Origin of the sequence: Paracoccus litorisediminis, from assembly GCF_009711205.1 — a bacterium.
GTDB lineage: Bacteria > Pseudomonadota > Alphaproteobacteria > Rhodobacterales > Rhodobacteraceae > Paracoccus > Paracoccus litorisediminis.
In genome coordinates, this window is record NZ_WMIG01000011.1 from 57,672 (window position 1) to 114,021 (window position 56,350).

A 56,350-nucleotide genomic window follows, 5' to 3' on the forward strand; every position below is an offset into this window, starting at 1 on the left:
ACCCGTCATAGGGAAGAACCCCAGGGATCGGACCCAGCGCGAGGGCGGGCTGCTTGGGGTAGGTGACCGGGGTGGGATCCCAGTCGTCGTTCGATTGCATGACTTCTCCGGTCCCGGAATCGGCATGATCCGGGTTGACTGCTCGTTCCAATTGGGCGGCCCCGCGCTTGCCTCGGGCCTTGATTGGCCTCTCGCTTGGCAAGTCTGCGGCGATCCTGATCCCGACCTCATGGCGCTTTTTCTTGGGCGCCTGTTCTGTTCTCCCTTGTGCCGGTCCTGACGGGCCGTGACCTCGTTCCAGCCATGGTCATCCGGCGAAGTGAAAATCCAAAGCGGCTGATTTCGTCGCTGGTAATCACCGAGGGCCGCTTAAAGACACCCAGCGCAGCATGGAGTCAACCAATTGGTATTATGCGAAAAATCATAGGCCGCCCGGCTCATCCCGCTGGGCTGTGAGGCTGAAAATCGCAGATGGTTTCTCACATCACGAAATGGTGATGTTTCAAGGTTTTCACCGTTTTCACATCGCGTCGAATCGCGGCATGACCTCCAGTCCGTGACCCGGCGTCATGTTCTGACTCTGCTGGCCGCACCTTGCTCCAACTGGTAGAAATCGGCCCCCGAACCCGACAAAGGCAGATCGAAGAATGGCGGCGCTTCCGCTGACAATGCGACTCGACAAAAGCGAGGGGGCCGCCTCGTATCTCTCGCGTCTGGCCTCCCGGAACTTCTGTTCGGTCGAGGAGTTCTGTGCCGATCTCGGCCTGTCTCTCGCGGAGATCCGGGACGGCAAGGCGTCGGCCCTCGCGCAATTGGCGATGCTCGCGGGCATCTCCGCGCAGGATCTGGTCTTCTGGACGCCGCGGCATCTCGATGCCCACACCACCTCATGGTGCTGTCACGATTTGACCCGTTCCCGCTTCAGCGGAAAGGAAATCAGGGGTTGTCCGCAATGCCTGCGTGAGGACGTCGCGGGTGGGGAGTTGCCGCCAGAACATAGGATGTATCTACGGTCCGACTGGTCACATGAGTTCCGGTTCACCTGTCTGCGCCATGGTTGCTGGCTGGTGCCGCTTTGGCAGGAAGAGGACGCGCGCCAGCGCTCGGATATTGCGTCTCGTCTGCAGGCGCTCGGGCAGGAGGCACTTGCCGATCAGCGCTTTGATTTGCCTGTGGAACCCAGCGCCTTCGACCGCTGGTTCGTCGCCCGGCTGAGCGCGCAGCCGACTTCCACCTGGCTCGGCCAGTTCGACCTGCAGGCCAGCCTCGATTTCTGCGATCTTCTCGGACGGACGTTAACCCGGGACCGGTTCCCGCAACTGGGTGACATGACGCGCCGCGATCGCTGGCAGGCGATGTCCTTGGGCTTCGAGATCGCGGCCAAGGGTGAGGAGGCGTTACGGGCCAAGTTCGCCGAGATGCAGCAGGTCCAGGGCGCGCCACAGGATGGACCGCAAAAACGCTTCGGAGTGCTCTATGGCAATCTCAACCGCTATCATACCGGCCTAGCCTATCTTCCGTTCCGGACCATCCTGCGCGACCACATCATCTCGACTTGGCCGATCGCGGCTGGCCAGCAGATCCTTGGCGAGGCGCTGCCCGAGCGCCGACTGCATTCGGTCCTGACCGCGGCGCGGGAGACGGGCTATTCGCCGGAACGCGTGCGCGCGATCCTTGCCGCGCATGGCCATGTGCCTGCTAAAAGCGAAGGCAAGATCAACGCTTGGGAGGTGTTTCCCGCCAGTCCCGCGATGGATCTCCTGCGACGCGTCGGTCAGGGCGTTACGGTGAAGGCCGTCCAGCAGGCGCTGAACATAACCCCCTCCCAGATCAATACTTTGCGCATGTCTGGCTATCTCGAGCCGAGTGTCTCGGGCAATGGCCACCGGCCACTTTGGGACCTCGCTGCCGCGGAAACCTTCCTGGGCAAGCTCTCCGCCGGAGCGGTTCCGGTCGAAGCCAACGCCCCCGACTGGGAAGAGATCGGCGCGCTTGCGCTCCGCTTGCGCATTCCGCCCGGCGATATCATCCGGATGCGGTTCGAAGGGAGGTTGGCCTCGATCGGCGCGAGACGGGGCGTCCCCGGCTATCGTGGCATTGTCGTGCGGCCCTCCGAGGTCGAGGCCAAGCTGGCTCGATCAATCGAGGATCATCTGAATATCGAGGATCTCTCCAAGCGGATCGGTTTGCGTTGGCCGCAGGCCCGGCGCCTTGTCATGGCGGGACTGACGCCTTCCACGATCCTGCGCAATCCTGCCTCGGGCGCGATGCAGCACTATATCTCGCTGGAGGATCTGACTGCGTTCCGCAGCCGCTTTGTCACACTTTTGACCCTGGCGGAGGAAATGGGCGTGCATTGGCAGAAGCTCTCCGGCCCGGTTCGGAAGCTTGGCATCCCAAGATTCCAGCATGACGGCAAGGAGTTCGGCCAGCTTTATGCGCGCAGCGACATCCCCTCTGACTGGCTGCAAGGGAGCCCTCCATGAGCAAGCTTGGCCTCACCGTGCCGCCGATCAAGGGCGAGACCGCCTTTTCCCTGGCCTCCCGTCTCGCGGCGCGCAATGGCGTCGACTTTTCCGAGTTTCTTCGGGATATGGGAATCTCGCACCGCGCATTGTTTGATGGAACCGATGCCGCGCTTTATCGGCTCGCCGAACTTTCCGATGCCGATGCAGCCGATCTGCGGCGAAATACGCCGCAGTTTGAGGCGGGTGGCAGGGCGAGCTTGCGGGGGCATGTCTTTCCGGCAGTCGCTCTACGCGGAGCGGGGATCAGGGGCTGTCGGGATTGCCTCGAGGAAGATCTTGGGAGGGAGCATTCCGAGGGTGCCGCCATCCGGGGCGTATGGCTCCTGTTGCAAGTTACCATCTGCCTGCGTCACGGTCGCCCTCTTGAGCCACTTTGGACCGAGGCGCAGCCGATCCGGCGCTGTGACAGTGCAGCGCGTTTCCTTGAACTCGGTGACCACGACTGGAAATCCCTGCCGATTGCCGAGAAGCGTGAACCCACCACCTTCGATATATGGCTGCAGGAGCGGCTTGAGGGAAAGACACGGAGACCCATCTGGCTCGATGAATTTTCGCTTCATGCCGCGAGCTTGTTCTGCGCTGAACTGGGTCGGGCCGCGATCGCGACCAAGCTGCCGAAATGGAAAAAGCTCGCGCCCGAGGACCTTTGGCGGCCGAGTTCCGTCGGCTTCGATCTTTGCCAAAGCGGCGAAGCCGGTCTTCTGGCTGCTCTGACACAATTGCAGCAGATGATGGGCAAGCCTGAAGACGGACCGAAAAAGATCTTCGGCAACTTGCATGAGATGCTGGCCGCCGATCCTCTGCCGAGCGAACTCGCGCCGTTCCGAGACTTCCTGCGTCACCACATCGAGACGACTTGGCCCCTCGGTCCAGGCGAGGAAATCCTCGGCGAGCCGGTGCTGAAACGCCGCCTGCACTCTGTCGCCAGCGCCGCACGGGCGACGGCACGGCCCGTCGCGGAGGTCCGGTCCAACCTGATTGCAGCGGGCCTGCTGCCGGAAGGGTCTGCCAAGCTACCGGACGAATGGGCGGTATTCTACGCGGATCAAGCCGGGGCATTACTGGCGCAGATCGCATTAAACCTATCGGAGAAAGAGTTCCGCCAGGCATTTGGGCTGACTGGGGAATTCCTGGATCAGCTGGCGGCATCGGGGCCTCTCGCTTCCACCAGACATGCGGACGGATCGTTGAACCCCATGCAAGGGCAAGCCTTGCTCGATGATCTCTTGTGCGGTGCCGAGACCGTCTATGTGCCGATGCATCACTGGACGGATATCCCGACTGCCGCACGGCACCTGAATTGCCGCCTCGTCGAGATCATTGAGATGATCCGTGACGGCCGACTGCCCCGGATCGGGCGCCATGTCCAGCGCCAGGGTTTTGCCTCGATCCTTGTCGATCTGGCAAGCCGGCCGGCTGGCGAAAATCCGATCTCCGGCGAACTCTTCGCGGTGTCGCAGGGCATTCCGAAAAGCGAGATGCTGAGCTTCCTGCATCGCGAGATGATGACATCGCGGTTTGCGGCGTCGCCTCGTGCTGCAGGCGAGCGCCGCGTTCTGACCTCGGATGATGTCGCGGGTTTCCATCGCGACTTCATCAGCTACCGCAAGCTTGGGCTTGCTGCCGGTCTAGACTGGGCGCAGCTTGATGCTTTCCTTGATGAAAATGCCGTCGCGCCGGCTGCAGGCTGCAGGCGGATATACCGCCGCCGCGACGTCTCGACTCTTATCGCCCAGAGGTAATCCCGTTCTGAGCACGATCAGGACTTGACAGGCCTTGCGCACGCTTCTGCTTTCCTTTGCGCGTTCATTTGCTTTCTTTGGCTTTTGGCTCCAGTTGCCGACTAGAGCATCGGTTTTCCAGCCACATAGGTCTGGGCGACAGCGCGGTCGTCGCCCATGATTTGCAGGATGAAAAGCTCCTCAGCCAGCGTCTGGGCCTTTTCCATGCGAAGCGCCATGGCGGGGGTCGCATGGCTATCCAACACCACGAAATCCGCATCCGTGCCGGGGGCGAGGGTGCCGATGCGGTCCTCCATACCCAGTGCCAGCGCATTGCCGCGTGTCGCCCAGTGGAAGGCGGCATAGGGGTGCAGTTTCTGGCCGCGCAGTTGCAGGATCTTGTAGCCCTCGTTCAGGGTCTGCAGCATCGAATAGCTTGTGCCGCCGCCGATGTCGGTGGCGATGCCGGTGGGGACGTCTGCCGCGCGCAGGCCAGCCTCGTCAAATAGGCCCGAGCCGAGGAACAGGTTTGACGTGGGGCAGAAGATCGCGCGGCTACCGGTCTCGGCCATGCGGGCGATTTCGCGTTCGCGCAGATGGATGCAATGGCCAAGCAGGATCTTCGGGCCGAGCAGACCATATGTCTCGTAGATATCAAGATAATCCCGTGCGTTGGGATAAAGGCTTAAGGTAAATTCTATCTCGGCGAGGTTCTCGCTCAGATGGGTCTGGATGTGGCAATCGGGGTGTTCGCGGACCAAGGCACCTGCGGCCTCCATCTGCTCGGGCGTCGAGGTGATGGCGAAGCGGGGGCTGATCGCGTAGCGCTGGCGGCCTCGACCATGCCATTTCTGGATCAGCGCCTTGCTGTCGTCATAGCTGGATTGCGGGGTGTCCAGCACGCCCTCGGGGGCATTGCGGTCCATCATCACCTTGCCGGCGATCATGGCCATGTTGCGGGACTCGGCCGCCGAGAACAGCGCCTCGGCCGATCGGGCATGGCTCGAGCAGAAGGCCACGGCCGAGGTCGTGCCATGTGACAAGAGCAGCTTCAGAAAGGCATCGGCCATGCGCGTCGCGTGGTCTGCGTCGCGGAACTCGGCTTCGCTGGGGAAGGTATAGGTGTTCAGCCAGTCCAGAAGCTGAGCGCCCCAGCTGGCGATCACCTGCACTTGCGGGAAATGCAGATGCGGATCGATGAAACCGGGCAGGATCAGGTTCGGGCGGTGGTCGATCTCGGGCAGGCCGTCTTGCCGCAATGAAGCGTAATCGCCGATGGCGGCGATCTTGCCATTCTCGATCAGGATCGCGCCATCCTCGAGATAGGTGAAGCTGTCCTCGGTAATGGCGGGGTCGGCGTGGAAAGAGAGGGTGCGCCCTCGGATCAACTGTCGCATGGGAATTTCTGAAACGGAGAAACGGACTGGGTGAGGCGGGTGATGATCTCGGCGGCGGTGAGTGCTGCGATGACCTCGGGGCGTTTGTCGCGGGACTGGCCCGCGCCGATGGGGCAGGTCAGACGCTTGGTCCCGAGGCCTTGCGCCCCGGCAAAGCGGCGGAACTGCGCCAGTTTCGTCTGGCTGCCGATCATACCGATATAGGGGGCGTCCATGCGTCGCAGCGCCTCGGAGGTCAGCAGGAAATCCAGCGCGTGATCATGGGTCACGATGACATAGGAGGTGCCGCTGGGGGCCGAGCGGATCTCGGCTTCCGGCAGGGGAGTCAGGACGGTTTCGCCGCGCGCAAGGCTTAGTTCCTCGGCGCGCTGATCGATCAGGATGGGGCGCAGCGGCAGCAAGGCCAGCGCCCGGGCCAATGCCCGACCCACATGGCCCGCGCCAAAGATCAGGACCTGAGGATATTCCGGCGGGGCGGGCATCTCGCTGATGCGGATCAGCGAAAGCTCGACGCGGCCGCCGCAGCATTGGCCGATCTCGGGGCCAAGGGGGATGTCCATCGTCGCCGCGTCCTCGCCGCGCGCGAGCATCTGCCGCGCGCGGTCGATGGCCATATATTCCAACTGCCCGCCGCCAATCGTGCCGCTGGTCTTGTCGGTCGTCACGATCATCGTGGCGCCAGCCTCGCGCGGGCTTGAGCCGCGCGTGCGGGTGATGGTGACGCGGATCATCTGAGCCTCTCGATCGCCATCAACACGCGTTCGGGTGTGGCGGGGGCATCGATGCGCGGGTTCTCAGCATAGTCGTTGAAGCTGGCCACGGCCATGTTCAGCGCCTGAAAGACCGAGATGCCCAGCATGAAGGGCGGCTCGCCCACGGCTTTCGACCGTTTGATGGTGTTTTCGCGGTTCACTGACCAATCGGCCAGCGCGACGTTGAAGACCTTGGGCCGATCCGACGCTAGCGGGATTTTGTAGGTCGAGGGCGCATGGGTCTTGAGCTGCCCCTTGGCGTCCCACCACAGCTCTTCGCTGGTCAGCCAGCCGGTGCCTTGGACGAAGGCGCCCTCGACCTGACCCTTGTCCAGCGCCGGGTTCAGGCTGCGGCCCACGTCGTGCAGCACATCGGCGCGCTCGATCACATATTCGCCGGTCAGCGTGTCCACCGCGACCTCGGCGCAGGCGGCACCATAGGCGAAGTAATAGAAGGGGCGGCCCTGTCCGGTATCGCGGTTCCAGTGGATTTTGGGCGTCTTGTAGAAGCCCGCCGCCGAAAGCTGAATCCGCGCCATATAGGCGGTTTTGATAAACTCCTCGAAGGGGAATTCCTGATCGCCAATGCGGGTGGTTTCCCCGATTATCACCAGTTCCGGGGGCACGCCCTTGGCTTCAGCCGCGAACGCCGTCAGGCGGGCGATCAACTGATTGCAGGCATCCAACGCCGCCATGCCGTTCAGGTCCGAGCCCGAGCTTGCCGCCGTGGCCGAGGTGTTCGGGACCTTCTCGGTCGTGGTCTTGGTGATCTTGATGCGGGCGATATCCACGCCAAGCGCCTCGGCCACGACTTGGGCCACCTTGGTGTTCAAGCCCTGACCCATCTCGGTTCCGCCATGGTTCAGGTGGATCGAGCCGTCGGAATACAGGTGGATCAGCGCGCCCGCCTGGTTGAACCATGTCGCGGTGAAGCTGATGCCGAACTTGACCGGGGTCAGCGCAATGCCCTTGCGGATGGTGCCGCCGCGCGCGTTCCAGTCCAGCACGGCCTGACGGCGGGCGTGGTAGTCGCTGCTGGCTTCGAGTTCCTCGAAGATACGCGGCAGGATCTGGTCCTCGACCTCTTGGTGATAGGGGGTCAGCTGGCCGTTTTCGTAAAGGTTCAGCTTGCGGATTTCCAAGGGGTCGCGGCCAAGGGCATAGGCGATATCCTCGACCACGCGCTCGGCCATAATGACGCCTTGCGGGCCGCCAAAGCCGCGGAAGGCGGTGTTCGAGCAGGTATTGGTCTTGATCGGGTGGCTGCGAAGCTCTACCGCCGGGTAGTAATAGGCATTGTCGGCATGGAACAGCGCGCGGTCCGTCACCGGGCCAGACAGATCCGCCGAGAAGCCGCAGCGGGCGTAGAAATCGCCATCGACCGCGTGGATTTTGCCGGTGTCGTCATAGCCAACCTGATAGTCGATGACGAAGTCGTGGCGCTTGCCGGTGATCTGGAAGTCGTCGTCGCGGTCGGGGCGCAGCTTGACCGCACGATGCAGCTTCTTCGCGGCCAAGGCGGCAATGACCGAGAACAGGTTCATCTGCGTTTCCTTGCCGCCGAAACCCCCGCCCATGCGGCGCACATTGACCACCACGGAATGGGCCGCCGTGCCAAGGACATGGGCGACCATGTGCTGGACCTCGGATGGGTGCTGGGTCGAGGTGTGGATGATCACATCCTCATCCTCGCCGGGGATGGCGAAGGCGATCTGGCTTTCGAGGTAGAAATGTTCCTGCCCACCAACGGTCAGCCGACCCGACAGGCGGCGGGGCGCGCGGTCCAGTTCGGCCATGTCACCGCGCGCAAGTTTCAGGGGCTTTGTCACATAGCCCATGCCGGCATCGCGGGCGCTGATCGCGTCCAGCGCGAAGGGCAGCTGTTCATAGGTGACGCGGGCCAGTTGGCAGGCGCGGCGGGCTTGGTCGCGGGTTTCTGCGATGACCGCAAAGATCGGCTGGCCGTGGAATTGGACCTCGGGGTAGGCAAAGACCGGATCGTCATGCAGCCCGTTTGGGCTGATGTCATTGACGCCGGGAATGTCATCTGCGGTCAGCACCAGATGCACGCCGGGGGCCGTGCGCACCGCCGTGAGGTCCATTTCCGTGATGCGGCCATGGGCCACGGTCGACAGCCCCAGATAGGCATGAAGCGTGCCGACGGGTTCCGCGATGTCATCGGTATAGTCCGCGCGCCCGGTGACGTGCTTGACGGCGGAATCGTGAATGATCGAGCTATGGGCCGCGCCCTTGACTTGCACGTCCTGTTTCATTCGACCCTCCTCAGACGGTGTTCCGCGCCCGATTGTTCCAGCCAGAAGCGGCGGAAGAAATTGGCGGCAAGTTGCTGGCGATATTCGGCGCTGGCGCGCCAGTCGCTGAGCGGTTGGAAGTCATTGGCGACGGCCTTGGCCGCTGCCTCGAAGGTTTCGGCCGAGAAGGGCTGGCCCTTCAGCGCGGCCTCGGCATGGGCGGCGCGTTTCGGGGTGGCGGCCATGCCGCCAAAGGCCACGCGGGCGTCAATGATCGTGGCGCCGTCGGTTTCCACGCGGAAGGCTGCGGCGGATGCGGTGATGTCGGCGTGAAGGCGTTTGCTGACCTTGTAGGCGGCGATCAGGGCATCGCCCTTCAACGGCACATGGATCGATTCCACGAACTCGCCGGGAAGGCGGTCCTGTTTGCCATAAGCCACGAAGTAATCCTCGACGGCCACGTCACGGGTACCTGCCGCGCTGCGCAGGGTCATCGTGGCGCCCAAGGCGATCAGCAAGGGCGGCGTTTCCCCGATGGGGGAACCGTTCGCCACGTTCCCGCCGATGGTCCCGGCATTGCGCACCTGCCAGCCGCCGATGCGCCGCCAATAATCCAGCGCCTCGGGGAAATGGGCCAGCACGAAGGGCTCAAACTCGGTATAGGTGACGCCCGCGCCGATGGTGATCTGGCCCGGTGTGATCTCGATCCGCTTGAGGTCCGCCAGATGGCCGATGAACACCGCCGGAGAGATGTCTTTCAGGAATTTCGTGACCCACAGGCCCACATCGGTCGCGCCGGCGACGATGGTGGCCTTGGGGTTCTGGGCCAGCACCTGCGCCAGATCGGCGGCGTCTTTCGGCAGGATGGCGCGATCCTCGCCACGGGCGATTTCGACCCGCTCCTGCGGAATGGCACTCAGCGACGCGGTCACGTGGTCGCGCTCGACGCTTAGCGCGTCCATATGCTGACCCCCGGCCTCGCTGGCGGCAAAGGCGGCTTTCACGATCGGCTCATAGCCGGTGCAGCGGCAGAGGTTGCCTTGCAGGGCCGTTTCGATCGCGCCCATGTCGGGGCGGGGGTTCTGCATCCACAACCCATACAGCGCCATGACAAAGCCCGGCGTGCAGAAGCCGCATTGGCTGCCGTGATGCTCGACCATCGCGGCTTGCACCGGATGCAACCCGCCTTGGGGCCCGCGCAGATGCTCGATGGTGACGATATGGCAGCCGTGGCACGAGGCGAGGAAACGGATGCAGGCGTTGATCGGCTCATATTGCAGATGCCCGTGATGCATCCGGCCGACCAGCACGGTACACGCCCCGCAATCGCCCTCGGCACAGCCTTCCTTGGTGCCGGTCAGGCGGCGGTTCAGCCGCAGGAAGTCCAGCAGGGTATCGCGGGATCCCGCCTCGGTCAGGCGGATCTCGGTGTCGTTCAGAAGAAAGCGCAGTTCGCTGCCCATCAAGTCCTCGCTCGGGTCGCTCAAGGAAAGCCTAGATGCGAATTGACCTTTGCGAAATCACCGAATGAGCATAAGACTTTCAGCCGTTCATTGAAAGAAGCGGGTCGGTCCGTTGCCATACCTTGAAAGTCTGCGGGTTTTTGTCCGCGTCATCGAACTGGGCTCGATTACGGCGGGGGGGCGTGATTTGCGCATGTCCCCGGCAGTTGCCTCAAATCGCATCAAGGATCTGGAGACGCGCTTCGGCGTGCGGCTTCTGAACCGCACGACTCGCAAGCTGGTCCCGACCGAGGTGGGGCGCGCCTTCTATGAAAGCGCCCGCCGGGTGATCGAAACACTGGATGAGGCCGAGGCCGTCGTTTCGGGTTTTTCCGGGATGCCGCATGGCGCGTTGCGGGTGACAGCGCCGCTGGGGCTGGGGCGACGACTGATCTCGCCGCTCGTGCCGAAATTCTGCGAGGAATATCCGGGGGTCGAGATCAGGTTGCGTCTGTCCGACCGCAATGTCGATATCATCGCCGACGGGATCGATCTGGCGTTTTTCCTGGGTGAGCCGCAGGATTCGGCGCTGAAATGGCGGCGGATCGCGGAATGCAAACGGGTGCTGGTAGCAACCCCGGATTACCTCGCGAAACATGGCGTGCCGGAAAAGCCCGACGATCTGGTCAAGCATAATTGCCTGCTGCTGCGCTATCCGCGCAGCCCGGAATATTACTGGGTGCTGAAGACGCCCGACGGCCCGCAGAAACTACTGGTCAATGGTCATTTCGACGCCGATGACGGTGATGTTCTGACCGATTGGGCGCTGGACGGCTGCGGCATCGCCAACCGCCCGCATTACGAGGTGGCCGAGCATCTGGACGCCGGACGGCTGGTGCTGGTCCTGCCGGAATGCCCGCCGTCTCCGGCGCAATTCGGAGTGCTGACCCCGCATCGTCGCCTGCAGGACCCCAAGGTGCGGCTGTTCGTCGACTATATCGCCCGCGAGTCCCGGCGCTATCTGGGCGCTTAGGGCTTCGTCCATTCCATGATGTGGTGATAGGGCGCGCGGTTGTAGCGCGTGATCCGCGCGGGCTCTCCGCCCTGTGCTGCGGGCTCATCGAAATGCGCCAGCCGCAGCCCCTGTGCCAGCAGCGGCTGCATATAGGCGCCAAGTGGGCGGTGCCAGTTGCGGATCAAGATGCCGCGCCAGCTGACCCATTCGGCGCGCGGCTCAAGGTAATTGTCGATCAGATAGCCACGCGCGCTGTCGCCATCACCCTGCCACGATCCGGCAGTGCTGAACGAGTTCAGGTTCGCGATCAGCAGCGTGCCACCCGGACGCAGCACACGGGCCATCTCGGCGATGGCGGTGTCGCTGTCGTCGATATCGATCAGGGTCAGGTAGCTCACGACCAAATCAAAGCTGGCATCGGGAAAGGGCAGGGCCTCGGCCTGCGCTTCCAGATAGTCGCCCTGCGGGTGGCGGGTGCGGGCGGTCTCGATCAGACGGGCCGTCGGGTCGATGCCGGTGGTGGTGACGCCCAGTTCCGACATCATCCGGCTGAAACGCCCCTCGCCGCAGCCGACATCCAGCGCATTCTGAAAGCCGCGGCCCCGGATGCGGTCCAGCATCGGGGCGTCCAGCACGTAGCGGCGCGAGAAATCTCCGGTCTCGCCCATGTCGGCGATCCATGCCTCGGCGCTTTCGTCCCAACCGTTGCCGCTGTCCATGATCCTGCCCCCGTTTGTTCGGGGCATGGACTAGCGTGGATGGCGGCGCGGGAAAAGCCTCAGTTCGCGGCGAGGGCCTTCGGCAGGCCGCGATACCAGTCCATGATCGCCTGCCGCTCGGCAGGCTCCATGAAGCTGACATTGGCCGGGGGCATGGCATTGGTCACGCCCGCCTGGATAAAGATCTCGCGCGCGGCGCGGGTGATGTCGTCGGGGGTTTCCAGCAGGACCCCCTTGGGCGCGGTATGGATACCCTCATAGGTGGGTTCGCGCGAGTGGCACATGCTGCAGCGGCCCATGACGGCGTTCTGGGCCTCGTCCCAGCCGGGGGCGTCGATCATGGCCTGCTGGGTCGGGGTCAGCACGCGGGCCTCGGATTCCTCCAGCGTTTGGCGGAACATCGGCGCGGTCGAGATCCACATCACCATGATGAACAGGATCGCGGTGATCGCCCAGCACCACCACAGCTTCCCCTTGCGGGCATGCATGGTGTTGAAGAAATGCCGGATGGTCACGCCCATCAGAAAGATCAGCCCGGCAATGACCCAGTTCAATTCCGAGGCGAAGGCCAGCGGATAGTGGTTCGACAGCATCAGGAAGACGACCGGCAGCGTCAGGTAGTTGTTATGGGTCGAACGCAGCTTGGCGATCTTGCCGTATTTCGGATCGGCGGGACGCCCGGCCTTCAGATCCGCTACCACGATGCGCTGGTTCGGCATGATAATGAAGAACACGTTCGCCGTCATGATCGTCGCGGTGAAGGCGCCCAGATGCAGCATGGTCGCGCGGCCGGTGAAGATCTGATTGTAGCCCCAGCCCATGGCGATGAGCATGGCGAACAGCAGCAGCATCAGCAGGGTCGGCGTCTCGCCCAGCTTGGATTTGCACAGGAAGTCATAGATCAGCCAGCCGATCGACAGCGACGCGGCCGAGATCAGAATCGCCTGCCAAGGGGCCAACTCCATCTTGGCGGGGTCGATCAGGAACAGCTCGGACCCGACCCAATAGGTGACCATCAGAAGCGCCGCCCCCGAGATCCAGGTCATGTAGCTTTCCCATTTGAACCAGGTCAGATGCTCGGGCATCCGCTCGGGCGCGACGAGGTATTTCTGGATATGGTAGAAGCCGCCGCCATGAACCTGCCATTCCTCGCCATGGGCACCTTTCGGCAGGCCGGGGGCTTTCTGAAGGCCCAGGTCGAGGGCGACGAAGTAGAAGGACGAACCGATCCAGGCGATCGCGGTGACGACATGCGTCCAGCGGATCGCGAAGGCCAGCCAATCCCAGATCACGGCGAAATCGGACATGCATTGCTCCTGTCTTGCTGGGGAAATCCTAGCGCAACCGGGGGCTTCGCGGAAATCGGCTTGAGCGCCGTGGCTGTCTTAAGTTTGCGTTGAAAATCTTTTGGGCATGGCGGACGCACAAATGTCTAGTTGGTGAATGGACAACCAGCTCATACGGACAGAACAAAGAGCGTCTAAGGGCGGATAAACCCTACTGCTAGAACGATCACACCGAACAGGAAGCATACGCCGCAACCGACGATACAAATTAAGCCGAGAACCAAGTATCGGTCACTGAGTGCAAAATCCGGTTCCTGCTTTCTCAAGGTTCGGTCCGCATATCGCGTCGAGAGGAAACCAACTGTCCACGCACATAGGCCAGACAGAACGCCGAAGGCGAAAAAGAGCACGGCAATTGCGAGCGAACAGCTTGAGATCATGGGAAGCAGGTTTGCCATTTGCGAAAGAACCGCAACGGCTGCGCCACCATTGATCAGTATCGAGGCATTGATTGCGCCCTTAGCATACTCTTGTGTGATGATGCGGTAGTCGGTTTCGGCGCTCTGCATTGCCTTGCCTCACGGATGCTCCACGCAGGCTACATCAACACGGGATGTCGAAGTTCAAATAGTGTGATTTGTCACGTTCGTTGGAAAATCTATAAGGTGGTGTTGAGAATGCGGCGATAGACCTCTCGGTGCTACCGCCGCATTATTGGGTCCGCTAGGCTGGAATCCGGTAAATCAGCTGCCGCGATAGGTTGAATAGCCGTAGGGCGAGATCAGCAGCGGGACGTGGTAATGGTCCTGCTCGGACATGCCGAAGCGCAGCGGGATCTGGTCGAGGAAACGGGGTTTCGCGGCCTCATGGCCTTGGGCGTCGAGCCATGCGCCGACATGAAAGACCAACTCGTATTCGCCGGTTTCGAATTCGGCTGCGGGCAGGATTTGGGCATCGGTGCGGCCGTCATGGTTGGTGACGGTTTCCTTGATCAGGCGGCGTTCGGGGTCGAGGCGGTAAAGCTCGATCCGCATGCCTTGGGCGGGCGCGCCATTGGCGGTGTCGAGAACATGGGTGGTCAGAAAGCCGGTCATCAAGGGTCCTTTCAATTGGCGAGGCGGATGGTGGCCGCGCGGGCCTGATTGTTCAATTTGCGGGTGTCGGCGGTCAGCAACTGGTGATCTCGGACCACCGCGCGGCCCTCGACATAGACGGATTTCGCGCGCATCGGTGCGCAGAAGACCAGCGCCGCGACCGGGTCCCATTCGCCCGCCGCCGCCAGTTCGGTGATGTCCCACAGGACCAGATCGGCACGCTTGCCGGGTTCGAGGCTGCCAAGGTCGGTCCGGCCAAGGACGCGGGCACCGCCAAGGGTGGCGATCTCGAGCGCCTCGCGTGCGCCCATGGCGGCGGGGCCGTTTTTCAGCCGCGCCATCAGCATGGCCTGACGCGCCTCAAGGCCCAGATGCGAGCAGTCGTTCGAGGCCGAGCCATCGACACCCAGCCCCACCGGCACGCCCGCATCCCGCATCTGCCGGATCGGGGCGATGCCCGAGGCAAGCCGCGCGTTCGAGCAGGGGCAGTGGGCGACGCCGGTGCCGGTGCGGGCGAACAGGTCGATCTCCTTGTCCGAGAGCTTCACGCAATGGGCGTGCCAGACATCGTCTCCGGTCCAGCCGAGGCTTTCGGCGTAATCGCCGGGCAACATGCCGAAGTTCGCCAGCGAATAGGCGATGTCTTCGTCATTCTCGGCCAGATGGGTGTGCAGGCGCACGCCTTTCTCGCGGGCAAGGATCGCCGCGTCGCGCATCAACTCACGGCTGACCGAGAAGGGCGAGCAGGGGGCGAGGCCCACCTGCACCATTGCGCCGGGGTTCGGGTCGTGGAAAGCCGAGATAAGGCGTTCGCTGTCCTTCAGGATCGAGGCCTCGGCCTCGACCAGAGAATCCGGGGGCAAGCCGCCCTTGCTTTCGCCGATGGACATGGCGCCGCGGGTGGCGTGGAAGCGGATGCCGATCTCGGATGCAGCCTCGATGCTGTCGTCAAGCCGCGCGCCGTTGGGGAACAGGTAAAGGTGATCCGAGGAACAAGTGCAGCCGGATAGCGCCAGTTCCGCCAGCCCGATCTGCGCAGACAGGCGGATGTCGTGGGGCGTCATCCGCGCCCAGATCGGATAAAGCGTGCGCAGCCAGCCGAAAAGCGCCGCGTCCTGCGCGGCGGGCACAGCGCGGGTCAGGGTCTGGAACAGGTGGTGATGGGTGTTGATCATGCCGGGGGTGACGACGCAGCCCTTGGCCTCGACCACCTCGGCACCTTCCGAGGGCAGGTTCGTGCCGATGGCGAGGATAACCCCGCCATCGATCAACACGTCTCCGCCCGCGATCTCGCGCCGGGTTCCGTCCATGGTGACGACCACCTCGGCCTTGCGGATCAGGGTTCGGGTCATGTGCTTCTTCCTTTCAGTGCGCTTCGGCGGCGTGGCCAGCGGCGCGGATATCATCCTCGGTCGCGTGGGGCGCACCGTTGAAGTACCAGTTCAGCGCCACCGCCGAAAGCGTCGCCAGCAGGATGCCGGAATGGATCAGCGGGTGCAAAGCATGCGGCATCCATTGGTTGAAATCGGGCGCGACCATCGGGATCATCGCCATCCCCAGCGAGATCGCGACCACGAACAGGTTGTGCCGGTTGCCCGCGAAATCGACATTCGCAAGGATGCGGATGCCGGTCGCCGCGACCATGCCGAACATGACCAGACCCGCGCCGCCCAGAACGGTGGTCGGCAGGCTTTCGACCAGCGCGCCCATTTTCGGGATCAGGCCCAGCACGATCATGATCGCGCCGCCCGCCACGCAGACAAACCGAGAGCGGATGCCGGTCACGCCGACAAGGCCGACGTTCTGGCTGAAGGACGTATAGGGGAAGGTGTTGAACAGCCCACCCAGTGCCGTGCCCAGACCGTCGACGCGAAGCCCGGCCGACAGGGTTTTCGGCGTGACCTTGCGGTTGCAGATCTCACCCAGAGCCAGGAACATGCCGGTCGATTCCACCATGGTCACGAACATGACCAGGATCATCGTCGCGATCATCACCGGGTCAAAGATCGGCATGCCGAAATGGAAGGGGCGGATGGGCGCGAACCAGGCTGCTTCGGACACGGCACCGAAATGCATCATGCCCATGCTGGCGGCCAGCACACCGCCGCCGATGATGCCCAGAAGCACCGCGATGTTCGAGATGAAGCCGCGACCGAAGCGCGACAGCAGCAGGATCGAGCCCAGCACCACCAAACCGATGATGATGTTCTGGCTCGAGGCATAGGCCGGGTTCGGGACCGTTGGCAGCAGCTTGAGGCCTTCGGGGGCCGAGCCTGCGGCGATGGCGGCGTTCAGCCATTCCTGCTGGGCGGGGTCAACCAGCTTCGGCGCGGTCGGGCCGAAGGGCAGGCCAAAGATCCAGTTGATGCCGATGGGCATCAGGCTGACGCCGATGGCGAGGATCACCGTGCCCGTCACCACGCTGGGAAAGAAGCGCAGCAGGCGGCTGACAAAGGGCGCAAGAAAGATCGAGATGACACCGGCGGCGATGATTGCGCCGAACAGCATCCGCGCACCCTCGGCCCCCGGCTGGGCGCTGGCGATCGACACCATCGGACCGACGGCGGCAAAGGTCACGCCCATCATCACCGGCAGGCGGATGCCGAACCATTGCGTCGCGCCCAGCGACTGGATGATCGAGACCAGACCGCAGACGAACAGGTCCGCCGAAATCAGAAAGGCCACGTCCTGCGGCGACAGCTGCAGGGCGCGGCCCACGATCAGGGGGACGGCGATGGCTCCGGCATACATGACCAGCACATGCTGGAAACCCAGCGTGAACAGGCGTGGAGCCGGCAGGATTTCCTCGACCGGATCAATGACCCGGCCGGCGGTTTCGTGTGACATGGTTCTCCTCCCTTGTCTTGCTTCGGCCCCTGGTCAGATTTCGACCTTCTGGGCCAGCCCCTTTTCCTGGGCCAGTTTCACGACGGCGCGGGCCACGGCGAGGTCTTGCAGACCGACGCCGGTGCCGTCGAAAATCGTCAGCTCGGCATCCCCGCGTCCGGGGTGGCTGCCGTTCACCACTGCGCCGATCTGGGTGATTGCCTCCTCTGCAATCAGCCCAGCCGCAATGGCGTGCTGGAATTCACCGATGGCCACGGATTGCGCGACCTCATCGGTGAACAGGCCGGCGCGGGCGACCAGCGCCGGGTCAAGTTCCTGCTTGCCCTTGGTGTCGGTGCCCATGGCCGCGATATGGGTCGGACCCTGCACATGGCCGTCCATCAGCAGCGGCGAAAAGGCTGAGGTGATCGAGATGATCACGTCGGCTTCCGCGCCAAGCCGCGGCAGGTCCACCGCCTCGAAGGGCAGGCCCAGTTCGGCAGCAGTGTCGGCCAGACGGGTCAGCATCTCGGGGTGGGGGTTCCAGCCGATGACCTTCTCGAAGTCATGGACGCGGGCGGCGGCACGCATTTGGAAGGCCGATTGATGGCCTGCGCCGATCATGCCCAGCACCTTGGCACCCTTGGGCGCCAGATACTTTATCGACACTGCCGAGGCCGCCGCCGTACGCAGGGCGGTCAGCAGGTTCCCCCCGACCGCCGCCGCGACCCTCCCGGTATCGGCGTCGAACAGGAAGACCGTCGACTGGTGATTGATCAGCCCGTGTTTCTGGTTCTGCGGCCAATAGCCTCCGGCCTTCAGTCCCAGCGTCAGGGCGGCTCCGTCGAAGCCGCCCTTGAAGCCGTAAAGCGCATCGTCATGGCCGATCGCCTCGCGCACCACGGGGAAGTTATAGGCCCGGTCGGCGGCCATGGCGGCAAAGACCGCCTCGACCGCGTCATAGGCGGCTTCGGGGGTCATCAGCCCCCCGATTTCCTTTTCCGCGACGACCAGCATCAATAACCCTTTCCGCGGGCGCTGACCGGCCAGACGGTCTCGACCTTGCCGTTCCGCACACCGACATACCAGTCATGGACGTTGCAGGTCGGGTCGCAATGGCCGGGGACAAGGCGCAGCTTTTCATTGACCTTGAGGACGCCCTTGGGGTCCGCGATCACGCCATGCTCGTCCGAGCATTTGACATATTCCACGTCATCGCGGCCATAGATGAAGGGCAACCCGCTATCGACCGATTGCGCCTTGAGGCCCGCATCGCAGATCGCCTTGTCAGGCTTGGCGTGGGACATGACCGAGGTCAGAATGAACAGCGCGTTTTCCCATTCGCCCTTGTCGATGCGATGGCCACCCTCGTCCTTGATGCGGCCATAATCGGCATCCATGAAGGCGTAGGAGCCGCATTGCAGTTCGTTATAGACGCCGGAATTGCTCTCGAAATAATAGCTGCCGGTGCCGCCGCCCGAGACGAGTTCCGGCGAAAGCCCCGCTTCCTCCAGCGCCGCCACGGCTTCCTTGACCTGCGCGATGGCGGCGTCCAGCTTGGCCTTGCGGTCGATGAAGCTTTCCATGTGCTGCATCGCGCCCTGATAGGCCTGAATGCCGGTGAATTTCAGCCCCGGTGCTGCATCGACGGCCTTGGCGATCTGAACCACCGCTGCCGCAGTGGTCACGCCGCAGCGGCCCGCGCCGCAGTCGATCTCGATAAAGACCTCCAGCTGGGTCCCGTGACGCTGCGCGGCCGCCGACAGGTCGGCGACGTTTGCCACGTCATCGACGCAGACAATGATCCGCGTGCCCAGCTTCGGCAGCCGGGCAAGGCGGTCGATCTTGGCCGGATCGCGGACCTGGTTCGACACAAGGATGTCCTTGATGCCGCCACGGGCAAAGACCTCGGCCTCGGAGACCTTCTGGCAGCAGACGCCCGCAGCACCACCCAGTTCCTGCTGCAATTTCTGCACGTCGACCGACTTGTGCATCTTGCCGTGGCTGCGGTGGCGCATGCCGTGCGCCTTGGCGTAATCGCCCATCTTCCTGATGTTACGCTCCAGCGCGTCCAGATCGAGGATCAGGCAAGGCGTCTGGATATCGGCCTCGGCCATGCCGGGCAGGGCGGGGATGTCATAGCCGACTTCGAAACCGGCGAAATCTGTCTTGGCGTTCATGTCAGGTCCTCACATCCAGGGCAGGCGGTCAAGATCGACATTGCCGCCGGTGATGATGATGCCGACGCGCTGGCCGGCGAAGATGTCGCGATTCTTGATGATGGTGGCCAGCGGCACGGCGCTGCTGGGCTCCATCACGATTTTCATGCGCTTCCAGATCAGCTTCATCGCTTCGACGATCTCATCCTCGGTCGCGGTCAGCACGTCGGCAACGTGGTTCTGGACGAAATGCCAGGTCAATTCCTTGAGCGGCACTTTCAGCCCGTCGGCCACGGTCTCGGGCGCGTCATCGGCGATGATGTGACCGGCGCGGAAGCTGCGTGCGGCGTCATCGGCATTCAGCGGCTCGGCGGCAAAGACACGGGTCTTTGGCGCAAGGTTCGAGAGCGTCAGGCAGGTCCCCGAGACCATGCCGCCGCCACCGATCGGTGCCACCACCGCGTCAAGACCGGCCACCTGCTCGATCAGTTCGGCGCTGCAGGTCGCCTGACCGGCGATCACCCGCCAGTCATTGTAGGGATGGACGAACTCGGCCCCGGTTTCGGCGACGACCTCGGCAAAGACCGCCTCGCGCGAGGTGGTCGAGGGTTCGCATTCCACCACCCGCGCGCCATAGCCGCGAACCGCATCCTTCTTGGCCTGCGGCGCGGTGCGCGGCATGACCACGGTGCAGGGGATGCCCCGGCGACCGGCGGCATAGGCCAGGCAAGAGCCGTGGTTGCCGCTGGAATGGGTGGCGACGCCGCGCGCCGCCTGTTCATCGGTCAGGCCAAAGACCGCATTGCTGGCGCCGCGTGCCTTGAAGGCGCCGGCCTTTTGCAGGTTCTCGCATTTGAAGAACAGCTCGGCCCCGGTCAGTTCATTGATGAAACGAGAGGTCAGGACCGGCGTCACATGCACATGCGGGGCGATACGCGTCCGCGCGGCCAGCATGTCATCGAGGGTCGGAATATACATGGCGTCCTTCATCCTCAGGCAGCCTTCCGCAGTGCCGAAACCGTCGACTGGCGATAATGTTCCTGCGCCGCGGCGACACCCGAACCCAGCCGCACCGGCAAGCCCAGATCGACCATGACCATTTCCGCGACCGCAAGGCCCGACAGCGCCATGGCGTCGGTCAGGCTGCCCAGATGGCCGATGCGGAAGACCTTGCCCGCGACCTCGCCCAGACCGGTGCCGAAGGCCATGTCATAGGTTTCCAATGCGTGGCTGACGATGCGGTTGGCATCAAACCCGTCCGGCACGCGGATGGCGCTGACCGTGTCGGAATACAGGTCGGGCCGCGCGGCGCACAGTTTCAGCCCCCAGGCATCGACCGCGGCGCGAATGCCGCCCGCAATGCGGTGATGACGGGCAAAGACGTTTTCCAGCCCTTCGGACAGGATACGCTCGCAGGCCGCGTTCAGCCCGTTGATCAGGCCGACGGGCGGCGTATAGGGATAGCCGTTGCGGGCATAGCCGGTGGCCATATCGCGGATGTCAAAGAAGGTGCGCGGCAGCTTTGCTGTCTCGACCGCCGCCATGGCTTTCGGCGAAAAGGCGACAATCGCCAGGCCGGGGGGCAGCATGAAGCCCTTTTGGCTGCCGGTGACGGCGATATCGACGCCCCATTCGTCCATGCGGAAATCCATCGACCCGATCGAGCTGACGCCATCGACGAACAGCAGCGCCGGGTGACGCGCCGCATCCAGCGCGCGGCGGATCGCGGCGATGTCGGATTTCACGCCCGTTGCGGTCTCGTTATGGGTGGCTAGAACGACGCGGATTTCGTGGCCCTTGTCGGCGGTCAGGATTTCCTCGAAGCGGGCGGCGGGAATGCCTTCGCCCCACGGAACCTCGATATGGGTCACGTCCAGACGGTGGCGCTGGCACATGTCGATCCAGCGGTGGCTGAACATGCCGTTGCGGGCCGCCAGCACCTTGTCGCCGGGCGAGAGCGTGTTGGTGAGCGCGGTTTCCCAACCGCCGGTTCCGGTCGAGGGGAACAGAAAGACCTGCGCCTGGTCGGTCTTCAGCACCTTTTTCACGCCCTCCAGCGCGGGATGCAGCATCCGCCCGAAAACCGGCGAGCGGTGGTCGATGGTGGGCATGTCCACCGCCTTGCGCAGTTCCTCGGGGATATTGGTAGGGCCGGGAATGAAGATGGGGTTCTGACTGGTCATTGTGCTTCCTCCTGCACTTGTGTCCCAGCCTAGGCGCAGCTGTCCATTCCGGCAATTTTTCTGAAAAGTATTTCGCAATGGCGGAAAATATGTTAATTTCTTAACCGAATCAGATATTTGCTGTTTTCCACACCAGATTTTCGATATTCAATCGGATTGATATGCAGTCGAAAGGATTTCTTGAATGTCATCCGCACCGCGCAAAAGGGGGCGTCCGAAAAGCAGGGCCGAGGGCAGTGAGGACACTGGCGGCGTCCGTGCCCTGGAACGGGCGCTGGATGTGCTGGACGTGATCGCCTCGGGCAATGGCCTGACGTTGAGCGAGATTGCCCAGCAACTGGGGCAGGCGCCCTCGACCGTCCATCGGGTGCTGGTGACACTGGCCGCGCGCGGTATGGCCGAAACCGACGGGCAGAATCAGGCGTGGCAGATCGGCCCGACCGCATTTCGCCTGGGATCGGCCTTCATGCGGCGCGCCGGTCTGGTCGAACGCGCCCGTCCGGTCCTGCGCCGCCTGATGGAGGAAACCGGAGAGACTGCCAATCTGGGCATCCTGAACGGCGATGCCGTGCTGTTCATCAGTCAGGCCGAGACGCATGAAACCATCCGCGCCTTCTTTCCGCCGGGCACCCGTTCGCCGCTGCATGCCTCGGGGATTGGCAAGGCGCTGCTCGCCTATGCCCGCCCGCAGCATCTGCGCCAGTTGATCCCCGGATTGCGGCTGGACCGTTTCACGCCGACGACGCTTTGCGCCCCCGAGACGCTGACCGCCGATCTGGCTTTGACGCGGACGCGCGGCTATGCGCTGGACAATGAGGAGCGCGCACCGGGAATGCGCTGCATCGCCGCGCCGATCTTCGATTTCGGCGGCGAGGCCGCGGCTGGGATCTCGGTCTCGGGGCCGTTGCATCGGATGAGCGACGCGCGGCTGGACGGCATCGCCCGCGCGGTCATATCCGCTGCGCGCGAGTTGTCGGCAGGGGCAGGGCCTGCGGGCAACGGCTGATGGCCGGAAAACGCCGCATTTGATGGACGGATCATTGCCTGCGCGCCGCGCCTGCGCTATCGGGACGCAAAGCAAAGGAGCCCCGCACATGACCGAGCGCAAATCTGGCCTGTCCTATGCCGAAGCCGGAGTGGATATCGACGCAGGCAACGCGCTTGTCGAGCGCATCAAGCCCGCCGCCGCCGCAACCAAGCGCTCTGGCGTGATGGACGGTCTGGGCGGTTTCGGCGCGCTGTTCGACCCTCGCGCTGCTGGCTATCAGGACCCGGTTCTGGTCGCCGCGACCGACGGCGTCGGCACCAAGCTGCGCATCGGCATCGACACCGGTGAACTTGACGGCCTTGGCATCGACCTTGTCGCCATGTGCGTCAACGATCTGGTCTGCCAAGGGGCCGAGCCGCTGTTCTTCCTCGACTATTTCGCCACCGGCAAGCTGTCGGTCGATGAGGCCACCCGCGTCATCAACGGCATTGCCGAAGGCTGCCGCCGTTCCGGTTGCGCGCTGATCGGTGGCGAGACCGCCGAAATGCCCGGCATGTATGCCAAGGGCGATTTCGATCTGGCCGGTTTCGCGGTCGGCGCGATGGAGCGCGGCACCGCGCTGCCCGCAAACGTCGCGGATGGTGACGTGCTGCTGGGCCTCGCCGCGGACGGTGTGCATTCCAACGGCTTCTCGCTGGTGCGCAAGGTCGCCGAACATGCGGGTCTGGACTGGGATTCGCCCTCGCCCTTCGGCACGGGTACTTTGGGTCAGGCGCTGCTGGTTCCGACCCGGCTTTACGTCAAGCCGGTTCTGGCCGCGATCCGTGCAGGCGGCGTTCATGCCGCAGCCCATATCACCGGCGGCGGTATCACCGAGAACCTGCCGCGCGTCCTGCCGAAAGGTCTTGGTGCCGACATCGATCTGGACAGCTTCAGCCTGCCCGCGGTCTTTGACTGGCTGGCCGAGGCCGGCAACATTGCCGATGCCGAGATGCTGAAAACCTTCAACACCGGCATCGGTATGATCCTCTCGGTCGCTGCCGACCGTGCCGAGGCGCTGGAGGCCCTGCTGAAAGCCGAGGGCGAGACCGTCTATCGCCTTGGTCAGGTCACCCCCGGCGCGGGCGTGCGCTACAGCGGCAAGCTGCGGTGAAACGCGTCGCCCTTCTGATCTCGGGCGGCGGGTCGAACATGGTCAAGCTGGTCGAAAGCATGACCGGCGACCATCCGGCCCGCGCCGTGATCGTCGGGTCAAACGATCCGGCGGCGGGTGGCCTTGCCAAGGCCGCCGCCATGGGCGTGCCGACCTTTGCCATCGACCACCGCGATTATAAGGGCGACCGCGCGGCATTCGAAGCCGCACTGCTTCAGCCGCTGCTGGCGGCCGAACCCGACATCCTTTGTCTTGCCGGTTTCATGCGCATCCTGACCCCGGCTTTCGTCCAGAAATTCGAAGGGCGGATGCTGAACATCCACCCTTCGCTTTTACCGAAGTATCCCGGCCTCCACACCCATCAGCGCGCCATTGATGCGGGCGATCCTGAGGCGGGTGCATCGGTCCATCTGGTGACGCCTGAACTTGATGCTGGCCCGATCCTTGGTCAGGCCCGCGTTCCGGTCCTGCCCGGCGATACGGCGGATACGCTTGCCGCCCGTGTGCTGGTACAGGAACACCGCCTCTATCCCGAGGTGCTGCGTCGCTTCGCGCTGGGTGACCAGACTCCGATCCTGCTGACGGCGGCCTAAGGCCGCCTCACTACCGCCAGTACTGGCTGACGCTTCGATAATTCTTGCGCGGCCCCTGCACGGTCCAGATTTCTGCCCATCTGCGGTTGCTGGCGAACATGAACAGCCCACGATACAGGTCGTCGCCGCAATGATGCACGACCCGCTGGATGCCCTGTGCTTCAAGGGTGATGAACGGGCTGCCATCCGGCCGCCTGACCTCAACCACGCCATCGCCCCATTCAAGCAGATATTGCCGCTGCGATGACAACCGCTGGTTCTGGAACTGGATCATTCCCGTTTCGTGAAAGGCGTTGTCGGAAATCTGCGCCGTCCCCTGAAACCGTGTAACCAGACCGGTCTGGGCGTCGGAAATCCGCCGCCGCACCTGCCATTCGCCCAGAAATTCGCTCAAGTCAAAGCCCTTCATGCCCACTCCTGGCGCCTGTCCATCAAGGAACAAGGGGAAAGAAAAAGGGCCCATAGGCCCTTTCTCCGTTTCTGAAATACCCTGGGGGTGTGGGGGCAAGGCCCCCACGAATCCGGGGTCATTTCTCGGGAACCAGCCCGCGCGGCGCAAAGCGCAGTACCAGCAGCAGCACCAGCCCCATCGCGACAAAGCGCATATGCGGCGCGCTTTCCAGCAGATGCGTGCGCAGCGCGCCATCGGGCAGCGGCGCGGTCAGCAGGCTCATCAGCTCGGGGCCCCAGACCTCGGCCTTGATCCACAGGAACCAGATCAGCACCGCGCCCAGAACCGAGCCCCAGTTGTTGCCCGAACCGCCGACGATCACCATGACCCAGACAAGGAAGGTGTAGCGCAGCGGGTTGAAGCTGCCGGGGGACAGCAGTCCATCCAGCGTCACCATCATCGCCCCGGCAAGCCCGATCACCGCCGAGCCGATGACAAAGATCTGCAGATGCCGACCCTTGATGTTCTTGCCCATGGCACTTGCGGCAGTCTCATTGTCGCGGATCGCGCGCATCATCCGGCCCCAGGGCGATTTCAGCGCCAGCTCCGCCAGCAGGATCAGCGCCAGCAGCACCAGCCCGAACAGCCCGGCATACATCAGCTTGACCCAGATCCCCGAGGCGGTGGCGATATCCACGCCCCAATGCGCCGCCTTGGCGACGAAGTCGGGATCGCTTTGCAGATCCAGTTCATAGGGAACCGGACGCGGGATGCCGGACATGTTCTTGACGCCGCGCGCCAGCCATTCCTCGTTGCGCAGGACGGCGACGATGATCTCGCCGATGCCCAGCGTGGCGATCGCCAGATAGTCGGAACGCAGCCCCAGCGCGACCTTGCCGATGCCCCATGCGGCGGCGGCGGCCAGTGCCGCGCCGACCGGCCATGCCAGCAGCACCGGCAGGCCAAGCCCGCCGATATTCCCGGCCGAGGCGGCATTGTTCGCCTCGATCGCCATGACGGCGGGATCGAAAAGATAACGGTACAGCACAAAGCCGACCAGCAGCACCAGCGGCATGACAAAGAAGCTGATCGGCGCGGCGACCCGCTTCCAGACCTGCGTCGCCAGCGCCAGCGTGCCCAGACCGACGACCAGTGCGACGATCACACGCATCCCGCCTGCGGCCCAGGCACCCTGAACGGGCGGGGTCGAGACCAGCACCGGCCCCAGCGCTCCCAGCGCAAGGAAACCGACGACGCCCGCGTTGAACAGGCCGGCATAACCCCATTGCATGTTCACGCCCAAGGCCATCACGGCCGAAATCAGCCCCATGTTCAGGATGGCCAGCGCCGAGTTCCAGCTGCCCGAGAACAGCGCGTTCCGCGTCGTTCCCTCCAGCACGAACAGTGCGACGATGATCAGGAAGATGACCGGCGCGCGCCAGCGGCTCGAGGCTTCGGCTTGACGAGTATTCGACATGTCGGCCCCTCCTTAATAGGCTTTGCCGCGGAACAGGCCGGTGGGCCGGAACAGCAGGACGATGATCAGGATGACGAAGCTGACGGCGAATTTATATTCGGTGGACAGCAGTTGCAGCAGCCCGTCGGACTGGAAACCCAGATAGGCCGCGACCTTTTTCCATGGATAGGTCACCGCAACCTCGGAGAAGGCGACGATGAAGCCGCCAGCGACCGCGCCCAGCGGATTGCCAAGGCCACCGACGATGGCTGCAGCAAAGATCGGCAACAGAATCTGGAAATAGTTGAAAGCCTTGAAGCTTTTGTCGAGGCCATAAAGCGTGCCTGCGGTCACTGCCAATGCGGTCGCGATGATCCATGTCAGGCGCACGACGCGCTCCGGATCGATCCCCGATAGCAGCGCCAGATCCTCATTGTCGGCATAGGCCCGCATGGCTTTCCCGGCGCGTGAGCGGTTCAGGAAGCGGAACAGCGCCCAGCAGGCCAAAGCTGTGACGACAAAGGTGATGACCTGACTGACGCGCAGGGCCAGGCCCTCGTTCAGGCCGGTCCAGGTCTTGAAGTCCTGCACCGCGATCAGGAAGCGCGCGCCGTCGTCAAAGCGGATCTCGTCCACACCGATCAGCAGGCGCGTCACCCCGTTCATCACGAACATGACCCCGACCGAGGCCATGACCAGAATGATCGGCTCGGACTTTTTCTTGCGATAGAAGCGATAGACCACGCGGTCGGTGCCCAGCACAAAGGCCGAGCACAGCGCGATCCCGATCGGCAGCGCCAGCAGCGCCGTCGGCAGCGGGCCAAGGCTGATGCCAAGCGCTTGCAAGCCCCAAGTAACAATGATCACCAATGCGGTGCCAAAGGCCATGGTGTCGCCATGGGCGAAGTTGGAAAAGCGCAGGATGCCATAGATCAACGTCACCCCCAGCGCGCCAAGCGCCAGCTGTGCGCCGTAAGCGGCGGCGGGGATCACGACGAAGTTGAGCAGGGCCACAATGGCGTTCAGAAAATCCATGTCAGCCCCCAAGGAACGTGCGGCGAACCTCGGGATCGGCCATCAGGGCCTTGCCAGAGTCGGTATAGCGGTTCGCGCCCTGCACCAGCACATAGCCGATATCGGCGATCTCAAGTGCCTGACGGGCGTTCTGTTCGACCATCAGGATCGAGATGCCGGTGCGCGCGACCTCGATGATGCGGTCGAACAGCTCGTCCATGACGATGGGGCTGACGCCCGCCGTCGGTTCGTCCAGCATCAGAAGGCGCGGTTTCGTCATCAGCGCGCGGCCGACGGCGACCTGCTGACGCTGACCGCCTGACAACTCACCCGCATTCTGGCGGCGCTTGTCGGCGACGGCGGGGAACAGATGATAGACCTGTTCCATCGTCTCGCGGTAATCGTCGCCGCGAATATAGGCGCCCATTTCCAGATTTTCCTCGACCGTCATGGTCGGGAAGATGTTGTGGGTCTGGGGCACAAAACCCATGCCCTTGTGGACACGTTCCTGCGGGGTCAGGCGAGTGATGTCCTCGCCGCCCAGCGTCACCGCGCCTTCGCGCAGGTTCAGCATGCCAAAGACGGCCTTCATCGCGGTGGATTTGCCAGCGCCGTTCGGGCCGACGATCACGGCGATCTGGCCCTGATCCACGGTCAGTGTGCAGCCGTTCAGGATGTCGGCCTTGCCATAGCCGCCGCGCATGGCGGTGGCGGAAAGATAGGGCTGGCTCATCGGATATCCCCCGCGGGCTTGCCGTCGCCGCCCTGTCCGGCCTCGGCCCCAAGGCCGGGCTGCGCGCCGTGGCTTTCGCCAAAGCTGGCTTCCTCGGCGATCTCGGCGGCGACCTTGTTCTTCAGGCCGGTGCCCAGATAGGCCTCGATCACGGCTTCGTTCTGCATGATGCTGGAGGCATTGCCCTGCGCCAGCACCTTGCCCTGCGCCATGACGATCACCGGGTCGCACAGGCGGCCGATGAAATCCATGTCATGTTCGATGACGCAGAAAGTATAGCCGCGCTCTTTGTTCAGGCGGACGATGGCATCGCCGATCGTGCCCAGAAGCGTGCGGTTCACGCCCGCGCCGACCTCATCAAGGAAGACGATTTTGGCATCGACCATCATCGTGCGGCCCAGCTCAAGAAGCTTTTTCTGCCCGCCCGAGAGATTGCCCGCCTTTTCGTCGGCGACATGGGAAATCGTCAGGAATTCAAGAACCTCGTCCGCCTTCTTGCGAAGCGCGCGCTCATCCTCGCGGATGCGGCCACGGCGGAACCAGGTATTGACAAGGGACTCACCCGCCTGACCGCCCGGAACCATCATCAGGTTCTCGCGCACGGTCATCGAGGAAAATTCATGGGCCAGCTGGAAGGTGCGCAGCAGACCCTTGTGGAACAGCTGATGCGGCGCAAGGCCGGTGATGTCTTCGCCATCCATGACGACGCGGCCGGAAGTCGGCGGCAGAACGCCTGCGATGACGTTGAAAAGCGTGGATTTACCTGCGCCGTTCGGACCGATCAGGCCGGTAATGGAACCGGTCTCGATCGTCAGGCTGGCACCGTCAACGGCGCGAAACCCTCCGAAATGGCGGTGCAGGTCATGGACCTGGATCATGTTTCTCCCCAGACTTCGCTGTTTCCGCGAAGATTATTGCCCCAAGAGGGGTAGTTATAACAGGCAAAAGGCCCGGATTGAATCCGGGCCCCCCGCAACTTGTGAGGTCGATCAGCGGAACCCGATGACGTTCAGCTTGCCGCCCTTGAAATCGACTTCGCGGTAGACACCGGCGCTTTCGCCCGGCTCGACCAGTTCAACCGAGGTCGCGCCGACATAATCGACATCTTGCCCTGCGGCAATCAGTTCCAGCGCCTTGGCCAGTTCGCCCGGATAGATCTTTTCGCCCGGAGCGTTGGCGACTTCCATCACCTTGTCCTTGTAGACCTTGGCGTCGGACGACTTGGCGGCCTGCATGGCCAGCATGATCAGCGCAGCCGAGTCGTAGGATTCTCCGGCATAAGCCGAGGTGCCGTCAAAGCCGCCAGCCTTGGCCAGTTCCGCGAACTTGTCATGGCCTTCGCCCTCGGCCGAGGGGTTCTGGCCGAACGAGGTTTCCAGCGCGGTGCCGAATTTCTCGACCAGCGAGTTGTTGACCATGCCGTCGGGAAGCACGAAGGTCGAGAAGGCGCCGGTATCCAGCGAACCCTGGATCACGCCCGCGCCGCCTTGGTCGGCATAGCCCGCAACGACCAGCGCGTCGCCGCCGGCAGCAGCCAGCGCCGCGACTTCGGCCGAATAGTCGGCCTTGCCGTCGTCATGCGCCGCGGTGATGGTCACGGCACCGCCTTTGGCTTTGTAGGAATTGGCGAAGCTGTCGGCCAGGCCCTTGCCGTAGTCGTTGTTCGTGTAGGTGATGGCGACCGATTTGATGCCTTTTTCCAGCACGATGTCGGCCATGACTTCACCCTGACGCGCATCCGAAGGTGCGGTGCGGAAGAAGAAGCCCTTGTCGTCGATGGTCGACAGCGCCGGCGAGGTGGCCGAGGGCGAGATCATCACGACGCCGTTCGGCACGCCGACTTTTTCCAGCGAGGCGATGGTTTCGCCCGAGCACATGCCGCCCATCACGCCCTTGACGCCTTCGGCGCTGACCAGACGTTCAACCGCTGCGACCGAGGCTGCCGCGTCAACGCAGGTGTTGTCGGCGACGACCGGAACGATCTTCGAGCCGTCCAGCAGCTTGCCGCTGTCCGAAACCTCTTTCATGGCCAGTTCGGCGCCCTTCTGCATCGCGGGCGAGATGGATTCCAGCGGGCCGGTCAGGCCCAGCGAAATCCCCAGCTTGATGTCTTCGGCGCCCGCGGCGCCCGCGAACATGGCACCGGCGACGCTGGCCAGAAGCAGTTTTTTCATTGTCAGTCTCCCTGAGCGAACTTTTGTTCTGTTGGGCAAGCTATAAGCCCCAAAGCGAAAAGAAAAGTGCGCAAAGGCGGCAGATTGGCGGTCTAAACGGACGAATTGCCGCGAAATCGGGACAGGAAATGCCTAAATTGCATTCAGCGCGGGGGTGTCGCGCAACCGATAGGGAGAACTCCCGAAACTGGCGCGGTAGCATTTGGAAAAATGCCCGACCGAGGCAAAGCCGCAGGCCAGTGCGACCTCGATCACGCTGAGTTCGGTCTGGGTCAGCAGGTTGCGCGCGCGCTCCAGCCGGATGTCCATGTAATAGCGCTTGGGCGAGCGGCCCAGATAGCGCGCGAACAGTCGCTCCAGCTGGCGGGGCGACATGTCGGCATCCAGTGCAAGGCGGGCGGGACTGATCGGGTCCTCGATATTGGCCTCCATCCGGGCCAGAACCTGCGCAAGACGCGGGTGACGCGCCCCGATCCGGGTCGGAATCGACAGGCGCTGGTGGTCGCCCTCGGATCGGATCGAGGTATGGATCAACTGGTCAGCCACGCGACCGGCCAGTTCATTGCCGTGATCGCGGGCGATCTGGCGCAGCATCAGGTCGATGGCCGCCGTTCCCCCGGCGGCAGTCAGGCGGCTGCCATCCTCGACAAAGACGGTGCGGATCAGGCTGACATCGGGGAATTCCTCGGCGAATCCGTCCTGATTTTCCCAATGGATGGTGGCGCGGCGACCGTCGAGCAGCCCGGCTTCGGCCAGCACCCATGCGCCGGTACATAGCGCCCCCATCCGTGCGCCGCGCCGTGCCTCTCGTCTTAGCCAGCCAAGCACCGGACGGGTCGCTGCGCGGCCGATGTCGATGCCGCCGCAGACCAGAATCGTGTCCTCTCGGCGGGTGTCGGACAAGCCGCCATCCAGCATGACCCGCGTTCCGTTAGAGCAGATGGCGAAATCTCCGCCTTCGCCGACCACCCGCCATTCATAAAGGTTCTGCCCGGAAATGCGGTTTGCCAGCCGCAACGGTTCCACCGCAGCGGCAAAGGACATCATCGTAAAGCGTTCGACCAGCAGGAAATAATAGCGCCGGGCGCGTGGCTGGGCGGGGGCAGGGGGCGGCGTAATGGCTGGATCTGTGTCTGGCATGATGCGCGGCATGGATTTCCAGCGCAGATCAGCAGCCATCTTGGCGGCGTGCAAGGCTTTTCAGCGCTGTCATGACGCACTATACCCCCAATGACCTTTTGTCAGGAGGACAGGATCATGGCACCGCAGAAAACCGCTACCGCAACCCAAACCTGGGACAAGCGTGGCTGGCGCGCCTATCCGCGCATCCAGATGCCTGACTATCCCGACCAAGCCGCTCTGAACGCCGTCGAGGCGCAGCTTGCGAAATTTCCCCCGCTGGTTTTTGCGGGCGAGGCGCGACGACTGAAGGCCTCGCTGGCGGAAGTCGCGGCGGGACGCTCGTTCCTGCTGCAGGGCGGCGATTGCGCCGAAAGCTTCTCGGAATTCTCGGCCGACAACATCCGCGACACCTTCAAGGTGATGCTGCAGATGGCGATCGTGCTGACCTGGGGCGCGCAACTGCCCGTGGTCAAGGTTGGCCGCATGGCTGGCCAGTTCGCCAAGCCGCGTTCGACCGCGACCGAAACCATCGGCGCGCACGAGCTGCCCAGCTACCGCGGCGACATCATCAATGGCTTCGATTTCACCCCCGAAGCCCGCATTCCCGATCCGCAGCGGATGCTGGCGGCATACACGCAGGCTGCGGCCAGCCTGAACCTGCTGCGCGCCTTCTCGACCGGTGGCTATGCCGATATCCACCGCGTGCAAAGCTGGATCAGCGATTTCACCGGCGGCGAGGAAGCCGCGCGCTACCGTGACATCGCCGACCGCATTAGCGACGCGATGGCCTTCATGGCGGCGGCGGGCGTGACCTCGGCCACGGCGCATGGCCTTGGCACGGTCGATTTCTACACCAGCCATGAAGCCCTGCTGCTGGAATACGAAGAGGCGCTGGCCCGGATCGACTCGACCACGGGCCTGCCGGTCGCGGGCTCGGGCCACATGATCTGGATCGGCGATCGCACCCGCCAGATCGACGGCGCCCATGTCGAGTTTGCGCGCGGCGTGCAGAACCCGATCGGGCTGAAATGTGGGCCGTCGATCTCGGACAGCGACCTGAAAACGCTGATCTGGAAGTTGAACCCGGAAAACGAGCCGGGCCGCCTGACCCTGATCGCGCGCTTCGGTGCGGGTTTGGTCGGCGACCACCTGCCGCGCCTGATCAAGGCGGTGCAGGCCGAAGGTGCGAACGTCGTCTGGTCCTGCGACCCGATGCACGGCAACACGATCAAATCGGCCTCGGGCTACAAGACCCGGCCCTTCGAATCGGTGCTGCGCGAGGTGCGCGAGTTCTTCGCTGTCCACCGCGACGAGGGCACGATCCCCGGCGGCGTGCATTTCGAGATGACCGGCAAGGACGTGACCGAATGCACCGGCGGCGTCCGCGCGGTCACCGATGAGGACCTGTCGGACCGCTACCACACCGCCTGCGACCCGCGCCTGAACGCCAGCCAGTCGCTGGAACTGGCCTTCCTTGTGGCCGAGGAGTTGCGCCGCCGCCGTGTGGCCGGCGCACAGCAGGCCAAGGCCAGTTGATCCGAACGAAATTGATGGAAAGGGCGGCGATGATTTCGCCGCCCTTTTCACATCAGCTTGTCGGTCTTAGGCGATCCGGGATCGTTGGTGACCAGCCGGAACCGGGCGCGGCGTTCCTCGGGCGTGGTCGGGTCGGGCACGGGTCTGGCCGTCTCGGCGCGCCAGCTTGCCGGGCTTTCGGCAAATCCGGTGATCGAGGCCGAAGGCTCGATGATATGCGCGCCGGGAATGACCGGGAAAAGCGCCTCTCCGGCCAGATCGAAGCGGCGCGGGGTCTGGCCAATCTCGCCCTCGCTGACAAGGCAGCCCAGGGCGCGCGTCACATCGCCCAGATCCGAGCGCAGCGGCAGCAGCAGCAGCGATCCGGCCAGCTTGGGTCGCCCGTAGCTTGCCGGGGCCTCCAGCCTGATCCGGGCGATCTGCGGGCCGCGAAACACGGTTTCGAGCACATCCGACAGCCGCCCCCGCGATCCGGTATCAAACAGCGCGCAAAGCGGCATGCCCCGCACCTCCATCCCCATCAGGTCGATCAGGTGACGCCCGGCAAGGCGGAAGCGCGCGGCACCCGGCGCGATGCGCTCAAGGATGAAGGCGTAGTCAAGTGTGCGGCGGATGGCACGCGGCTCGACCTCGGCGCGGGCAGGGATGGCGCGGCCATTGCGCAGGCTGTCCCAGTAGCTGCGCAACTCATGCAGGATGTGCTCTGGCTGTGCTGTTCCGTGATCGGACAGGTGAAGCAGTTTACCCTCGTGCGGGGCGTCAAGCCCACGCACGGCATCGTCGCGGTCGTCCAAGGGACCGTGATCATCCGACATGCATATCACCCAAAAACCGAACGGAACTCGTAACACACTACGCGGCCAACTCTAGCAAGCCGCACCCCATTGCGCCGAGTGAATTATTTAGAATTGGTTAAAATCCGGGCGACGCCGGGGCGGGGGTTGACCCCGCCCCCCGCGCTGCGTCATTCAGGCCGCGCATTTCGTCTGTCCGGCCAACAATAAAAAGGAAATCGGGACCATGGATCGTAGCGGGCTTCTGATCATCCTGTCCTCGCCCTCGGGTGCGGGGAAATCGACACTGGCGCGGCGGCTGATGGAATGGGACCCGACGTTGCGCTTTTCCGTCTCGGCCACGACGCGCAAGCCGCGCCCCGGCGAGGTCGAGGGCGACCACTATTATTTCCGCGAACCCGGGGAGTTCCGCGCCATGGTCGCGGCGGGCAACATGCTGGAACATGCCGAGGTCTTCGGCAATCTCTATGGCACCCCACGCGAACCCGTCGAAGAGGCGATGCGCGCCGGTCGTGACACGCTGTTCGATGTCGACTGGCAGGGCGGGCAGCAGATCCGCGCCTCGGCGCTGGGAAATCACGTCATCTCGATCTTCGTGCTGCCGCCCAGCCTTGCCGAGCTGGAACGCCGTCTGATCTCGCGCGGGCAGGATGCCCCGGAGGTGATTGCCGGGCGCATGCAGAAAAGCCGCGACGAGATCAGCCATTGGGCCGAATACGATTATGTCATCGTCAACGAGGACATTGACCAAAGCGCCGAGGCGCTCAAGACCATCCTGACGGCCGAGCGGCTGCGCCGCGCCCGTCAGACTGGCCTTGGGCCGTTCGTGCGCGGCCTGATGGAGGAGGAAGGCAGATGATCTGGGATCTGGACGGGGTTTCGCCGCAACTGGCCGATGACGCATGGGTCGCCCCCGATGCGCAATTGATCGGCAAGGTCGTGCTGGAGGAGGGCGCCAGCGTCTGGTTCGGCGCCGTCCTGCGCGGGGATAACGAAGAAATCCGCGTCGGTCGCAATTCCAACGTGCAGGAACTGACCGTCTGCCACACCGATATCGGCCATCCGCTGACCATCGGCGCGGATTGCACCATCGGCCACCGCGCCATCCTGCATGGCTGCACCATCGGGGACGGCGTGCTGATCGGTATGGGCGCGATCATCCTGAACGGTGCAAAGATCGGCGCAGGCTCGCTGATCGGCGCCGGGGCGCTGGTGACCGAAGGCAAAGAGATCCCGCCCGGATCGTTGGTCATGGGATCGCCGGGCAAGGTCGTGCGCGAGCTGGATGATGAGGCGCGGGAAAGGCTGCTCAAATCGGCCGAAGGCTACCGCGCCAATGCCGCGCGCTTCCGCGCTGGCATGACGCCTGCGGAGGGCAGATGAGCCCGGACCTGCTTGCGCAACTTCTGGCGGCGGTGCCGGTGCCGATGGCGGTGGTCGGTGCCGATTCCCGGCTGATCGGTGGCAATGACGCGATGGAGGCGCTGCTGGGTCCGGTTCCCTCGGGCCGTCCTTTCGTCACCCTGCTGCGCCATCCCGAGGTGAATGCCGCCTTGGATTCGGTGTTGGCGGGCAGTCCGCGCGCCCGGCTGAACGCCACCATGCAGACCCGCAACGGAAAGGTCATGTGCGAAGTCACGGTGACGCCCATGGACCTGACCAAGGGCCGCGCCGCAGGCATCACCATCGAGGACCGCTCGCGCGATGAGGAAACCGGCCAGATGCGTCGGGATTTCGTCGCCAATGTCAGCCATGAACTGCGTACGCCGCTGACCGCGCTGATGGGCTTCATCGAGACGCTGCGCGGCCCCGCTCGCAACGATCCGGCGGCTCAGGAACGTTTCCTGGACATCATGGGCCGCGAGGCCGGGCGGATGAACCGGCTGATCGGCGAGTTGCTGTCGCTGAGCCGGGTCGAGCAGGACGAGCGTCGCCGCCCGGTCGAAAGCGTCGATCTGGCCGCGCTGCTGCGTTCGGTGGTGACGACCCTGTCGCCCTCGGCTACGGCGGCGGGGGTGCGGATTGAAGCGGAGGTGGGTGACGGGCAGGTTACGCTGCCCGGCGATGCGGATCAGCTGGTGCAGGTGTTTCACAACCTGATCGAGAATGCGGTGAAATATGGCGGCAGCGGCGGTGTCGTTCGCGTGCAATTGGAACGCCTGGAGCATGAGCCGGTGCTGCGCGGCCCGGCATGGACGGTCACTGTCGAGGATGAGGGCGAGGGGATCGAGGCATTGCATCTGCCGCGTCTGACCGAACGCTTCTACCGGGTCGACGCGCATCGCTCGCGCGAGCAGGGGGGCACGGGGCTGGGTCTTGCCATCGTCAAGCATATCGTCAACCGCCATCGCGGCCGGATGAAGATCGAAAGCACGCGCGGCAAGGGCAGCCGATTCATGGTGATCCTGCCCGAAAGCGCCGGTCGGGCCTGAGGTTCGGGTCATGACGGAAAAAGAAAGGGCGGGGGCATCGAGCCCCCGCCCTTTCTGGTTCGGCTGTGCCGAACCGGGTCCTATTCTGCGGCGTGGCCGGTAATGGCAGCGCCCGCGGTTTCGGAATTGGCCTTCATGCGGAAGCCGCGTTCCAGTTGGTCGAAGGGTGCGACCGGATAGTCGCCCGAGAAGCAGGCATCGCAATATTGCGGGCTGCCGGTGTTGCGGCCCTGAGCCTCGCCCACGGCGCGATAGAGACCGTCGAGCGACACGAAGGCGAGGCTGTCCACCCCGATCCATTCGCGCATCTCTTCCTCGGACATGTTCGCGGCCAGCAGCTTTTCGCGGTCGGGCGTGTCGACGCCGTAGAAGCAGGGCCAAGCGGTCGGCGGGCTGGCGATCCGGAAATGCACCTCGGCCGCGCCGGCATCAAGGATCATGTCCTTGATCTTGCGCGAGGTAGTGCCGCGCACCACCGAGTCGTCGACCAGCACCACGCGCTTACCGGCGACCAGCGCGCGGTTCACGTTCAGCTTCAGGCGCACGCCCATGTTGCGGATCTGCTCGGTCGGTTCGATGAAGGTCCGGCCCATATATTGGTTGCGGATGATGCCCATGCCAAAGGGAATACCGCTTTCATGCGCGAAACCGATCGCCGCGGGGGTGCCGCTGTCGGGAACCGCGCAGACCAGATCGGCTTCGACCGGAGCTTCGCGGGCCAGTTCCACGCCGATCTGGCGGCGGGTCTCATAGACCGAGCGGCCCTTGATGATCGAATCCGGGCGCGAGAAATAGACGTGCTCAAAGATGCAGAAACGACCGGTCGAGGGACCGAAGGGGCGCGAGCTTTCGATCTCGCCCTTCGAGATCACCACCATCTCGCCCGGGTCGATCTCGCGGATGAACTCGGCACCGATGATGTCGAGCGCACAGGTTTCCGAGGACAGGACATAGCCCTCGTCGCCGACCTTGCCCAGAACCAGCGGGCGCACGCCCAGAGGGTCGCGGACGCCGATCAGCTTGGTGCGGGTCATGGCGATGACGCTGAACGCGCCTTCGACGCGGCGTAGCGCGTCCTTCATCCGCTCGGGGATGTTGCGCTGGATCGAACGCGCCATCAGGTGGATGATGCATTCGGAGTCCGAGCTGGACTGGAAGATCGAGCCGCGCTCGATCAGTTCCTTGCGCAGCGCCATGGCGTTGGTGATGTTGCCGTTATGGGCGACGGCACAGCCGCCCATCGAAAAATCACCAAAGAAGGGCTGTACGTCGCGGATCGCGGTCGCGGCCTTGGTTCCTGCGGTCGAGTAGCGGACATGGCCGATGGCAAGCGACCCCGGCAGGGTTTCCATCAGGCTTTGTTTCGTGAAATTATCGCGCACGTAGCCGAAACGGTGGGCACTGTTGAAGCCCTGTTCCGCGTCATGCGAGATGATGCCGCCAGCTTCCTGCCCGCGATGCTGCAAGGCATGCAGGCCGAGGGCGACGAAGTTGGCCGCATCCGCGACACCGATTACGCCAAAGACGCCGCATTCTTCATGCAAGCGGTCGTAATCGAAGGGATGGGCAAGAAATGGCTGCATCATCACCGGCTCATGGGGCTAGGGGAGGGGTATCTGGCGTGAGTGCCGCTAACATAGGGACTCGCGCGGGTGAAGTCACGCCCCGCCGGACCGGCAGGGCGCATTTTATGTCACGAGGCGGTTATATTCGCCGGGTTGTCTCAATTCGCCGGGGCGGTGCCCTCGGTGGGGGTCGCGGCGGGTGCGGGCGTCTGGGTGTTCTGGTCGACGGCTTCGGTGCTCATGCAGCCACGGACCAGTTGCTCATAGCGCGAGACGACCCATTCCGGCGCATTATGCGGGATTTGTTCGTCCATCTGGCCGGTCATGCGCTCAAAAACCTGGGCCGAGCGCGAGTTGTCGACGACGGGCAGGTCCTGTTCGGACATGACCCGGTCGTAGACGATGAAGGCGATAGCCACCAGCAGGATGCCGCGCGCGACACCGAACAGGAACCCCATGCCTTGGTCGATACCGCCAAGAGCCGAGCGTTGCACCACCGAGGAGAACAGCGGCGTGATGATCGAGAACAGCACCAGCGCCAGGGCAAAGACCGCGGCGAAACCGGCGATGGTCGACAGCTCGCAGCTATCGGAAAGGAATTTGTTCAGTCCGGGGATCTGGGCGATCATCGGCCGCGCCGCGGGCGCAAAGATGAAGGCCAGCACCGCCGCGCCGATCCAACCGAGGATGGCGAGCGATTCGCGCACGAAGCCCCGTGCATAGGCAAGGATCGCCGAGAGGATGATCACGGCCGCCACGATGCCGTCGATGATGGTGAAACCGTCCATGTCACGCCCTTTTGCGGGTAGCCCCGCGATTGAGTGGCAAGCTCATCCGGCCCCGAATGTCTCGCCCACAAATTTTGTCAGATCCGGGACACGGTCCAGCCGCATCCCGCCCATGCCCTCGACCTTGGTGGAAGTAGGCAGGATTGCTCGTGAAAAACCAAGTTTTTGTGCTTCTTTCAACCTGTTTTCGGTCTGCGCGACTGGTCTTAGCGCGCCAGACAGGCTGATTTCGCCGAAAACCACGGCCTCGGGGGGCAGGGCGATATCCTCGCGCGCGCTTAGAAGCGCCGCAGCGATGGCCAGATCCGCCGCCGGTTCGTTGACGCGCATCCCCCCGGCAACATTGAGAAAAACGTCCAATCCTGCGAAAGGGATGCCGCAACGCGCCTCAAGCACCGCAAGGATGGTCGAGACCCGGCCCGAGTCCAGTCCGACGACGGTTCGTCGCGGACTGGCCAGTGTCGAAGGTGCAACAAGGGCCTGAACTTCTGTCAGGACCGGGCGTGTGCCCTCGATGCCCGCATAAACGGCCGATCCGGCGCTGGGTTGACCGCGTTCCGACAGGAACAGCGCCGAGGGGTTCGCAACCTCGGACAAGCCGCCGCCGGTCATTTCGAAGACGCCGATTTCGTCGGCCGGGCCGAAGCGGTTCTTATGGGCGCGCAGGATGCGGAACTGGTGGCCGCGCTCGCCCTCGAAATACAGCACCGTGTCGACCATGTGCTCAACGACGCGGGGGCCGGCGATCTGGCCTTCTTTGGTGACATGGCCGACCAGCACGACCGATGTGCCGCGCTTCTTGGCGAAGGTGGTCAGTTCATGCGCGGTGGCGCGGACCTGAGAGACCGAGCCCGGTGCGGCCTCGATCTGATCGGACCAGAGCGTCTGGATCGAGTCGATAATGGCGACATCGGGACGCTCGGCGTCGAGCGTGGTCAGGATGTCGCGCAGCGCGGTTTCCGCGCCAAGTCGCACCGGCGCATCGCCAAGGCCAAGGCGTTGGGCGCGCAGGCGGACTTGTGCGCTGGCTTCCTCGCCCGAGATATAGATCGCCTGCTGACCCGACCGCGCAAAGGCGGCAGCGGCCTGCAAGAGCAGGGTGGATTTCCCGATTCCCGGATCACCGCCGACAAGGATGGCCGAGCCCGGAACCAGCCCGCCGCCCAACACGCGGTCGAATTCGGCGATGCCGGAATTGGCGCGGGTTGGGGGGGCTTCCTGTGTGGCGAGGCCGGAAAGCGGGATCGGCTTGCCCTTGAGCGTGCCAAGGCCGCGACCGGGCCCCTGCGAGAGCGGGGCTTCCTCGATGATCGTGTTCCATTCGCCGCAGGCTTCGCAGCGACCGGACCATTTCTTGTGGCTGGCACCGCAGGCGGTGCAGGTGAAAGCGGTGATAGGTCTTGCCATTTGTTCTGAATGGCAGATTGCGCGCGGACGCGCCACTGGGAAGCGTGGTTCACGGTGGCGCGGTCGCGGGGGGTATTTGAAAAACGAAGAAAGCCTGCGTTTCTAGCTGACACCAAGGCCGGCGCGCATCAGAACTCGGCGGACCGGGGCCACCGCATAGAGGCTGCCGAGGGCTGCCGCCCGCAGGTCGCGCAAGGGCCGGGCAGAGATCATGCTGGTCCGGTTCAGTGCGTCGATACCGATCAGGCGGGCCAATGCCTCGGGGCGGCGGCGGCGGTTATAGGCGTCAAGCGAGGCGCGGCTGCCGGGACTGCCCGATGACAGCTCGATCAGGGCTGCGAGATCGGCGAGGCTCATGTTCAGGCCCTGCGCGCCGATCGGCGGGACGACATGGGCGGCCTCGGCGATCAGGGCGGTGCGGGGGCCAGTGAAGTTGTCGGAGATCTGACTGATGATCGGCCATTCGGTCAGGCGGGTGGCCTGGGTCAGATGGCCCAGAACGCCTGCCGAGCGGCGGTTCAGTTCTGCGGAAAACTCCTCGGGCGGAAGGGCGCGCAGGCGGGCGGTTTCGGGGCCGCGCTCCATCCAGACCACCGCCGAGGAGGGCTTGCCGTTGCGGTCGGGCAGGGGAACCAGCGTGAAGGGGCCGCCCGAGCGGTGGATCTCGGTCGAGATATTGTCATGGGGGCGGTCATGGGTGACGGCGAAGGCCAGGGCCTTTTGCCCATAGCGCAGGGTGCGCGTGCCGATTCCCAGCGCCTGACGCACCGGCGAATTGCGTCCGTCGGCACCGATGACCAGATCGGCCCGCAGGCGCGTACCGTCCGTCAACGTGACCAGCGCTTCATTTTCGCGCGCGATCAGGCCAGCGGTTCCGGTGCCGGGCAGAAAGCGGACATTCTGCAGCGTGGCCAGCCGGGCCGAGATCTCGCGTTTCAGCAGCCAGTTCGGCAGATTCCACCCAAAGGGCTGGTCCGAAATTTCAGCCGCGTCGAAATCGCGGGTCAGGCGGGCTTGCGACAGCTTTCCGCCCGCGTCGATGATGCGCATGACCTGCAAGGGCGTCGCATGCGGGGCAAGGCGTTCCCACAGCCCGGCGGCGGATAGGACCGCGATCGACGGATGCAGGAATGCCGTGCTGCGCAGGTCCGAGCCTTCGGTCGCCTCATCGGTGATGGGCGGGGCGGGGTCAACGCAAGTGACCTGATGCCCGGCGCTGCCAAAGGCTGCCGCTGCGATCAACCCGGCAATGCCGCCGCCCGAAACGAGGATCTCGGTCCGTTCCATCAGTTCAGAAGCCTGCCGCATAGGCGATGAGCACGCCAAAGACCGTGACCGTTCCGGCAAGCCCGATCATGGCAAGCGCGGGCAGGCCCCAGATCGCGGTCGTGACAACGGCGAAAACGACCAGAGCCAGCGCGAACATCAGCAGCTTGGCTGCGGTCCGGGCTTCCTGACGGGCTTCAATGGGATCAACGTGTGTGGCGGCCATGACGCGTCTCCTGTTCGGGTTCGCTTAATTCTGTCCCTGACGCCGCGTTTCGGCAAGGGAGCGCAGGAAGGCGGTCAGGTCCATGGTGTGGTGCTGGACGTGCGCGCCGTGGTCATGGGCGGGTGCAAACTGGTCGGGACCGCTGCGGCCTTTGCCGACCAGAACCGTGCGCATGCCCAGTAAATGCGGGGTTTCAAGGTTGCGGGGCTCGTCCTCGAACATAGCCGCGGTGGCAGGGTCGAAACCCGATGCCTGCATCACTGCGGCATAAGCGCGCGGGTCGGGTTTGGGCAGGAAGCCGGTGGTGTCGATGCCGTGGACCTCATCGAATACGGTCAGGCCTCGGCCCTCCAGCACGCGGGCGGCGTATTCGGTGTCGCCATTGGTATGCACGATCTTGCGCCCCGGCAGGTCCGAGATCAGCGCGGCAAGATCGGGGTCCGGCGTCAGATGCGAGAAGTCGATGTCATGGACCTCGCGCAGATAGGGCATCGGGTCGATCGCATGTTCGGCCATCAGCCCGGACAGCGTCGTGCCATGCTCGCGCCAGTAATGGTCGCGCAGGCGGCTGGCCTCGGCCTCGGGGACGCGCAACTCGCGCATGACATAGGTGGTCATGCGACGCTCGATCTGATCGAAAAGCCGCATCTCGGGCGCGTAAAGCGTGTTGTCCAGATCGAAGATCCAGGTGGTCACATGATGAAAATCCATATGCGCTGCCTAAGCCCGCAGCAGGGCGCTTGCAATCCCGCGCGCGAAACAGGATCGTGCGCCGCATGAAAGACGCCTATTCCCTGATCCTTTCCGCCATCGACAACGGCATCTATCGCCCCGGCGACCGGCTGGTCGAATCCGAGCTGGCCGAGCGTTTCGGCGTCTCGCGGACCCCGGTACGCGAAGCGCTGCAGCGACTGGAAACCCAGTCCATGCTGAAGCGCGACGGGCGCAGCCTGATCGTGGCCACACTGGATCACAACCAGTTGGCCGAGCTGTATACCGTTCGCGCCGAGCTTGAGGCTCTGGCCGCGCGCCTTGCCGCCCGCCATGCTACGCCCGAGGAAATCCGGGTGCTGGCCGGAATGGTCGATGAGGATCACAAGATCCTTGGCGATCCGCAGGCGCTGTCGCGTGCCAATCGGCGCTTTCACCATCAGATCCATCTGGCCTCGCACAACCGCTATCTGGTGCAGCAGCTGGACCTTGTGCATCGCAGCATGGCCCTGATGGCGCGCACGACGCTGGCGGCAAAGGGGCGCGACACGGTGACGCTGGACGAGCACCAGGAGATCGTCGATGCGATCACTCTCCGCGATGAGGCCCGTGCCGAGGCTGCCTTGCGCCGTCACATCTCAATGGCGTTCGAGACACGTCTGAAGGAAGAGGCCCGGCTGACCAGCGAGAGCAGCCCCGACGCATGATTCGGGTGATTCGCGGCTCGGCGGATCTGGACGAGGGCGCGGCCCATCTGGCGCGGGTCTGCCCGGTCTGGGCGCGGGTGCTGCCCCAGCTTGGTCCCTTGCCGCTGCGGCGCTGGGACGAAGGATTCGTGTCAATCCGCGATGCCGTGGTGTCGCAGCAGATTTCGACCCATGCCGCCAGTGCCATCGTCGCACGCATGGTCGCGGCCGGGTTGGGCGATGAGGTAGGCATTGCGGCAGCCAGCGATGAGGACCTGCGCGCGACCGGCCTGTCGCGGTCCAAGATCCGCTACCTGCGCGGCATCGCCGGGGCGGGACTGGACTGGCCCGGCCTGCGCGATCTTTCCGACGAAGACGCCATTGCCGCGCTGACTTCCTTGCCGGGGATCGGGCGCTGGACCGCTGAAATCTATCTGAAATTCGCGTTGGGGCGGGCGGATGTCTTTGCCGCCGCCGATCTGGCCTTGGCCGAGGCAGCGCGGCTGCTTTACGATCTGCCGGATCGGCCGGGGCCGCGGGCGCTGATCGAACTGGCCGAACCGTGGCGACCATGGCGTGCGGTTGCGGCACGCGGGCTCTGGGCCTATTACCGGCTGGCAAAAGGACGCGAGGGGGTCAGATGACGCGGGAACTCAATGCAAAACGGACGGGACCGGCCAAGGCGGATTCGGTGGTCGTCTTCCTGCATGGCTATGGTGCGGATGGGGCCGACCTGCTGGGGCTGGCCGATCCGATGCAGCCGCATCTGCCGCGCACGGCATTTTATGCCCCGGACGCGCCGGAACGCTGTATCAACAATCCGATGGGTTTCCAGTGGTTTCCGATCCCGTGGATGGACGGCTCGACGCCCGAGCAGGCCCGCGCCTCGGCCGAGGAATCATTCCGCGACATCAATGCTTTCCTTGATAAAGTTCTGAAAGACGAAGGTCTTGCGCCGTCGCGTCTGGCGCTGGTTGGTTTCTCGCAAGGCACGATGATGTCGCTGGAAGTCGCGCCACGCCGCGACGCGGAACTGGCGGGCGTTGTCGGCTTTTCGGGTCGGCTTCTGGACCCCGAGGCGCTGGCCCGCGACGTGAAATCCCGCCCGCCGATCCTGCTTGCGCATGGCGATCAGGACCCGGTCGTGCCTTTCGAAAGCATGGCGCTGGCTGCCGATGCGCTGGCTGGGGCTGGTTTCTCGGTCCGGACCCATGTGATGAAACGCACGCCGCACGGGATTTCGCCCGATGGGTTGTCGGTCGCTTTGGCCTTCCTGAGAGAGCGGTTTTCCGCGGGGTAACTTCATATCGCGCATAATTGCCCTTGAAGTCGCAGGGTCGGGGATTACCTTGGAATCAGTTAGCGAGGAGATTTTGCGATGAATCTGATCCTGATGGCCCTGACCGCTGTCCTTCCTGCCGGGATGCTTCTGGCAATGGCGATGCGTCGGCCGCAAGCTCAGAAAGTCGTGGTACGCGCCCGCCGCTGATCCACCCGCATCAGGCTCCATATCCGGGGTTCGGCCAATTCGATGGAATTGCCTGCCGGGTCCCGGAAATAAATCGATCTTCCCCCCTGCGGCCAGACGAAATCGGCCTCGATCCTGATGCCTGCGGCCTGCAGATGCTGCCGCCACGCATCCATCTGCGCATCCTCGACGCCAATGCAGAAGTGACCCTCGCCCTCGGCGCCATGCGGTGGAACGGGCACGGGTGATCCCGCGGTTGGCGGTCTGCGGGTTGCGTCCGGATTGAAGACCAGCAGGATCTGTTCCCCACATTGGAAAAACGCATGCCGATCGGGCTGATAGCCGATCCGGGGCAGGCCCATGACCTCAGTCCAGAACACCGACGCACGATCAAGATCGCGCGCATAAAGCGCGGTCTCCAGCGTGCCGATCAGGCTGGGTGGTTTCGCCATGTCCCGATCCTGACATTGCGGTGACCGGAAAGCCAGCACCGCCTGATTGGAAGCAATGACCCTTGCCGCGGTTCACATCTGGCAAAACTTGCCGTGGCGCATGAGGGATTTGGCGGACATCGCCTGTCACGTCGATGTCACGCATCGGGGTTAATGATTTGGCAGGACATATATTGAGGGTATTGTCTGACTGCGGTCACGATATATAGTTGTCCGCAAGACGTTCCGATGAATTACCCTGCACAGATAAGGCAGAGGGCCGATGCTGGACGACCTTGGAAAACTCAGGATGGTTCCCTTGCGCGAGTGGCGAGACTCGCGTCAAAGTCCGGGCTTCCCCCTTCCCGCGGTGGGAAAGGGCTACGAATCCATAGGCGTATACCCCAAGTTTCCACAAGATTTCCCAAGGCGCGTGATTACCACGCGCCTTTTTCATTTCGCTCAGGACGGCGCACGCCCCCGGCCCGGAGGTAACGCATGAACCTGCCGCTTCAGAACCTTCGGACGCTGATCCTGAACGCGGACATGCAGCCGCTCAGCTATGCACCGCTGTCGGTCTGCACCTGGCAGCAGGCCATCGTGTCGGTGTTTCAGGACCGGGTCGTGCAGGTGAAGGCCTATGACGATATCCAGATCCGCACCGCTGCCCGCGAATACGACGTTCCCGCCGTCATCGCGCTGAAGACCTTTCGCAAGCGCAAGCATGTCGCCTTCACCCGCTACAATGTGTTTCTGCGTGACGAATTCCGCTGCCAGTATTGCGGCAAGCGCTATCCGGCCCGCGACCTGACCTTTGACCACATCGTGCCGCGCAGCAAAGGCGGACAGTCGAACTGGCTGAATATCGTGTCCTGCTGCAGCAAGGACAACCTGCGCAAAGGCAACAAGACTCCCGAGCAGGCCGGGCTGAAGCTGCTGCGTCCGCCCTTTGCCCCGACCTCGTATCAGCTTGATGCGGCAGCCATGCGCCTGCCGGGCGCGGCGGACCAGTTGCACCAGACCTGGATGGACTTTCTGTACTGGGATGCCGAGCTGGAAAACCGGTGATTGCACAACTGAAACGATATGGCGTCTTTGCCGGAGGCTCTGCCTTTGGTGCGGTGGTCGATTACATCGTGACCCTGGTGGCGGTGCGCGCCTTGGGCATATCACCCGAAACGGCGCTGGCGCTGGCCATGGTTTTCAGCGCGACGGCGGTGTTTTTCTGGCATGAGCATCTGACCTTCGGATCGAAGGGCCAGCCGGGCCTGTCGCGCCGCTACATCCTGTTCATGCTGTGGAGCGTGGTCGTCTGGGGCATGCGTGCAGGAATGCTGTTCCTGTTCCGTATGGCGGGCATGCCGCTATATGCTGCGCTGGCCCTGGCGATCGGCATTGCCTCGGTCGTCAATTACATCCTGTCATCGCGCGCGATTTTCCGCACCACCCATCAACGGTAACACGGTCTCGCCCGCAGGCTGCGGACGCGGTTGGACATCCACGGGCAGCACCGGCGGGATGCCGTAAAGGAAGGCGTCGCGATCCTTGCGGCGGGATGCGCCGGCCTCGGACCAGTGGATGTCGTCGACCAGAAACAGCGGGCGGCGCTTGGTTTCGTTGAAGATGCGGCCCAGATATTCGCCGATCACCCCCAAGGCGATCAGCTGCACGCCGCCCAGTAACAGGATGGTCAGAAACAGCGTCGGGAAACCCTGCACGTCCTCGCCGATCAGCAGGGTGCGGATCAGGTAATAGGCACCGCCGCCAAAGGCGAAAAGCGCGATCAGGAAGCCCAGATAGGTGGTCAGCCGCAGCGGAACCGTGGTGAATGAGGTGATCCCCTCGATCGAGAGGTTCAGAAGCTGGGCGTATTTCCACTTGCTCGTGCCCGAGAAGCGCGGCTCGCGCACGTAATCGACCGCACAGGACTTGAAGCCGACCCAGGCGAACAGGCCCTTCATGAAGCGATGCGCCTCGGGCAGGCGCAGCAGGGCGGATACCGCACGGCGGCTCATCAGCCGGAAATCCCCGACATTGGCGGGCAGGGGGACCGGGCCAAGGCGGCGCATCACGCGGTAGAAACCATGCGCGGTGGTCTTTTTCAGCCAGCTGTCGCCCTGTCTTTCGATCCGGCGGCCATAGACCACGTCATAGCCTTCGCGGTAGCGCTCAAGGAATGTCGGGATCAGGGCGGGCGGGTCTTGCAGATCGGCGTCGATGGCGATGACGGCATCGCCGGTGGCATGGCACAACCCGGCGGTCAGCGCGATTTCCTTGCCGAAATTGCGGCTGAAATTGACCACGGTGATATTGCGCTCGGCCTCGGCCAGTTCGTGCATCAACGCCAGAGTCCCGTCGCGGCTGCCGTCATTGACGAAGACGATCTCATAGGGCTGGCCTGCGCCGCGCATGACCTGCCCGATGCGTTGCACGAACTCCCGCAGGCCGTCCTCTTCGTTGAAGCAGGGGCAGACGATGGAAACAAGGGTCAGGGGAGGCACGGTCTGGGACATGACTTGGACTGAACTTTCCTTGATTCGAAAAGAGTTGTCGCGATTCACATTGCAGAGACTGCTGAACTATGGGTCCATTCTGGCGATGATGAGGCGGTGAAGGAACCTGTCCTTTTTGCCATCGTTTTGCTGGTCGCACGCGCGTTCAGGCCGTGCGCAGGGCAGGCCATATGGCCCCTCTAGTGGTCCACGCGCACGACCAGATGCACGATGGCGGCTGCGCTAAGCGCGATCAGTCCCGAAACGTAAAGCGGCACACCGATCGCGGTTACCAGCCAGATGGTCAGGCCCGCGGCCAGAATCACGGCAAGAAGCAGGATCAGGAAATGCGGAAGCGGCATGTCGACCTCCTATAGGTCGATTATGTGACTGAACGGCGTGAAGGAAAAGACCTTCGTGCCTGACGAATGCGTCAATCGTGATGTTCTTGATATGTTCTTGCTTGCGGCGTATTCTGACCGCATGACCCTGCCGCCGCGAAACCCTGATGAAATCCTGCGCGCCCGTGGGGCGGATACCCGCCCGGCTGGCCGATTCGAGCCATATCAGCAGGAACGCGAACATGACGGCTGGGATATCCCCGAGGAACAGGCACTGTTGCGAACCGAGGTCACCCAGGAACGCGCGCGTTCGATCATCGCGCGCAATGCCTCGCCCGACATTCCCTTCGACCGCTCGGTCAATCCCTATCGGGGCTGCGAACATGGCTGCATTTATTGCTTTGCCCGACCCAGCCACGCCTATCTGGGTCTGTCGCCGGGATTGGATTTCGAAACCAAACTGACCGCCAAGCCCAATGCGCCCGAATTGCTGGCGGCCGAGATCGGGCGGCGCGGCTATGCGGTCGCGCCCATCGCCTTCGGGACGAATACCGACCCCTATCAGCCGCTTGAGGCCAAGATGGGGATCATGCGCGGCTGTATTGAGGTTCTGTCGGCGTGGAACCACCCGATGAGCTTGGTGACGCGGGGGGCGACGGTGCTGCGCGATGTGGCGCTGCTGGGGGACATGGCGGCACGGCGGCTGGTCAGCACAGGCGTTTCGATCACGACACTGGACGCGGATCTGGCGCGTCAGATGGAGCCACGCGCCCCCGCGCCTGCCACCCGGCTGCGGATGATCGAGGCCTTGGCCCGCGCGGGTGTGCCGGTGCGGGTCATTACCGCGCCGATGATCCCGGTCCTGAACGAACATGAGATGGAGCGGATCATGCAGGCGGCCCGCGACGCCGGGGCACATGCGGCCAGCATGATCCCGATCCGCCTGCCGCTTGAGGTGGCACCCCTGTTTCGCGATTGGCTGGAGCGTCACCATCCGGGCAAGGCTGCGCATGTCATGGCGCGCATTCAGGCCATGCGCGGCGGGCGCGACAATGATCCACGCTTTGGCGCGCGGATGCGCGGTGAAGGAGTCGAGGCCGAGTTGCTGCACCAGCGCTTCCGCCTCGCCCGTCGAAGGCTGGGGCTGGACAGCCCGCAGCCGGTGCTGGATCGCAGCCTGTTCGGGCCACCGCCCCGCGCAGGCGATCAACTGTCGCTGTTTTAACTCCCGGCCATCGCGCCCGAAATGCGGGACGAGATCACCTCGCGCGTCGGGCGCGCACCGGGCTGGCGCTGCTCCAGCGCGCCCCGCATCGCAGCCAGATGTTCGGGCGTGGTCCCGCAGCAGCCGCCGATGATCCTGACGCCCATGTCGCGCGCCAGCACCGCAAATTCGGCCATGACCTCGGGCGTGCCGTCATAGATCAGCCCGCCATCCTGAAAGCGAGGAACCCCGGCATTGGGCTTGGCGATCAGAGGGCGTTCCGATCCGGCTGCCGAAAAACCGGACATCGCCAGCAGAAGCTCTGCCGGACCCGTGCCGCAATTCGCGCCATAGGCGACAGGAGGATAGGGCAGGCGTTCGACCAGCGTCGCCAGTTGCGGCGGGCTGACGCCCATGATGCTGCGTCCGCCCGGCTCAAAGCTCATCATGCCGCACCATGGCAGGCCGGTCGTCTGCGCGGCTTTGGCGGCGGCACGCATTTCTTCAACCGCACTGACGGTTTCGATCCATAGAATGTCGACGCCGCCATCCTTCAGGGCCTCGGCCTGTTCGGTGAACAGGCGCGTGGCCTCGGCCTCGGTCAGGCGACCGACGGGGGCCATGATCTCGCCGGTCGGGCCGATCGAACCCGCGACGATGACATCGCGGTCGGATTCCACCACCGCCTCGCGTGCTAAGCGCGCCGCGGCATGGTTGATCGCGGCAACGCGGGTCCCTGCACCCGACAGACGCAAGCGGCTGGCATTGGCGCCGAAGCTGTTGGTCAGGATCAGATCGGCACCCGCTGCGATCATCTGACGATGCAATTCACGCACCCGCTCGGGATGGGTTTCGCACCACAGATCGGGGGCGTCTCCGGGCTGAAGGCCCATATTGTAAAGATTGGTTCCGGTCGCGCCATCGGCCAGAAGCCAAGGCCGCGCGCCAAGCAACCGGGACAGGATGTCCGTCATCTGAATATCCGTTCTCGCACGGGATGAGCCTAGCACATCCCGCGCGGAAAGGGCTGATTTTTCCGTCGCTTCAGCGCGAACGGATCATGCCCATGATTTCCTTGGTCCGCTCGACGATGGGCTGGGCGATGGCCGCCGCCTGATCCGCGCCACGGCCCATGATGCGGTCGATTTCCGCAGGATCGGCCATGTACTGGGTCATCTTGGCGGTGATCGGGGCCAGCACCTCGACCGCGACTTCGGCCAAAGCGGGTTTGAAGGCACCAAAGCCCTGACCCTCGAAACGCGCCAGTACCTGATCCGCAGTTTCACCCGAAAGTGCGGCATAGATGTTCACGAGGTTGCGGGCCTCGGCGCGGTCCTTCAGGCCTTCCATGTTACCCGGCAGCGGCTCGGCATCGGTGCGGGCCTTGCGGATCTTCTGCGCGATGGCATCGGCATCGTCGGTCAGGTTGATGCGGGTCGCGTCCGAAGGGTCGGATTTCGACATCTTCTTGGACCCATCGCGCAGCGACATGACGCGGGTGGCGGTGCCTTCGATCAGCGGATTGGTGATCGGGAAGAAATCGACGCCGTAATCATGGTTGAACTTGGCCGCGATGTCGCGGGTCAGCTCCAGATGTTGCTTCTGGTCCTCGCCGACCGGCACTTCGGTCGCGTGATAGGCCAGAATGTCCGCCGCCATCAGCGACGGATAGGCCAGCAGCCCAAGGCTGGAATTTTCCGAGTTCTTGCCCGCCTTGTCCTTGAACTGGGTCATCCGGTACATCCAGCCGACGCGGGCGACGGTGTTGAACAGCCATGCCAGCTCCGCATGCTGGGCAACCTGGCTTTGGTTGAACAGGATCGAAACTTCGGGATCGACGCCGGATGCCAGAAACGCCGCCGCGACTTCGCGGGTGTTGTGACGCAGTTTCTCGGGGTCTTGCCAGACGGTGATCGCATGCAGGTCCACGACGCAATAGATCGTCTCGGCGCCCTTGCCCTGATATTCGGCGAAGCGTTTCAGCGCGCCAAGGTAATTGCCCAGCGTCAGCCCACCCGAGGGCTGGATGCCGGAGAAGATGCGCGGAGCGAAGCTCGTGGTCATGGCACTACCTGCTTGGAAATTTCCGAAGGCTGGCTTACCCCTTGACCGGTCCGGGCGCAACCGCCCGAGCAAGCATGAGGATGACGATGCGACCCGGTTACGACGAATCCCCGCTGAACCCTGTTCCCGCCGTGGTCTGGGCACTGGTCCTGCCGATGATCGCCTGCGAGGCGGTGTTCGGACTGGCGCAACTGGGCCTGACCGGGGGCGGCGCGCCGGGGGCGGGCATCGCCATGCGCCAGATCGCGGTCGAGCGCACTGCCTATATCCCCGAAATGGTGCTGCAACTGTGGCAGATGGGGGTGTTCATGCTGGATCAAAGCTGGCGCATCCTGACCTATTCCTTTGTCCATCTGTCGCTGATGAGTGCGGTCTTCACGATCGTCTTCTGTTTGGCGCTGGGGAACCTAGTCGCTAATCAGTTCCGGACATGGGCCGTTCTGGCGCTGTTCTTTGGCTCGGCCATTGGCGGGGCGCTCATCTACACGCTGGTCGCAGGGCTTTTGCCGCAGTTTCGCTTTCAGCCGCTGATCGGCGGCTATCCGGCGGTCTACGGTCTGGTCGGGGCCTTTACCTTCCTGCTGTGGACGCGGCTGGGGCAGGAAAACGCCAACCGGATGCGGGCGTTTTCGCTGATCGGCATGCTTCTGGCGTTCCAGCTGGTCTTTGGCATCATCTTTCAGGATGGCAACAAGACCTGGATCGCCGAGGTCGCGGGCTTTGCGACAGGCTTCCTGATGTCCTTCGTGCTGATCCCGGGCGGGGTCGCCCGGGTCATGCGCCAGATCCGTCAGCGCTGACGGCGAAAGCCTGCCTTCAGGTCCGAAGGACGGAAGGCCCCCAGCAGGATCGCGGCGATACCATAAGCCGCGACACCTGCGCCAACCAACGCCAGCAGTGCCAGATAGCGCGTGCCGGGTTGGTACAGCGTGTCACCAAGTGCCGAGAGCGTCGCCCAGATCGCCACGCCCATCACTGCCGACGCGCCGATGATGCGGGGCAGACGGTGCTTGAGCCGCTCGTCCAGTTCGGCGGCCTCGCCATAGGCGCGGGTGCCACGCCATAGCTGTGCGGCCATGGTCCAACCGGCGATGGTCGTGCCCCAGGCGGCGGCGGAAAAGCCGATGAAGGGCGCAAGGCCAAGCGCGATCACCGCATTGACCACCATCGACCAGATCGCAAAGCGGAACGGGCTGCGGGTGTCCTCGCGCGCGAAATACAGCGGTTGCAGCACCTTTTGCAGCACGAAGGCAGGCAGGCCAAGGCCGTAGATCGCCAATGCCAACGCGGTCGGGCCGACATCGGCCTCAAGGAAGGCGCCGCGTTTGAACAGGACCGAGATCAGCGGATAGGCCGCCATCACCAGCGCCACGGCTGCGGGCACGGTCAGGAACAGCGCGAATTCCGCGGCGCGGTTATAGGCATGCCGCCCACCGCCCGTATCGCCCGCCTTCAGCCGCCGCGAAATGTCGGGCAGCAGCACGATGCCGATGGCGATGCCGACGACGCCAAGCGGCAATTGATACAGCCGGTCGGCATTGGTCAGCCACGCGATTGCCCCGTCATAGAATGACCCCACCTGACGTCCGACCAGCAGGTTGATCTGGACGACCCCTCCGGCCAGCACGGCAGGGGCGGCAACTGTCAACAGGCGACGCATGTCGGGCGAGAGCCTTGGGCGGCGCAGGCGCAGCGGAAAGCCCATACGCTTGGCTGCCCACCAGACGCAGTACAGCTGAGCAATGCCCGAAACCGGCGTGGACCAGGCCATGGCTTTGCCCATGTCCCAGCCGTTCCAGTCGGCCAGCAGCATCGCCGCGATCAGGATGAAGTTCATCAGCACCGGCGCGGCAGCGGCGGCAATGAAGCGCCCGCCCGCGTTCAGCAGCCCCGACAGCAGCGCCGTCAGCGAGATGAACAGGATATAAGGAAAGCAGATCCGGCCATAGACGACCGCCAGATCGAAACGCTCATCGCCCTTGAAGCCTGCCGCCATCGCCAGCACCAGCCACGGCATCGCCAGATGCGCGATGACCGAGACGACCAGCACGACGCTGAACAGGCCGGAAAACGCCTCTTCGGCAAAGCCGCGCGGGTTGTCGCCGGCTTCCAGCCGTTTCGCGAACATCGGCACGAAGGCCGTATTGAAGGCCCCTTCGGCAAAGAAGCGGCGGAACATGTTGGGCAGGGTGAAGGCCACCAGATAGGCCTGCGCCACCGGCCCCGTGCCCAGATAGGCGGCGATCATCACGTCGCGGACAAAGCCCACCACGCGGCTTGCCAATGTCCATGCCCCGACCGAAAGAAAGCCGCGGATTAGTCTGATCGGTTGCATTTGTTCTTTCCGTGATCCCGGAACCTAGAACGAGCCGCCAAGGCTTCGTTCCGCCTTTTCGGCGCGCTCGGTTCCGTCCTTGATCGCCTGTTGTAGTTTCTTGCTGAGCGACTCGCGCTTTTGCGGCTGGTGCAGCTTTAGCCCGAACATGTCCTTGACGTAGAACGTGTCCACCACCTGCGCCCCAAAGGTCGCGATCACCGCGCTGGCAATCTGGATGTGGTTTTCCGCCAAGGTCCGGGTCAGGTCGTAAAGCAGACCGGGCCGGTCGCGGGTATCGACCTCGATCACCGTGTAGACGTCCGACGCCTCGTTGTCGAAGGTGATATGGGTCGGGAAGCGGAAGGCGCTGTCGCGTTTCTTGGGCTTGTCGCGCCCGGCCAAGACTTCGCGAGGGACCACCTCGCCGGCAAGCGTCCGCTCGATCATCTTGCGCAGGCGCGGCAGCCGATCCGAGGCATAGGGGTGTCCGTCGCTGTCCTGCATCCAGAACACCGCCGTCGCGAAGCCGTCCTTGGTCGTATAGGTCCGTGCATCGACGATATTCGCGCCGACCAGCGCGATCGCCCCTGCAAGGCGCGAGAAGATCCCCGGATGGTCGGCCAGAACAAAGGCCGCGCGGGTCGCGTCACGGTCGATATCGGGATGCAGGTCGATGCGGATTTCGTCATCGCCCAGACCGCGCAGCAGGTCGGCAAAGATATACTGCGTCTCGGTCGGAAGGCTGGGCCAGTAGTTTTCGTAATGCCGACCCAACTCGCCCTTGATCTCGCGCGGCTCCCAGTCGCGGGCGGTCAGCAGATGCCGCAGCGAGCGTTTCGCCTCGCCGATGCGACGGTCGCGGTTCAGTTCCTCAAGGCCGTTCTTCAGCGCCCTTTCGGTTTCGGCATGCAGCTTGCGCAGTAGCACGGCCTTCCAGTTGTTCCAGGTGCCGGGACCGACGCCGCGAATATCGCAGACGGTCAGCACGGTCAGCAGGTCCAGCCGGGTTCGCGTTTTGACCAGCTTGGCAAAGTCGCGCAGCGTCCGCGGGTCGGAAATGTCGCGCTTCTGCGCCACGTCCGACATCAGCAGGTGGTTGCGGATCAGCCATTCGATGGTCTCGGTCTCATCGGGTTCCAGCCCGAAGCGGGTGCAGACCCGCCGCGCCAGCCTTGCCCCAAGGATCGAGTGATCCTCGGTCCGGCCCTTGCCGATGTCATGCAGGAAGACCGCCAGATAGATCACCCGGCGGTTGGGCTTGGCCGACATGATCTTGCTGACCGTGGGCAGATCCGCGATTTCCTCGCCGCGTTCGATCGCCGACAGGGCGGCGACGCATTGGATCAGATGCTCGTCCACCGTGTAATGGTGATAGACGTTGAACTGCATCATCGCCACGACCGGGGCGAATTCCGGGATGAAGGCGGCCAGCACCCCCAACTCGTTCATCCGCCGCAGCGAGCGTTCCGGGTTGCCGTGCTTCAGCAGCAGGTCAAGAAAGATGCGCACCGCCTCGGGGTCCTGGCGCACATGGTCGTCGATCAGGTTCAGGTTGGCCGCGACCGCGCGCATGGCGTCGGGATGCAGCAGCACGCCGGTGCGCAGCGCTTCCTCGAATAGCCGCAGGATATTCAGCGGATCGGCCAGGAACTGCTTTTCATTGGCATAGTTCAACCGGCCGCGATCCATCACGAAGCCCGGCTTGAAGCGTTTGCGGCGGTTGAAGAAACCATTGAGCAGCGGCGCCTTGTACAGGTGCCGTGCCTCAAGCGCGACAAGGAAGACGCGGGTCAGTTCGCCCACGCGGGTGGCATGGGTGAAATATTCCTGCATGAAGATCTCGACCGCGCGGCGTCCGCCCTGATCGCGATAGCCCATGGCCTTGGCGACCTCGACCTGCATGTCGAAGGTCAGTTGGTCACTGGGCCGACCCGCGATCAGATGCAGGTGGCAGCGCACCGCCCACAAGAAATCCTCGGCCTGCCAGAAGGTCAGGTGTTCCTCACGCGTGAAGAAGCCCAGATCGACCAGCTCGACCGCACGGTCGACGCGGTGGATGTATTTCGCGATCCAATAGAGCGTTTGCAGGTCGCGCAAGCCGCCCTTGCCCTCTTTGACATTGGGCTCAAGCACATAGCGTTGCCCGCCCTGACGGCGGTGGCGTTCCGAGCGTTCGGCCAGCTTTGCCTCGATGAATTCGGGGACGGTATTGTCGAAAAGCTCGGCCCACAGCCGGTCGCGCAGGGTTTCGGCAGTGGTGGCGTAGCCGCAGACCAGCCGGTGCTCCAGCAGACTGGTGCGGATGGTAATGTCGCCCGCGCCCAGCCGCAGGCAATCGTCGATCGAGCGGGTGGATTGCCCGATCTTCAGCTTCAGGTCCCACAGCATGTAAAGCATGGATTCGACCACGCTTTCCGACCATGCGCTGACCTTCCACGGGGTCAGGAACAGCAGATCCACATCGGATTGCGGCGCCATCTCGGCCCGGCCATAGCCGCCGATGGCCAGTACGGCCAGACGCTCGGCATCGGTGGGATTGGTCTGCGGGTGCAGGATCGTCGTCGCGACATGATGGATCGCAACCACCGTCGCATCGGTCAGGCTGGCAATGGCGCGCACTGTTTCCCGCGCGGCGCGGGGATGGGACTGAAAGCCCACGACAATATCGGCCAGCGCACTGGCCCGCGCCTGCGACAGGATCGCGACAGTTCTGGCGCGGATCTCGCGCGGGCCATCAAGGTCCTGCAACTGTGTTGTCAGATAGGGCAGAAAGATTTCGGGCGAGAACAGCGAATGTGCTCCGGGCAGGGCCGGAGCACTTTGCGGCAGTTTTTCGGCGCTGGCGTCGTTCAAGTTCAGAACCCGATCCCACCAAAGCTGCTGGGCGCGGCGTCAAGGACCTCGACCCGGCCATTACGGACCGTGGCCACCGACAGCGCGCGTTCGTTGGTGCCGTCGCGGCGCAGACGGAAGGCACCGGTGATGCCCTGGAAGCCCGAGTTCTGGGTCAGCCCGGCGGTGGTCAGCGCATTGCGCTTGCCTGCGCGGGCAAGGGCCGCGATGGCGGCAACGCCGTCATAGCCCAGCGAGCCCAGTTCATGCGGTGCCTCGCCATAGGCGGCGCGGTAGCGCTGGTCGAACTGGCCCTTCAGACGGTGATCGGGCAGGGCGAACCAGCCACCCTGAACGCCCCGCAGCGACAGGCGCGAGGCAGGCTGATCCCAGCGGGTCAGGCCCATCATCTGCACCGAGGCCGAGGTAATGCCCGCATCGGCCAGCCGGTCGGTCAGATAGGGCAGAACCGCACCTTGGTTCGCGGTCAGGAAGACAGCGTCGACATTGCCGGATTCGGCGGCCTGACGGATGTTCGGCACGACCTGATCGATGCTTTCCTGCGACAGCGCATGCGTGGCGACGCCTGCGACCGTGCCGCGGTTGCGCTGGATCGCCGCCTGAATGGCCCGCGAGCCGACCTGACCTGCGGCGTCATCCTCGGCCACGACCAGAATGCGGCGCTTGCCGTTCCGCACCGCGAATTTTGCCAGCCGGTCGGCGGTATTGGCGAATGTGGTGCCCAGAACAAAGACATTGCCCCCGGCGATGTCCGAATTGTTCGAGAAGGAC

General features: G+C 63.9%; 54 protein-coding genes (2 of these 54 only partly in view). 17 read left to right on the top strand and 37 right to left on the bottom strand.

The features are described from left to right. Positions 1–100, bottom strand: partial view of a hypothetical protein gene (locus GL300_RS16950; RefSeq protein ID WP_155040844.1) — the 5' portion only. It extends 635 nt beyond the left edge of the window; only the first 100 of its 735 coding nucleotides appear in the window; it begins with the start codon at positions 98–100; its stop codon lies beyond the left edge, outside the window. 547 nt (positions 101–647) lie between these two features. Between GL300_RS16950 and GL300_RS16955 the strand changes: the two genes are divergently transcribed. Together GL300_RS16955 and GL300_RS16960 are read left to right on the top strand one after the other, a co-directional pair. Then, complete coding sequence (locus tag GL300_RS16955; RefSeq protein ID WP_155040845.1) at positions 648–2,486, top strand: TniQ family protein; 1,839 nt, start codon at positions 648–650, stop codon at positions 2,484–2,486. Further along, positions 2,483–4,270, top strand: a complete 1,788-nt coding sequence (locus GL300_RS16960) for a TniQ family protein (protein WP_155040846.1) — start codon at positions 2,483–2,485, stop codon at positions 4,268–4,270. The genes GL300_RS16955 and GL300_RS16960 overlap by 4 nt, the downstream gene beginning before the upstream one ends. 101 nt (positions 4,271–4,371) lie before the next feature. On the opposite strand, the gene guaD is transcribed toward GL300_RS16960, so the two are convergent. Genes guaD through xdhA form a run of 4 tightly spaced genes read right to left on the bottom strand, consistent with a single transcriptional unit; the run spans position 4,372 to position 10,113 of the window. After that, positions 4,372–5,646 (bottom strand): guanine deaminase, encoded by a 1,275-nt coding sequence (gene guaD, locus GL300_RS16965; RefSeq protein WP_155040847.1) that lies wholly within the window; start codon positions 5,644–5,646, stop codon positions 4,372–4,374. After that, on the bottom strand, positions 5,634–6,377 hold the full coding sequence (xdhC, locus tag GL300_RS16970; protein WP_155040848.1) for a xanthine dehydrogenase accessory protein XdhC: 744 nt from the start codon (positions 6,375–6,377) through the stop codon (positions 5,634–5,636). Before xdhC ends, guaD begins: the two co-directional genes overlap by 13 nt. Continuing rightward, positions 6,374–8,671, bottom strand: a complete 2,298-nt coding sequence (xdhB, locus tag GL300_RS16975; protein WP_155040849.1) for a xanthine dehydrogenase molybdopterin binding subunit — start codon at positions 8,669–8,671, stop codon at positions 6,374–6,376. The genes xdhC and xdhB overlap by 4 nt, the downstream gene beginning before the upstream one ends. Then, positions 8,668–10,113: a xanthine dehydrogenase small subunit gene (gene xdhA, locus GL300_RS16980; RefSeq protein WP_155040850.1), complete on the bottom strand. Its 1,446-nt coding sequence runs from the start codon at positions 10,111–10,113 to the stop codon at positions 8,668–8,670. The genes xdhB and xdhA overlap by 4 nt, the downstream gene beginning before the upstream one ends. A 112-nt stretch (positions 10,114–10,225) precedes the next feature. Between xdhA and GL300_RS16985 the strand changes: the two genes are divergently transcribed. Continuing rightward, the gene (locus GL300_RS16985) at positions 10,226–11,125 is read left to right on the top strand and encodes a LysR family transcriptional regulator (RefSeq protein ID WP_155040851.1); all 900 of its coding nucleotides are present in this window, start codon (positions 10,226–10,228) and stop codon (positions 11,123–11,125) included. Here GL300_RS16985 and GL300_RS16990 read toward each other — a convergent pair. The 10 genes from GL300_RS16990 to bhcA all read right to left on the bottom strand — a co-directional run bounded on the left by GL300_RS16990 (position 11,122) and on the right by bhcA (position 21,374). Then, complete coding sequence (locus GL300_RS16990) at positions 11,122–11,826, bottom strand: class I SAM-dependent methyltransferase (RefSeq protein ID WP_155040852.1); 705 nt, start codon at positions 11,824–11,826, stop codon at positions 11,122–11,124. The two genes, GL300_RS16985 and GL300_RS16990, sit on opposite strands and share 4 nt — an antisense overlap. Before the next feature lie 59 nt (positions 11,827–11,885). Further along, positions 11,886–13,133: a urate hydroxylase PuuD gene (locus tag GL300_RS16995; RefSeq protein WP_155040853.1), complete on the bottom strand. Its 1,248-nt coding sequence runs from the start codon at positions 13,131–13,133 to the stop codon at positions 11,886–11,888. A 173-nt stretch (positions 13,134–13,306) separates the two neighbouring features. Next, entirely contained in the window at positions 13,307–13,681 is a 375-nt protein-coding gene (locus GL300_RS17000) for a hypothetical protein (RefSeq protein WP_155040854.1), read from the bottom strand. Positions 13,682–13,855: 174 nt separating this feature from the next. After that, entirely contained in the window at positions 13,856–14,206 is a 351-nt protein-coding gene (gene uraH, locus GL300_RS17005; RefSeq protein ID WP_155040855.1) for a hydroxyisourate hydrolase, read from the bottom strand. A gap of 11 nt (positions 14,207–14,217) precedes the next feature. Next, positions 14,218–15,558 (bottom strand): 8-oxoguanine deaminase, encoded by a 1,341-nt coding sequence (locus tag GL300_RS17010; RefSeq protein ID WP_155040856.1) that lies wholly within the window; start codon positions 15,556–15,558, stop codon positions 14,218–14,220. A 13-nt stretch (positions 15,559–15,571) separates the two neighbouring features. Then, positions 15,572–17,053, bottom strand: coding sequence for a nucleobase:cation symporter-2 family protein (locus GL300_RS17015; protein ID WP_155040857.1), 1,482 nt, complete (start codon positions 17,051–17,053; stop codon positions 15,572–15,574). 33 nt (positions 17,054–17,086) lie between these two features. Further along, positions 17,087–18,049 (bottom strand): iminosuccinate reductase BhcD, encoded by a 963-nt coding sequence (gene bhcD / locus GL300_RS17020; protein WP_155040858.1) that lies wholly within the window; start codon positions 18,047–18,049, stop codon positions 17,087–17,089. Next, on the bottom strand, positions 18,049–19,212 hold the full coding sequence (gene bhcC / locus GL300_RS17025) for a 3-hydroxy-D-aspartate aldolase BhcC (RefSeq protein WP_155040859.1): 1,164 nt from the start codon (positions 19,210–19,212) through the stop codon (positions 18,049–18,051). Before bhcC ends, bhcD begins: the two co-directional genes overlap by 1 nt. Before the next feature lie 9 nt (positions 19,213–19,221). After that, positions 19,222–20,181 carry a beta-hydroxyaspartate dehydratase BhcB gene (bhcB, locus tag GL300_RS17030; RefSeq protein WP_211595162.1) on the bottom strand — a complete coding sequence of 320 codons (960 nt, stop codon included), beginning with the start codon at positions 20,179–20,181 and terminating at the stop codon, positions 19,222–19,224. 2 nt (positions 20,182–20,183) lie between these two features. Then, complete coding sequence (gene bhcA / locus GL300_RS17035; protein WP_155040861.1) at positions 20,184–21,374, bottom strand: L-aspartate--glyoxylate aminotransferase BhcA; 1,191 nt, start codon at positions 21,372–21,374, stop codon at positions 20,184–20,186. A 184-nt stretch (positions 21,375–21,558) separates the two neighbouring features. On the opposite strand from bhcA, the gene bhcR reads away from it, so the two are divergent. The 3 genes from bhcR to purN all read left to right on the top strand — a co-directional run bounded on the left by bhcR (position 21,559) and on the right by purN (position 24,108). Beyond that, positions 21,559–22,380, top strand: a complete 822-nt coding sequence (gene bhcR, locus GL300_RS17040) for an HTH-type transcriptional regulator BhcR (RefSeq protein WP_155040862.1) — start codon at positions 21,559–21,561, stop codon at positions 22,378–22,380. Positions 22,381–22,468: 88 nt separating this feature from the next. After that, positions 22,469–23,515, top strand: coding sequence for a phosphoribosylformylglycinamidine cyclo-ligase (gene purM, locus GL300_RS17045; RefSeq protein ID WP_155040863.1), 1,047 nt, complete (start codon positions 22,469–22,471; stop codon positions 23,513–23,515). After that, positions 23,512–24,108 (top strand): phosphoribosylglycinamide formyltransferase, encoded by a 597-nt coding sequence (gene purN / locus GL300_RS17050; protein WP_343043096.1) that lies wholly within the window; start codon positions 23,512–23,514, stop codon positions 24,106–24,108. The genes purM and purN overlap by 4 nt, the downstream gene beginning before the upstream one ends. A 10-nt stretch (positions 24,109–24,118) precedes the next feature. On the opposite strand, the gene GL300_RS17055 is transcribed toward purN, so the two are convergent. The 7 genes from GL300_RS17055 to GL300_RS17085 all read right to left on the bottom strand — a co-directional run bounded on the left by GL300_RS17055 (position 24,119) and on the right by GL300_RS17085 (position 31,016). After that, entirely contained in the window at positions 24,119–24,517 is a 399-nt protein-coding gene (locus GL300_RS17055) for a DUF6314 family protein (protein WP_155040864.1), read from the bottom strand. 118 nt (positions 24,518–24,635) lie between these two features. After that, the gene (locus GL300_RS17060; protein ID WP_155040865.1) at positions 24,636–25,976 is read right to left on the bottom strand and encodes a branched-chain amino acid ABC transporter permease; all 1,341 of its coding nucleotides are present in this window, start codon (positions 25,974–25,976) and stop codon (positions 24,636–24,638) included. Between the two features lie 12 nt (positions 25,977–25,988). Further along, a complete protein-coding gene (locus GL300_RS17065; RefSeq protein ID WP_155040866.1) occupies positions 25,989–26,990 on the bottom strand; it encodes a branched-chain amino acid ABC transporter permease in 1,002 nt (333 codons plus the stop codon). 1 nt (position 26,991) lies between these two features. Next, complete coding sequence (locus GL300_RS17070; protein ID WP_155040867.1) at positions 26,992–27,702, bottom strand: ABC transporter ATP-binding protein; 711 nt, start codon at positions 27,700–27,702, stop codon at positions 26,992–26,994. Further along, positions 27,699–28,580: an ABC transporter ATP-binding protein gene (locus GL300_RS17075; RefSeq protein WP_155040868.1), complete on the bottom strand. Its 882-nt coding sequence runs from the start codon at positions 28,578–28,580 to the stop codon at positions 27,699–27,701. Before GL300_RS17075 ends, GL300_RS17070 begins: the two co-directional genes overlap by 4 nt. Positions 28,581–28,691: 111 nt before the next feature. After that, complete coding sequence (locus GL300_RS17080) at positions 28,692–29,876, bottom strand: ABC transporter substrate-binding protein (protein WP_155040869.1); 1,185 nt, start codon at positions 29,874–29,876, stop codon at positions 28,692–28,694. A gap of 132 nt (positions 29,877–30,008) precedes the next feature. Then, positions 30,009–31,016: a GlxA family transcriptional regulator gene (locus tag GL300_RS17085; protein ID WP_155040921.1), complete on the bottom strand. Its 1,008-nt coding sequence runs from the start codon at positions 31,014–31,016 to the stop codon at positions 30,009–30,011. 117 nt (positions 31,017–31,133) lie between these two features. On the opposite strand from GL300_RS17085, the gene GL300_RS17090 reads away from it, so the two are divergent. Further along, complete coding sequence (locus GL300_RS17090; protein WP_155040870.1) at positions 31,134–32,534, top strand: class II 3-deoxy-7-phosphoheptulonate synthase; 1,401 nt, start codon at positions 31,134–31,136, stop codon at positions 32,532–32,534. Between the two features lie 47 nt (positions 32,535–32,581). Here the strand turns inward: GL300_RS17090 and GL300_RS17095 are convergent, their stop codons facing one another. Then, a complete protein-coding gene (locus GL300_RS17095) occupies positions 32,582–33,349 on the bottom strand; it encodes a PAS domain-containing protein (protein WP_155040871.1) in 768 nt (255 codons plus the stop codon). 205 nt (positions 33,350–33,554) lie between these two features. On the opposite strand from GL300_RS17095, the gene gmk reads away from it, so the two are divergent. Genes gmk through GL300_RS17110 form a run of 3 tightly spaced genes read left to right on the top strand, consistent with a single transcriptional unit; the run spans position 33,555 to position 35,760 of the window. Continuing rightward, a complete protein-coding gene (gene gmk, locus GL300_RS17100) occupies positions 33,555–34,187 on the top strand; it encodes a guanylate kinase (protein ID WP_155040872.1) in 633 nt (210 codons plus the stop codon). Beyond that, positions 34,184–34,711 (top strand): gamma carbonic anhydrase family protein, encoded by a 528-nt coding sequence (locus GL300_RS17105; RefSeq protein ID WP_155040873.1) that lies wholly within the window; start codon positions 34,184–34,186, stop codon positions 34,709–34,711. Before gmk ends, GL300_RS17105 begins: the two co-directional genes overlap by 4 nt. Then, positions 34,708–35,760 carry an ATP-binding protein gene (locus tag GL300_RS17110; RefSeq protein ID WP_155040874.1) on the top strand — a complete coding sequence of 351 codons (1,053 nt, stop codon included), beginning with the start codon at positions 34,708–34,710 and terminating at the stop codon, positions 35,758–35,760. The genes GL300_RS17105 and GL300_RS17110 overlap by 4 nt, the downstream gene beginning before the upstream one ends. 80 nt (positions 35,761–35,840) lie before the next feature. On the opposite strand, the gene purF is transcribed toward GL300_RS17110, so the two are convergent. The 6 genes from purF to GL300_RS17140 all read right to left on the bottom strand — a co-directional run bounded on the left by purF (position 35,841) and on the right by GL300_RS17140 (position 41,723). Next, complete coding sequence (gene purF, locus GL300_RS17115) at positions 35,841–37,343, bottom strand: amidophosphoribosyltransferase (RefSeq protein ID WP_155040922.1); 1,503 nt, start codon at positions 37,341–37,343, stop codon at positions 35,841–35,843. A 140-nt stretch (positions 37,344–37,483) separates the two neighbouring features. Beyond that, a complete protein-coding gene (locus GL300_RS17120; protein ID WP_155040875.1) occupies positions 37,484–38,113 on the bottom strand; it encodes a CvpA family protein in 630 nt (209 codons plus the stop codon). 42 nt (positions 38,114–38,155) lie between these two features. Then, positions 38,156–39,520, bottom strand: a complete 1,365-nt coding sequence (radA, locus tag GL300_RS17125; RefSeq protein ID WP_155040876.1) for a DNA repair protein RadA — start codon at positions 39,518–39,520, stop codon at positions 38,156–38,158. Between the two features lie 102 nt (positions 39,521–39,622). Next, a complete protein-coding gene (locus GL300_RS17130; RefSeq protein WP_155040877.1) occupies positions 39,623–40,807 on the bottom strand; it encodes a UbiH/UbiF family hydroxylase in 1,185 nt (394 codons plus the stop codon). A 4-nt stretch (positions 40,808–40,811) separates the two neighbouring features. Continuing rightward, positions 40,812–41,012 carry a hypothetical protein gene (locus tag GL300_RS17135; protein WP_155040878.1) on the bottom strand — a complete coding sequence of 67 codons (201 nt, stop codon included), beginning with the start codon at positions 41,010–41,012 and terminating at the stop codon, positions 40,812–40,814. A gap of 24 nt (positions 41,013–41,036) precedes the next feature. Further along, positions 41,037–41,723, bottom strand: coding sequence for a pyrimidine 5'-nucleotidase (locus GL300_RS17140; RefSeq protein WP_155040879.1), 687 nt, complete (start codon positions 41,721–41,723; stop codon positions 41,037–41,039). Positions 41,724–41,788: 65 nt separating this feature from the next. Between GL300_RS17140 and GL300_RS17145 the strand changes: the two genes are divergently transcribed. From GL300_RS17145 to GL300_RS17155, 3 genes are read left to right on the top strand one after another with little or no spacing between them, the layout of a single operon-like run. Next, the gene (locus GL300_RS17145; RefSeq protein ID WP_155040880.1) at positions 41,789–42,430 is read left to right on the top strand and encodes a GntR family transcriptional regulator; all 642 of its coding nucleotides are present in this window, start codon (positions 41,789–41,791) and stop codon (positions 42,428–42,430) included. Further along, positions 42,427–43,053, top strand: coding sequence for a DNA-3-methyladenine glycosylase family protein (locus GL300_RS17150; protein ID WP_155040881.1), 627 nt, complete (start codon positions 42,427–42,429; stop codon positions 43,051–43,053). The genes GL300_RS17145 and GL300_RS17150 overlap by 4 nt, the downstream gene beginning before the upstream one ends. After that, on the top strand, positions 43,050–43,709 hold the full coding sequence (locus tag GL300_RS17155) for an alpha/beta hydrolase (RefSeq protein WP_155040882.1): 660 nt from the start codon (positions 43,050–43,052) through the stop codon (positions 43,707–43,709). Before GL300_RS17150 ends, GL300_RS17155 begins: the two co-directional genes overlap by 4 nt. A gap of 158 nt (positions 43,710–43,867) precedes the next feature. Here GL300_RS17155 and GL300_RS17160 read toward each other — a convergent pair whose 3' ends face one another. After that, complete coding sequence (locus tag GL300_RS17160; protein WP_155040883.1) at positions 43,868–44,329, bottom strand: VOC family protein; 462 nt, start codon at positions 44,327–44,329, stop codon at positions 43,868–43,870. 477 nt (positions 44,330–44,806) lie between these two features. Here GL300_RS17160 and GL300_RS17165 point away from each other — a divergent pair, with 477 nt between their 5' ends. Both GL300_RS17165 and GL300_RS17170 read left to right on the top strand, forming a co-directional pair. Beyond that, positions 44,807–45,376 (top strand): HNH endonuclease, encoded by a 570-nt coding sequence (locus GL300_RS17165; protein ID WP_155040884.1) that lies wholly within the window; start codon positions 44,807–44,809, stop codon positions 45,374–45,376. Beyond that, positions 45,373–45,768, top strand: coding sequence for a GtrA family protein (locus GL300_RS17170; RefSeq protein ID WP_170297699.1), 396 nt, complete (start codon positions 45,373–45,375; stop codon positions 45,766–45,768). The genes GL300_RS17165 and GL300_RS17170 overlap by 4 nt, the downstream gene beginning before the upstream one ends. Here the strand turns inward: GL300_RS17170 and GL300_RS17175 are convergent. Next, complete coding sequence (locus GL300_RS17175) at positions 45,730–46,821, bottom strand: glycosyltransferase family 2 protein (RefSeq protein WP_155040886.1); 1,092 nt, start codon at positions 46,819–46,821, stop codon at positions 45,730–45,732. The genes GL300_RS17170 and GL300_RS17175 overlap by 39 nt on opposite strands. Positions 46,822–47,000: 179 nt before the next feature. Beyond that, a complete protein-coding gene (locus GL300_RS26205) occupies positions 47,001–47,162 on the bottom strand; it encodes a hypothetical protein (RefSeq protein WP_170297700.1) in 162 nt (53 codons plus the stop codon). A 121-nt stretch (positions 47,163–47,283) separates the two neighbouring features. Between GL300_RS26205 and GL300_RS17180 the strand changes: the two genes are divergently transcribed. Next, positions 47,284–48,366 (top strand): PA0069 family radical SAM protein, encoded by a 1,083-nt coding sequence (locus GL300_RS17180; RefSeq protein ID WP_155040887.1) that lies wholly within the window; start codon positions 47,284–47,286, stop codon positions 48,364–48,366. Here GL300_RS17180 and bmt read toward each other — a convergent pair. Further along, positions 48,363–49,319: a betaine--homocysteine S-methyltransferase gene (gene bmt, locus GL300_RS17185; RefSeq protein ID WP_155040888.1), complete on the bottom strand. Its 957-nt coding sequence runs from the start codon at positions 49,317–49,319 to the stop codon at positions 48,363–48,365. The genes GL300_RS17180 and bmt overlap by 4 nt on opposite strands. A gap of 70 nt (positions 49,320–49,389) precedes the next feature. Then, a complete protein-coding gene (trpS, locus tag GL300_RS17190; protein WP_155040889.1) occupies positions 49,390–50,409 on the bottom strand; it encodes a tryptophan--tRNA ligase in 1,020 nt (339 codons plus the stop codon). Positions 50,410–50,495: 86 nt separating this feature from the next. On the opposite strand from trpS, the gene GL300_RS17195 reads away from it, so the two are divergent. Further along, positions 50,496–51,209 carry a rhomboid family intramembrane serine protease gene (locus GL300_RS17195; RefSeq protein ID WP_155040890.1) on the top strand — a complete coding sequence of 238 codons (714 nt, stop codon included), beginning with the start codon at positions 50,496–50,498 and terminating at the stop codon, positions 51,207–51,209. Here the strand turns inward: GL300_RS17195 and murJ are convergent. The 3 genes from murJ to GL300_RS17210 form a co-directional block, all read right to left on the bottom strand. Beyond that, a complete protein-coding gene (gene murJ, locus GL300_RS17200) occupies positions 51,200–52,744 on the bottom strand; it encodes a murein biosynthesis integral membrane protein MurJ (protein ID WP_155040891.1) in 1,545 nt (514 codons plus the stop codon). The genes GL300_RS17195 and murJ overlap by 10 nt on opposite strands. A gap of 24 nt (positions 52,745–52,768) precedes the next feature. Continuing rightward, complete coding sequence (locus GL300_RS17205; RefSeq protein WP_394207083.1) at positions 52,769–55,516, bottom strand: [protein-PII] uridylyltransferase; 2,748 nt, start codon at positions 55,514–55,516, stop codon at positions 52,769–52,771. A 65-nt stretch (positions 55,517–55,581) separates the two neighbouring features. Continuing rightward, positions 55,582–56,350, bottom strand: the 3' portion of a protein-coding gene (locus GL300_RS17210) for a penicillin-binding protein activator (protein ID WP_155040893.1). It continues 431 nt past the right edge of the window; the window shows 769 of its 1,200 coding nt (coding positions 432–1,200); the start codon falls outside the window, past its right edge; its stop codon occupies positions 55,582–55,584.

Bases quoted from the DNA above. Each gene is read 5' to 3' on its own strand.
- bhcD (WP_155040858.1), bottom strand. From the start codon at position 18,049: ATGCTGGTCGTCGCGGAAAAGGAAATCGGGGGGCTGATGACCCCCGAA.
- GL300_RS17080 (WP_155040869.1), bottom strand. From the start codon at position 29,876: ATGAAAAAACTGCTTCTGGCCAGCGTCGCCGGTGCCATGTTCGCGGGC.
- GL300_RS17090 (WP_155040870.1), top strand. From the start codon at position 31,134: ATGGCACCGCAGAAAACCGCTACCGCAACCCAAACCTGGGACAAGCGT.
- GL300_RS17015 (WP_155040857.1), bottom strand. From the start codon at position 17,053: ATGTCACACGAAACCGCCGGCCGGGTCATTGATCCGGTCGAGGAAATC.
- GL300_RS16960 (WP_155040846.1), top strand. From the start codon at position 2,483: ATGAGCAAGCTTGGCCTCACCGTGCCGCCGATCAAGGGCGAGACCGCC.
- xdhB (WP_155040849.1), bottom strand. From the start codon at position 8,671: ATGAAACAGGACGTGCAAGTCAAGGGCGCGGCCCATAGCTCGATCATT.
- xdhA (WP_155040850.1), bottom strand. From the start codon at position 10,113: ATGGGCAGCGAACTGCGCTTTCTTCTGAACGACACCGAGATCCGCCTG.
- GL300_RS17135 (WP_155040878.1), bottom strand. From the start codon at position 41,012: ATGGCCGCCACACACGTTGATCCCATTGAAGCCCGTCAGGAAGCCCGG.
- GL300_RS17130 (WP_155040877.1), bottom strand. From the start codon at position 40,807: ATGGAACGGACCGAGATCCTCGTTTCGGGCGGCGGCATTGCCGGGTTG.
- GL300_RS17085 (WP_155040921.1), bottom strand. From the start codon at position 31,016: ATGCCAGACACAGATCCAGCCATTACGCCGCCCCCTGCCCCCGCCCAG.
- GL300_RS17140 (WP_155040879.1), bottom strand. From the start codon at position 41,723: ATGGATTTTCATCATGTGACCACCTGGATCTTCGATCTGGACAACACG.
- xdhC (WP_155040848.1), bottom strand. From the start codon at position 6,377: ATGATCCGCGTCACCATCACCCGCACGCGCGGCTCAAGCCCGCGCGAG.
- GL300_RS17010 (WP_155040856.1), bottom strand. From the start codon at position 15,558: ATGACCCGAACCCTGATCCGCAAGGCCGAGGTGGTCGTCACCATGGAC.
- GL300_RS17195 (WP_155040890.1), top strand. From the start codon at position 50,496: ATGCGACCCGGTTACGACGAATCCCCGCTGAACCCTGTTCCCGCCGTG.
- GL300_RS17120 (WP_155040875.1), bottom strand. From the start codon at position 38,113: ATGGACGGTTTCACCATCATCGACGGCATCGTGGCGGCCGTGATCATC.
- GL300_RS17105 (WP_155040873.1), top strand. From the start codon at position 34,184: ATGATCTGGGATCTGGACGGGGTTTCGCCGCAACTGGCCGATGACGCA.
- radA (WP_155040876.1), bottom strand. From the start codon at position 39,520: ATGGCAAGACCTATCACCGCTTTCACCTGCACCGCCTGCGGTGCCAGC.
- bhcB (WP_211595162.1), bottom strand. From the start codon at position 20,181: ATGAAGGACGCCATGTATATTCCGACCCTCGATGACATGCTGGCCGCG.
- GL300_RS17110 (WP_155040874.1), top strand. From the start codon at position 34,708: ATGAGCCCGGACCTGCTTGCGCAACTTCTGGCGGCGGTGCCGGTGCCG.
- GL300_RS17095 (WP_155040871.1), bottom strand. From the start codon at position 33,349: ATGTCGGATGATCACGGTCCCTTGGACGACCGCGACGATGCCGTGCGT.
- bhcA (WP_155040861.1), bottom strand. From the start codon at position 21,374: ATGACCAGTCAGAACCCCATCTTCATTCCCGGCCCTACCAATATCCCC.
- uraH (WP_155040855.1), bottom strand. From the start codon at position 14,206: ATGACCGGCTTTCTGACCACCCATGTTCTCGACACCGCCAATGGCGCG.
- GL300_RS17065 (WP_155040866.1), bottom strand. From the start codon at position 26,990: ATGGATTTTCTGAACGCCATTGTGGCCCTGCTCAACTTCGTCGTGATC.
- GL300_RS17155 (WP_155040882.1), top strand. From the start codon at position 43,050: ATGACGCGGGAACTCAATGCAAAACGGACGGGACCGGCCAAGGCGGAT.
- GL300_RS17075 (WP_155040868.1), bottom strand. From the start codon at position 28,580: ATGATCCAGGTCCATGACCTGCACCGCCATTTCGGAGGGTTTCGCGCC.
- bmt (WP_155040888.1), bottom strand. From the start codon at position 49,319: ATGACGGACATCCTGTCCCGGTTGCTTGGCGCGCGGCCTTGGCTTCTG.
- guaD (WP_155040847.1), bottom strand. From the start codon at position 5,646: ATGCGACAGTTGATCCGAGGGCGCACCCTCTCTTTCCACGCCGACCCC.
- GL300_RS17150 (WP_155040881.1), top strand. From the start codon at position 42,427: ATGATTCGGGTGATTCGCGGCTCGGCGGATCTGGACGAGGGCGCGGCC.
- GL300_RS17165 (WP_155040884.1), top strand. From the start codon at position 44,807: ATGAACCTGCCGCTTCAGAACCTTCGGACGCTGATCCTGAACGCGGAC.
- GL300_RS26205 (WP_170297700.1), bottom strand. From the start codon at position 47,162: ATGCCGCTTCCGCATTTCCTGATCCTGCTTCTTGCCGTGATTCTGGCC.
- GL300_RS17180 (WP_155040887.1), top strand. From the start codon at position 47,284: ATGACCCTGCCGCCGCGAAACCCTGATGAAATCCTGCGCGCCCGTGGG.
- murJ (WP_155040891.1), bottom strand. From the start codon at position 52,744: ATGCAACCGATCAGACTAATCCGCGGCTTTCTTTCGGTCGGGGCATGG.
- bhcC (WP_155040859.1), bottom strand. From the start codon at position 19,212: ATGAACGCCAAGACAGATTTCGCCGGTTTCGAAGTCGGCTATGACATC.
- purF (WP_155040922.1), bottom strand. From the start codon at position 37,343: ATGCAGCCATTTCTTGCCCATCCCTTCGATTACGACCGCTTGCATGAA.
- purM (WP_155040863.1), top strand. From the start codon at position 22,469: ATGACCGAGCGCAAATCTGGCCTGTCCTATGCCGAAGCCGGAGTGGAT.
- GL300_RS17000 (WP_155040854.1), bottom strand. From the start codon at position 13,681: ATGCAGAGCGCCGAAACCGACTACCGCATCATCACACAAGAGTATGCT.
- gmk (WP_155040872.1), top strand. From the start codon at position 33,555: ATGGATCGTAGCGGGCTTCTGATCATCCTGTCCTCGCCCTCGGGTGCG.
- trpS (WP_155040889.1), bottom strand. From the start codon at position 50,409: ATGACCACGAGCTTCGCTCCGCGCATCTTCTCCGGCATCCAGCCCTCG.
- GL300_RS17145 (WP_155040880.1), top strand. From the start codon at position 41,789: ATGAAAGACGCCTATTCCCTGATCCTTTCCGCCATCGACAACGGCATC.
- GL300_RS17060 (WP_155040865.1), bottom strand. From the start codon at position 25,976: ATGTCGAATACTCGTCAAGCCGAAGCCTCGAGCCGCTGGCGCGCGCCG.
- GL300_RS17160 (WP_155040883.1), bottom strand. From the start codon at position 44,329: ATGGCGAAACCACCCAGCCTGATCGGCACGCTGGAGACCGCGCTTTAT.
- GL300_RS17175 (WP_155040886.1), bottom strand. From the start codon at position 46,821: ATGTCCCAGACCGTGCCTCCCCTGACCCTTGTTTCCATCGTCTGCCCC.
- GL300_RS16995 (WP_155040853.1), bottom strand. From the start codon at position 13,133: ATGTCCGATTTCGCCGTGATCTGGGATTGGCTGGCCTTCGCGATCCGC.
- GL300_RS17070 (WP_155040867.1), bottom strand. From the start codon at position 27,702: ATGAGCCAGCCCTATCTTTCCGCCACCGCCATGCGCGGCGGCTATGGC.
- bhcR (WP_155040862.1), top strand. From the start codon at position 21,559: ATGTCATCCGCACCGCGCAAAAGGGGGCGTCCGAAAAGCAGGGCCGAG.
- GL300_RS16955 (WP_155040845.1), top strand. From the start codon at position 648: ATGGCGGCGCTTCCGCTGACAATGCGACTCGACAAAAGCGAGGGGGCC.
- GL300_RS16990 (WP_155040852.1), bottom strand. From the start codon at position 11,826: ATGGACAGCGGCAACGGTTGGGACGAAAGCGCCGAGGCATGGATCGCC.
- GL300_RS17055 (WP_155040864.1), bottom strand. From the start codon at position 24,517: ATGAAGGGCTTTGACTTGAGCGAATTTCTGGGCGAATGGCAGGTGCGG.